This window comes from Corynebacterium sp. HMSC27B11, from assembly GCF_001815985.1.
In the GTDB taxonomy this organism is placed as follows: domain Bacteria; phylum Actinomycetota; class Actinomycetes; order Mycobacteriales; family Mycobacteriaceae; genus Corynebacterium.
Map to the genome: position 1 here is coordinate 1 of NZ_KV823574.1, position 43232 is coordinate 43232.

Genomic DNA, 43232 nt, shown 5'->3' on the forward strand with positions numbered 1-43232 from the left:
CCTCCAAGATCCCGTCCGCATCCCCTTTTGTCGTTTAACCCCCATTTGGTGCACTAGATGGTGCACTAGGCTTAAAATCCTGCACCATGTGCGTTGGTGACACTTCAACAAAACGGCGCATGTTTTTCGGAGAATCCGTTACGAACGCCTTAGAAAACTTCCACCGCTTCGCTAGAATTGTCTTCAAGCGCGAGTTACCAGAGTGCCTATGTATGGGGCACCGGTCTCGCGCATTTTTAGGATGAAGACAGATTCAATAAGCGAGCGTGATGACTGATGGTGAGGAATACTGACCTGACTGCCGCTAAAGCGGCTAAGAACGATGAGTTTTATACTCAGTGGAACGATATTGAAAACGAGATGCAGGCGTATCTCGAATACGACCCTGACGTGTTCAGAGGCAAGACCGTGCTGCTACCGTGCGACGATCCGGGAGCAAGTAACTTCACCAAGTACTTTGCGCTGAACTTTGAGAAGTTCGGCTTGAAGAAGCTGATCTCCACGTCCTATGCACCCGCATCGAACCCGGCCGTGTCTGAAAAGGGCCAGATGCTGCTGGACTTTGCGTTGGGCGAAGATCAGGACGAGAAGTTCAACGAGGACGACACCTGGCACAAGGGTCGCATTTACGTCCTTGAACAGGGCGCAGATCTCAACGATGACGGCAAACTGAACAAGGAAGATCTCAAGTGGGATTACCTTGAGGGTGATGGCGATTTCCGCTCTGATGAGGTCACAAAACTTCGCGATGAGGCTGACATCGTAGTTACTAACCCACCGTTCTCACTTTTCCGAGAGTTCCTTGCGTGGCTCGTTGAAGGCCAGGTGGAATTCGCAGTCATCGGCAATATGAACGCCGTTACTTACAAAGAAGTTTTCCCGCTTATCAAGGAGAACCGCCTGTGGCTCGGTGCAACACGTGACGGTGGGGGTTCGATGTGGTTCCGTATCCCGGATAACGCGCCTGTGAAGAGCACTGGACAGCGCACTGACCCTGATGGCACCCGATGGCAAACCATTGGCAGCAGCGCGTGGTTTACCAACATCGAGCACGGCCGACGACACGAGCCGCTTGTTCTTATGACGATGGACGACAACCTTATCTATGGTCTGAAGGCCATTAGGGATGCGGGGTATCCAAAGTACGATAACTACGATGCGATCGAGGTTCCGAAGGTCCTAGGTATCCCTTCAGATTATGACGGGATCATGGGTGTACCCATCACGTTCCTCGGAAAGTACGACCCAGAGCAGTTCGAGATTTTGGGTATTGACTTCCAGGCTAAAACTGGTGAGGTCGAGGGGCTAGTTGTTGATGAGAGTGCTGAAAAACTTGATCGAGGCTACGTAAACGGCAAAAGGCTTTATTCTAGAATCTTCATCCGCCACCGCCACCCCGAGACCAAGGAGTCCTAAGTCATGGAAGCAAAACTTAACCCCCGAAAGATCCGTGACATCGTTGACGGATTCCACTACAACGAACTTGAAGGCAAGGGGCTGTACGGTCTAGCTGGCACCCTCACCATCCAGCCGGAATACCAGCGTAACTACATCTACAACGACGGCAAGAAAGACGTTGCCGTCATCGACTCGCTGCTCAAGGGCTATCCACTAGGCCTGATCTACTTCAATCAGCCCAAGCAGGACGAAGACAAGTTCGAGATCCTTGACGGTCAGCAGCGCATTACCTCCATTGGTCGCTTCTTCAAGGACCTGTTCGTCGTCAAAGATACCGACGGCAATGAGCAGTATTTCTCGTCGCTGAGCAAGTATCAGCAAGAACAGATCCTTGAGACTGAGCTGCTGATTTACGACTGCTACGGCACCGAGGCTGAGATCAAGGAGTGGTTCAAGACCATCAACATTGTCGGCGTGCCGCTGACAGCCCAAGAGCTACGTAACGCCGTGTACTCAGGGCCGTTTGTCGATGCCGCTAAGAAGGTCTTTTCTAACTCCAGCTCCGCCATCATGTCGAAGTGGGCAAACTTCGTTAAGGGTAACCCAGCACGTCAGGAGGTCCTTGAGGTAGCCCTTGACTGGGTCGCCCAGCGCGAAGGTACATCTATCGACAGTTATATGGCCAAGCATCGCGAGGACAGCGACTGCAACGAACTACAGACCTACTTCGAGGCTGTTATCGACTGGGCAGCGAGCGTGTTCGAGATGAAAGATAACTCCATGCAACGGGTCGCTTGGAACGCGCTGTATGAGAACTACGGCAGCCAAGCCTATAGTCCAACTGAGATGACAATGGCTGCGGAAGACCTGCTATCAGACCCTCAGGTTAAGACCAAAAAGGGTATTTACGAGTACCTACTGGGTGGTAAGACGGCCACGCACCTACTCAACGTTCGAGTTTTCACTGAAGCTGTGAAGAAGAAAATCTACAAGCTTCAGACACGTGAAGCAGAGCAGAAGGGCATCTCCAACTGTTCCTACTGCGCTATCGGCCACGATGAGAAGAAAGCAAAGATCTGGACGCTTAAGGAGATGGACGCAGATCACGTCACCGCGTGGTCCAAGGGCGGTTCAACTGAGGAGAGCAACTGCGAGCTGCTCTGCAAGTCTCACAACCGTGCCAAGGGCAACGCCTAAGTAAGGGGGCTGGTTTAGTTCGTTCCTTTTGTTGCCGGGAATGCCTATGTCCGCCAGGCAGTACACCTTTGTATAACACGGCAATGATGATGCCGATACCCCAGAGGTCGTAGGTTCGAATCCTGCCCCCGCTACTAAGAGCAAGGCCCCCTCACTGGAAACGGTGAGGGGGCCTTCGTCATGTCCGTATGATTCAGTGTCGGCTGTTAACCTTTCACTATGGGCGCTAAAACAACTCTTGGAAGGTTGCTCGCAGGTGCTGTGGGCATCCCGGTGCTCACGGTGCTGATCAGTTTCATTATCAATGACCCGAATTCGGCGTGGAGTGTCACAGATGCGCTCATTATGGCGGTGGGGGCGTCGCTGACAACAGTGTGGGTTGCTGCTCTGGGTGGGTACCATTTCTTGCGGTCGCGCAGGGCTCCAGCGAGAGGCACCGTCTTGGCTTGGGCCGGGGTGGGCTGCGCGATGCTGCTCCTTGGTTTTGGTTCGACGGCTCTTTATGCATGGGAAGAAGTCGCGGCAGGGCAAGCGCTGCCCATCATTAACCTCTTTATCTTGCTTATCCCGCTCGGCATTATCGCGGTAGCCGTTGCTTTTTCGCGGTCCTGAGTCGGGGCGTTGGGGGGCTCTCAAGCCAGAGCTGGCGATCAGCGCCACGGCACGAAACGCAAAACAGTGCCAGAATGGAAGCATGGCTGATTTTGAGAACCCCATTGAGGTCCTGAAGGAAGACGAGGCCCTGGAGCTGATGGGCAACCAGCAGCTCGGTCGCCTGGTCGTTCGCATCAAGGATGACTTCGACATCTACCCGTTGAACTACGTGGTGAACGAAGGAAAGATCTACTTCCGCACCGCGGAGGGCTCCAAGCTGTTCACCGTGTCCATCAACGAGCGGGTGCTCTTCGAAGCCGATGACCACACCGAGGACAAGGCATGGTCCGTCATCGTCAAGGGAAGCGCTCGCATCCTGCAGAAGACGGACGAGATCCAGAAGGCCGACGAGCTGCCGCTGAAGCCGTGGCTGCCGACCCTGAAGTACAACTACGTGGAGATCACCCCTGAGGAGATCTCCGGCCGACGCTTCCAGCTCGGCGAGGAGCCGGAGCGCTACTAGCCCCAGCAATAATCCCCCATCCAGTGAGTGCCAGCACTGACCGGATGGGGGATTAACTTTGCCCAGCTGGGCTGAGGTGGGAGCGCCAGGGAGCAAGGAGCGTGCGCTTCTTCGGGAAGGGGAGGGGGCTACTCGCGGGGATCGGTGCTGTTGGTTGAAGCAGTGGACTCGGTACCTTTAGCGGCCTTGGCATCTTTCGCGGCATCGCCAGCCGCAGGCTCCCCAGCGGCATCCTCGCCCTTCGGGTCGGTCAGCCCCCTCGCGGTCCCGGGTTTCCGCAGCTCATAGGCCTCGCCGAGTGCCGGGAACATGTCATTGCCGCGCAGGTAGCGCACCACCGAGTTCACCAGTGCGGCCACCGGCACCGCGAACACCGCGCCCGCCAGGCCGAAGAGGTACGTGCCCGCGGCCACGACCACGATCACCGCGAGCGGGTGCAGTGCCACCGCGTGCCCCATCAGGAAGGGCTGCAGCACGTGGGTCTCAATCTGGTGCACAGCCGTCACGATGATCACCATGACGATCGCGGTGAACACGCCCTGGTCCACCAGGCCGATCAGCGCCGGCACCGCGCCGGAAATCAGCGCGCCCACGATCGGGACGAAGGAAGCGATGAAGACCAGCACCGAAATCGGAATCGCGAACGGCACCTTCATCACCCAGCAGCCAATACCCACCGAGACCGCGTTCAACGCGGCGACCAACACCTGAACGTGGGCGAACGTCCCTAGCGAGACCCAACCGCGGCGGAAAGCCTCATCCATCGGCACCTGGGAGGCCCGGGGAGCCAGGGACACCAGCCACAGCCAGATGCGCCGGCCCTCATAGAGGAAGAAGAACAGGGTGATCAGGAAGATCAGCAGGGCCGCCCCCGAGTTGACCGCCGTTGTGCCCGTGCGCACCGCACCGTCCGCGATGGTTTTGGAGTTCTCGGACAGCGCGCCCTGCACGTGGCTAACCATTTCGGAGAGCTTCGCCTGCGTGAGCTTAAATGGGCCGTTCTCCAGCCAATCAACGATCTGATTCACGCCCTGCCGGGCGGAATCCCGCATCGCCGGCACCCCAGAGATCAGCTGGGTCGTGAACAGCGTTATGCCCGCCGAGATGAGCCCGATCAGCCCCAGAACCGTCAGCAAAGACGCCAGAGAGCGGGGGAGGCGTAGCTTGACGTCGAGAAAATTAACGATCGGGGTGAGCATCGCGGAAAACAGCACCGCGATGGCCAGCGGCGCCACAACCACCGCGAGCTTCTCCACCAACCGGGCGCCGACGATCGCCCCGCCCGCGATCAGCAGCAGGCATGCGCTCCACCAGGCGGCGAGCACCAGCCCGTACGGCAGGTGAGCGCGAGAGGGCAGAATCCGCTGCCTCTGCTCGGGGATAGTTTTAGCCATGTATCAAATAATAAGCCCGCGGGCGGCCTGCCACCCACCCTGCTGCAAGAAAAGCAGGGGGGGGAATGCGACCGGGGAAGCCCAACGCATGTGGGGCCTCGAGCATTCGCGTTTTAGCGCTTCAGCCCCGCGATCATGGTCTTCAAGTTGCTGCGCAGGAAATCCTCGTAGGTTCCCGCGACCGTGCCCGGCTTGCCGAGCTCATCGGAGTGCAGTGGCTCGTCGAAGATCGGAATCCCGGCCTCCTTCGAGACGGTCTTCATGGGGCGCGTATCCACGTTCGACTCCACGAACAGGTGCTTCGGGCGCTTGTCCTTCAGCTGGCGCACGAGGTGGCCGATCTGCGCGGGGGAGCCGTTTTCATCCGTGTCGATCTGCCAGATATACAGCTGCTCCATGCCGTAGGTGTCGACCATGTATTGGAAGGCATGTTCACTGGCCACGAGCACACGATCCTCCTTCGGCAGCGCACCGATCTGCTCGCGGTAGTCGGCGTCGATGCTCTCCAGCATGGCCTTGTACTCCGCCCCCTTCTCCTCGATGTGATCGGCGCGCTCGGGCAGGGCCTCGGCCAGCGCCGCGGTCACGTTTTCGGCCATCGCGATGCCGACGGTCGGGTCCAGGAAGGCGTGCGGGTTGATCTCCTGATTGCCCTTTTCGTCCTTGAGGTACTTCGGTTCCACGCCCTTGGTGGTCTCGACCATCTGGGAATCGTCCAGGCCCGCGGTGTTCTTCAGTTTCGCGAGCCAGCCGTGCTCACCGCCCTCGAGGTTCAGCCCGTTGTAGAACAGCAGGTCGGCGTCGCTCGTCGCATCCAGGTCCGCGGGCAGGGGGTCGTAGTCGTGCGGGTCCGTGCCGGTCGGCACGAGGTTATGGACGTTCACCGCCTCGCCGCCGATCTCCTCCACCAGGTCCGCCAGCAGCGTGAAGGTGGTGACGACGTTCAGCTGCTCACCGTCTGCCTTCTCCTCCGTCGAGAAGGTCACAGCCCCGAACACGAGGGCACCGCCCACCAGGAGGGCCAACAGCGCGGCCAGTGGCTTATTGCCCAGCGAGCGAGCAATCAGTCCCTTGCCTGGCGCGAAGAGGAAAGCCAGCAGGAACAGCGCGCTGGCGGTCAGCACGATCGTGACACCGGAGGACACGTTGTAGCTATAGCTCAGGAACAGCCCCACTACGGAGCTGAGAGCCGAGATCGCCACTGAAAGCCCGATCATCACTCCCAGCCGGTTCGTCAGCAGGTACGCCGCCGACGCCGGAGTGATCAGCAGGGAGACCACCAGGATCACGCCCACCGTCTGCAGGGAAATGACCGTCACCAGCGTGAGCACCACCATCAGTCCGTAGTGGATTGCCCGCACGGGCACGCCAGCCGACTGCGCCATGATGGGGTCGAAGGTGCTGAGCTTGAGCTCCTTGTAAAAGACCAGCGTGAGAATCAGCACGGCAGCGGCAATACCGATCGAGAGGTTGCGGTCGGCGTCCTGAACGGTCAGGACGTTGCCGAAAAGGATCTCCGTCAGATCCGTCGCCGTCTGTGCTTTCGCCATGAGCAGCACGCCGATCGCGAAGAAGGTGGAAAAGACGATGCCGATCGCCGAATCATTCTTCACCGTGGAGCGTTCGCTAATCAGCCCGATCGCCAGTGTGGCGAGTAGGCCCGCGACCACCGCCCCGAGGAAGAGGTTCGTGCCGAGCAGGTAGGAGGCCGCGACCCCCGGTAATACGGCGTGCGAGATGGCGTCGCCGATCAGGGCCATGCCGCGCAGCACGATGAAGCTGCCGACGATGCCGCAGGCCACGCCCACGATCACCGAGGTGATCAGCGCTTTTTGCAGGTAGCCGTGGCTGAGTAGTGAGTCGAGGAACTCCGCGATCATGCTGTCTCCTCCTGAAGGGCTGCCTGCCGTGGCGTGGGGTGGGCTGGTGCTGACGGCTCGCGGATGACGAGCGCGCCGAAGGCTTTCTGCAGCACGTCGGGGACGAAGACCTCCTCGGTGGGGCCCGCCGCGACGAGCTCGCCGTTGAGGACGATGAGGTCGTCGTAGTAGTCGCGCACCGTGTTCATGTCGTGGTGCACGACGACGACGTGCTTGCCCGCGTCCGCCATCTGCCGCAGCAGGGTCACGATCGTCTTCTCGCTGGGGACGTCGATGCCGACGAAGGGCTCGTCCAGGAAGATGAACTTCGCGTCCTGGACGATGGCGCGGGCAAAGAGGACGCGCTGGAACTGTCCGCCCGAGAGTTCGCTGATGTGGCGGTGGCGGAAGTCCCACATGTCGACGTCCTTGAGAGCCTGGGTGGCTGCCTTGCGCTCGGCCTTGCCGGGGCGGTGGAAGAGCCCCAGGCGCGGGTAAGTGCCCATCAGGACGGTGTCGAAGACGCTGGTGGGGAAGTTGCGGTCGAGGTCAGAGCGCTGCTCGATATACGCGATTGCGCGGCGCTGCTCGGCGGGGGCCTTGCCGTCGAGGGTGACGGGGTAGTCGGCAGGGGTGCCGGTGGTGCTTGTGCCGTGGACGTGACGCTTGTCCAGGATCTGAAGCATCGCCTTCATGAGGGTGGATTTGCCCGAGCCATTGGGGCCGATGATGCCGTGCATGCCGGGGGAGTCGAGGGTGAAGCTGATGTTCCGAATCGCGGTGTTCGCGCCGTAGCTCACGCTCAAGTTCTGGACGCTAATACTCATGACAGCCAAGAATAGTGTTCAGTTCAATGAATCACCAAGTTCAATGTATTGAACTTTGGGGTGGGGTGGTGTTGGGGGGGTAGCGCCAGGACTGCCATGCGCGTTGGCGTAGGCGGTGTCTGGTGCGGGCGCTATGGTTAGAGGGAATCGAGCCCCACCTGTCACATAAGGAACACGCCATGCAGCGCACCACCCGGACCCATGCCCGCCACCACCGCACCCTGCGCGGGCGCATCCTGCGAGGTGCTGCGGGTCTGCTCGCCAGCCTCGGCATTGCTGCCGGGCTGGGCGTCGGTGCGGCCGGGCAGGCGGCAGCCAACCCGATGGGCTCCCTCGACGCAGCGCTCACGGCCACCGGCCAGCCAGGCCCACACCGTGTGCCGGGGCACTACTTCACCTCGCCCACCGCGCCGGCTGAGCAGCAGCGCATCAAGCCTCGCGCTCTGCTGGGTCCATCCACCCCGATCATGGTGGGCGACAGCATCTGCACCCTCTCGGTGGCGGGTATTGATGCCGCGGGCAACAAGGTGGGAATCACCGCCGCTCACTGTGGCGTGCCGGGCAGCCCGGTGCGTTCCCTCGACGCCCCCGAGGCCGGTGTGATCGGCAAGGTCGTGAAGTTCGGCAACCTGGACTATTCCGTCATCCGCCTGCGCCCCGATGTTCAGCTGACCCGGAACTACGGCCGCGTCGCGCTGAACCGAATCGGTGGCCCGGTGCCTGGCGTGCCAAACGCGGCCTGCAAGACTGGTGTGGCCACCGGTACCAAGTGCGGTCCGGTGCTGGGGCAACTCGGCCAGACCTTCGTGAGCCACATCTGCGCATCCCTCGGGGACTCCGGTGCACCCGTCTACGCGGGCGGCCGCCTGGTCGGCATCCTCAACGGCGGCTTCCAGCCGCTGCCGAGCTGCACCACCCCGCTGCAGGGCCCGCTGCACTCCCCGGCGGTGTCCACCACCTGGGATGCCATCGCGGCGGACATGAACGCGCTCGGCGGTTCCGGCGCGGGCTTCCGCCTGCCCTAACGGATAGCGTTAGCGGAAAACGCTAGTGCACAGCACTGGCGTGCCGGCGCACAGCAACGTCCCTGACACCCAAGCGCGAGCGCAGAACCCTCGGTCATAAAGCTGCCCCCGACGACGCATCGTCGGGGGCAGCTGCGCGTTGGGGCAGGGTGCGCAGGGGCCTCAGGGAGTGAAGGCGGGGCTAGCCCAGCCGACCACGGCCAAGCTGCAGCAGCGCCTTGGCGATCTCCACGCCCTCGGAGCCGAACTCCTCGCGGAACTGGTTAATGATCGCCACCTCACGGGTGTAGACCAGGCGGGTACCGCCGGAGCCCAGGCGGGTCTTGCCGATGGCCTTCGAGACGGCGGAGCGGCGGTGGATCGCATCAATGATCGTCCGGTCCATCCGGTTGATCTCCTGGCGATACTTCTGAATCTCCTCATCGGAGAGCGGATCATCGGTACCGGAGGGCATGCGCACCTCGAAGTCCTTAGCCGGAGCCTCCGGCCCATCCCCGATGCCGGGGTTCATCGCTGCGCCATCTTCGCTAGTCATAGCTTTGATTGTACGTCGCGCAGCCGTGTCTGGGGCATCTACTAGCCTGGTAGACGATGAACACTCCTGATGAGCAAGACAGCCTCTTTCCCATGACCCCTGGTGCCGCACGTCCGGCGGGCCAGGCGGCCAGCCACGCCGGCGAGCAGCCAGCCACCGGTGCGAGCGGACCGGAGGCAGAACAGGCCGAGGAACTGCCGCTGCCAGAGCCGGAGTTCGACCCTGAGTTCGACCCTGGGTTTGATGCGGCCCCGCCCCCGGAGGACGCCCCACCCGCGGGCTACGAGGAGCTGGTCGCGCTCATGAACGAGGCCACGGCCCAGCCGGGTGCGCAGGGCGAGCACGCCCCCGCGCAGCCGACGGAGAGTCAGTCGCAGGGGCAGCGCCAGCCACGTCAGGGAGCGCAGCACGCCGGGGACGTCGACGACTTCCTGGGAACCGCAAGCAGCGGGAACCGACGTCCTGACACAACAGCAGCGAGCCCCTTCGACCGACGCCACGCGCCGGACAACCGCGAGCAACTGCTGGCCGGGCTCAACCCGCAGCAGAAGGAAGCCGTGCAGCACACCGGCAGCCCGCTGCTCATCGTCGCGGGCGCGGGATCAGGGAAGACCAGCGTGCTGACCCGCCGCATCGCCTGGCTGCTGTCCACCGGTGTTGCGCCCTGGCAGATCCTCGCGATCACCTTCACCAATAAGGCCGCGGCGGAGATGCGCGAGCGTGTCGCCGACCTCGTTGGCCCCGCCGCCGAGCGGATGTGGGTCTCCACCTTCCACTCCATGTGCGTGCGCATCCTGCGCAGCAACGCTCACCTCGTGGCGGGGCTGAATACCAACTTCACGATCTACGACTCGGATGACTCCAAGCGCCTGATCACCATGGTCATTAAGGACCACAACCTGGACGTCAAGGAATTCGCGCCCCGCGGTGTGCTGTCCACGATCAGCAACTGGAAGAACGAGCTCGTCGGGCCTAGTACTGCGAAGGCTGAGGCGGACGCGGACAGCAACTTCCACAAGCAGACCGTCGCCTCCCTGTACGCGGATTACCAAAAGCGCCTCCGGGCGGCGAACGCCGTGGACTTCGACGACCTGATCGGCGAGGTCGTCGGCATCCTGCGCAACAACCCGCAGGTCGCGGAGCATTACCGCCGCCGCTTCCGCCACGTCCTCGTCGATGAGTACCAGGACACCAACCACGCGCAATACGTGCTGGTCTCCACCCTGGTCGGCGAAGAGGGCAGCGGGGGCGGTGAGCTCGCCGTGGTGGGTGATGCGGACCAGTCCATCTACGCCTTCCGCGGCGCGACGATCCGCAATATCGAGGAATTCGAGCGCGACTACCCGAACGCCCACACCATCCTTCTGGAGCAGAACTACCGCTCTACGCAGACCATCCTCTCCGCGGCGAACGCCGTGATCGACCGCAACACCGAGCGGCGACCCAAGAAGCTGTGGACCGACCTCGGCCAGGGCGAGAAGATCGCCGGTTACGTGGCGGATAACGAGCACGACGAGGCCCGCTTCATCGCAGGCGAGATCGACCGGCTCGTCGACGAGGGCGGGCCTACGGGGATATCTCCATCATGTACCGCACCAACAACGCCTCCCGCGCGCTGGAGGACGTGCTCATGCGCTCCGGGCTGCCGTACAAGGTCGTGGGTGGCACCCGCTTCTACGAGCGCAAGGAGATCCGAGACATCGTTTCCTACCTCAAGGTGCTCGATAACCCGGAGGACACGGTCGCGCTGCGCCGCATCATCAACACCCCGCGGCGAGGCATCGGCGATCGGGCGCTTGCGCAGGTCACCGTCCACGCTGAAGCGCAGGGGGTGAGCTTCGCGCAGGGGCTGCGGGATGCCGCTGAGGACAAGGTCGCCCGGCTCGGTGGGCGCGGTCGCAACGCCATCGCGGGTTTCCTCAGCATGATGGAGAACTTGCGGAAAACGGTCGAGGATGCGGAGTTGCGCGCCTCCGACGGCAGCCCGTTGGGCCTGCCGGACCTGGGCGCGATCATCGCCGCCATCGTGGAGCAGAGCGGCTACCGGGCCGAGCTGGAGAAGTCCAATGACCCGCAGGACCAGACCCGGTTGGATAACGTCAACGAGCTGATCAGCGTGGGCCACGAGTTCAGCCAGGAGGCGGCACACCAGAAGGCCTACGAGGAGATGCCCGCGGGCAAGGCGGTGCAGCCCGAGGTGCAGCTCAAGCAGGACGTCGCCGACGCGATGCTCGACGAGGGCGAAGCCCCGCTGGGCAGCGTGCAGGCCTTCCTGGAGCGGGTCAGCCTGGTCGCGGACGCCGACCAGATCCCGGAGGAAGGCGCTGGCCAGATCACGCTGATGACCCTGCACACTGCCAAGGGGCTGGAGTTCCCGGTGGTCTTCCTCACCGGCTGGGAGGACGGCCAGTTCCCGCACATGCGTGCGCTCAGCGACCCGACGGAGCTCGCCGAGGAACGCCGCCTGGCGTACGTGGGAATTACCCGTGCGAAGGAAAAGCTCTACATCTGCCGCGCGATCACCCGCTCCGGCTGGGGCGCGCCCGTGAATAACCCGCCCTCGCGCTTCATCTCCGAGGTGCCCGAGGAACTGGTGGAGTGGCTCCGCGAAGAACCGGATTGGGCGGGATCCTGGGGCAGTGGTGGCTATGCCGATGGCTCCAGCTTTGGCGGTGGCTCTGGTTACTCGGGTGGCTGGGGCCGCTCCGGGGGCTGGGGCTCGGGTGGTTCTGGCGGCTACGGCAGCCGGAGTGGCGGTTTCGACGGCGGGCGTACCTTCGGTGCGGGCCGTGCAGGTTCCGGATTTAGCTCTGCAGGAAGAGGCTCTGGTGGCGCGTCCGGCGGCAACTCCACCGGCTTCCGGCCGGGCAAGCCTGCGGGCAAGGGTGCGGCCGCGAAGGGCAAGAAGAAGGCCACAGATCGCAGTGGCAAGCCCTTGGAGCTGGCCGTGGGCGACCGCGTCAACCACGATAAGTACGGCCTGGGCACTGTTAAGAGCGTCGACGGCGCGGGCAGCCACACCACCGTCATGATCGACTTCGGCAGCCGCGGCACCGTGCGCCTCATGCTCTTTGGTGGCGTGCCGATGGAGAAGCTCTAGGGAGGGGCGGCACCGCCCTAGAGCGTGCTCTATAGCAGCCCCAGAGCGGTCTTCTAACTAACCCAGAGCGGTCGCTCTAACAAGCCCGGAGGGGTCGTATAACAAGAAGAAAAGCTCCCGACCCCGTGTGCAGCAGGGTGGGAGCTATTCGCGTCAGCGTCGAGCTAGATCTCGATGCCCAGGTCACGCAGCCACGGCACCGGGTCGATCGGGCCGGAGCCGTTCGGGTGGATCTCGAAGTGCAGGTGTGGGCCGGTGGAGAAGCCCTCGTTGCCCATGCCGGCGATCTTCTGGCCAGCGGTCACGCGGTCACCGACGGAGACGTCGATGGTGGCGATGTGGCCGTAGACGGTGATGTCACCGTTGTCGTGCTTGACGCGCACCCAGTTGCCGAAACCGGAAGCCGGGCCAGCGTCGATGACGGTGCCGTCCTTGACTGCGCGGATCGCGGTGCCGATGGCGTTCGCGATGTCCACGCCGTTGTGGTTGGTGCCCCAGCGAGCGCCGAAACCAGAGGTGAAGGAGCCCTCGGCAGGCTTAGCAGCCTGCGGGGCGCGGGATGCGGCATCAGCGGCAGCGCGCTGCTTGGCGAACTCCAGAGCGGAGGAGAGCTGTGCGGACAGGTCCGCGGTGGTCTCCTGCAGCTGCGGGACCTCGAGGATGCGCGGGGCGTCAGCCGCGGAGCTGCCCCCGGCCTCCTGGGCCAGGAAAGAGGAGTCGGCGGCCAGCTCGATGGAGCCATCAGCTGGGGTGGCGGAGTTTGCCTGCTGAGCGCCAGCGGTAGCGCCTGCGGCGCCAGCCGTGGAGACGGCACCCGTTGCAACGGCGACCAATGCGAGACGGCGCTTGGCGCTGTTATCTACCTTGCGGTGCTGGCCAACGCGCCGGGTGCTGGAGGTCTTCTGCACGTTCCTTGCCCTTTCAAGCTTTGGAGACAGTGATCTACTCGCTGGTGTTTCGTAACCAGATCGTTATGAACGAGAGTTACTTTATTGTGTCCTTTCGTATGTTTCAACCAATATTGCGGGAATATAACGACAAGTGAACGCTGTGGCTGGTGTGATTAACGGGCGAATGGCGGGGGAGCGGGGTGAAAGTGCAGCTCAGCACGCCTTTTCTGCAGGTTAATGTGGGGTGTTTCGTCCCCGTGTCTGCGTGATACACCCAAAAAGGGTGGGTAAAGTCACATTCCACCCGTCTGCGTTTCCATACCTTCGCCCCCTCGCCAGCTTCGACCAGCGCAGCAGCCATGCGAGGCTCACCCCGTGTTCGCCCGGAAACGCCGGAAAGCGCAGTGAATGTCACAGCGCGGTCAGGGGCAGGCACAATAGACACTGTGAGTAGACAAGCCGACAACCCCCGTTCCAGACCGCGCCGCAGTGCCGCCCGCCAGGCGGGACGCCGCCCGGCCGGCCCCCACCGGCGCCCACCGGCACGCCCGTCGTCTATTCAGGCCACCCCGGCCGGGCGCTCCCCGGCAGGCCACAGCTCCCAGGACCGCTTCCACCGCTCGGAACGCGGCGAGCGTACCGTCCCGCGCACTGGCCAGCGGCAGCAGCCGGGCAGGGGAGCGGGGCTGAAGCACCGTTGGGAGTTGTGGCGGCCCCACATCAAACGCTTCCTGCCCACCCTGCTGGCTAACCACGGGGTCACGATCGCGATCGCCCTGACCTTCGCGGTGATCGTGGGCATCGGCGCGACATTCTCGATGGTGCCCAGCGTCCTCGCCAGCGTCTGGATGGTGGCCAACGCCGCCCCGCTGAAAATGCAGGGCGTGGAGCTGGGCTTCGTCCCACTGCTTCCCGCGATCGCCGTGATCCTCGGGCATTCCCGCCGCATCACGAAGGCGCTGGGGGACAAGGTCAGCGTCCGGGGTTTAAGGGTCTTCGCCGCCCTCGGCATCGGCCTGCCTATGGTACTGACCTTCATCGCTTGGCTCATGCTCCTGGACGCCGGTCGCGTCTTCGACGTCCAGGCGCCCCACCTGGGGCGGGCCCTGCTAAACACCTTCCTTGTTAACGGTCTTGCCGTGGCCATCGGCATGCGGGGGCGCATCTGGCGGGCCCTGCTGCTGCGCCGCCATTGGCCGACCTGGCCCGTGGAATCCGTCCGCCTGGGCCGGAATTTCCTGGGCTGGATGTGCGTAGCCGGTCTGCTGGGCGTGGTGATCGCCCTAATCGGCAACTGGTCCGCCTTCCGCGCGGCCTACGAGATCGCGCCGGGCTTCTGGCCTGGCGTGGGCCTGACCCTCCTGGCCCTGCTCTACCTGCCGAATGTTGTGATCGGCGCGGCAGCCGTCCTGCTGGGTGGGGAGTACAACCTCGGCTTTGGCCTGTTCAGCCTCTTCAACATCACCAACGTCGAGCTGCCTCCGCTGCCGATCCTGGCGGCTGCGCCGAACGCGCCCATCCCGGGCGGGCCATTCCTGCTGGCGATTCCCGCGATCGTCGCCGTGGCCACCGTCTACCGCTTCGTGCGCCAGCGCAACTACGTGGAGTCCCCGGTATTCACTGGCCTGGGCGCAGGGGTCGCTGCCCTGGTGCTCGCCTTCATTGGCGCGTGGCTGGCGCGCGGCGTGCTGGGCACCGTCGGGACTACCGGGCCGCTGCCGTGGTTGGCCGCCGTCGAGGCGGGTGCCTGGTTGCTGCTGCCCGCCACCGTGTTGATGTGGTTCTTCGCCCGCGCCGGTGCCGCGGTCACCGAGGCGGTCCCGGCCGACGAGGTCGCTCCTGCCGAGGACAGTGAGCACGAAGACACCGAGCACGAGGAAGACGTCGCCGACTACGACGGCGAGGACGAAGACATCAACGATGACGGGGATGCTGTCGAAGACGACGTCGCCGAAGGCGAAGATGTAGAGGACGACGACGCCACCGCCGACGACGGGGACGAGACCCCCGGCGAAGACGACGCCGCCGACGTCGCAGAAGAAGACGAAGAAGGCGAAGAGCCCGACAACGCAGACCTCGACAACGAGGCCGACGGTGAAGTCGAGGAGAACGAGGAGAACTAATGAGCCAGAACTTCCACACCACACTGCCCGCGCCCCAGGGCCGGCCGCTGCGCATCGTCGCGCTGGCCTCCGGCTCCGGCACACTCGTCCAGGCCCTCATCGACAACCTGGACCCGGCAAAAGTCGAGCTGCTCGCCATCGGCGCGGACCGCGACTGCACCGCGCTCGAGCGCGCCGAGAAGGCAGGCCTGCCGAGCTTCAAGGTGGAGTACATCCCGAAGGTCACCGACCGCGAGCAGTGGAACCGCGACCTCATCGCTGCACTCGAAAGCTGGGACGCCGACCTCATCGTCTCCGCCGGGTTCATGCGCATCATCGGCGCCGACGTCGTGGACCGCTTCCCGGGCCGCATCATCAACACCCACCCCGCGCTGCTGCCCTCCTTCCCGGGCGCGCAGGCGGTCGTGGATGCCATCGAATACGGCGTGAAAGTCACCGGCTCGACCGTGCACGTGGTGGACGCCGGGGTTGATTCCGGCCCGATCGTGGCACAGGAAGCGGTAAACGTGCACCCAAGCGATAAAGTGGAGACGTTGCACGAAAAAATTAAGCACGTGGAGCGGCGTTTGATCGTGCAGGTCCTGCACGAGATCGCAGGAAACGGACTCACCATCGAGGGACGAAAGGCCCAGATCAGCAGCAATGACTGAACTTTCGAATTCTAAGAACCCAGCGCAGGCAACCGGCGAGCGCAAGCCCATCCGCCGCGCCCTGGTCAGCGTGTACGACAAGACCGGCCTGGAGGAGCTCGCGCAGGGCTTGCACGCCGCCGGGGTGGAGATCGTCTCCACCGGCTCGACCGCCAAGAAGATCGCTGATGCCGGCGTGCCCGTCATCGAGGTGGAGCAGCTCACCGGCTTCCCCGAGGTCCTCGAGGGCCGCGTGAAGACCCTGCACCCGCGCGTGCACTCCGGCATCCTCGCCGACACCCGCAAGCAGGACCACCTCGACCAGCTCAAGGAGCTGGAGATCGAGCCCTTCGAGCTGGTGGTCGTGAACCTCTACCCGTTCACCCAGACCGTCGCCTCCGGGGCTTCCTACGACGAGGTCATCGAGCAGATCGACATCGGCGGCCCGTCGATGGTGCGCGCCGCCGCGAAGAACCACGCCTCCGTCGGCGTGGTCGTGGACCCGAACAGCTACGACCAGGTCGTCGCTGCCGCGAAGGAGGGTGGCTTCACCCTGGCGCAGCGCACCGAGCTGGCCATGAAGGCCTTCCAGCACACCGCCTCCTACGACGTCGCGGTGGCCAGCTGGCTGACCGCCCAGGTCGGCGAGGACGACGAGCAGTTCCCGGCCTGGTCCGGCGCCTCCTACGAGAAGGCCCACGACCTGCGCTACGGCGAGAACCCGCACCAGAAGGCCGCGGTCTACACCGCGCCGGGCGAGGAGCCGGGCCTGGCACAGGCCGAGCAGTTCCACGGCAAGGAGATGTCCTACAACAACTACACGGACGCCGACGCCGCGTGGCGCGCCGCCTGGGACCACGAGCGCCCGGCCGTCGCCATCATCAAGCACGCCAACCCGTGTGGCATCGCCGTGTCCGAGGAGTCCATCGCCGCCGCCCACCGCGCCGCGCACGCCTGTGACCCGATGTCCGCCTTCGGCGGCGTCATCGCCGTCAACCGCCCAGTCAGCGTCGAGATGTCCAAGCAGGTCGCGGAGATCTTCACCGAGGTCATCGTCGCCCCGGATTACGAGGACGGCGCGATCGAGATCCTGAGCCAGAAGAAGAACATCCGCATCCTCAAGGCCGCCGCCCCGACCCGCGCCGCCATCGAGTCCCGCCCGATCTCCGGTGGGCTGCTGCTGCAGGAGCGCGACGTCATCGACGCCAACGGCGACGCCCCAGCCAACTGGACCCTGGCTGCCGGCGAGCCGGCCGACGAGGCCACCCTCGCCGAGCTGGAATTCGCATGGCGCTCCGTGCGCGCGGTGAAGTCCAACGCCATCCTGCTCGCCGCCGACGGTGCGACCGTGGGCGTGGGCATGGGCCAGGTCAACCGCGTGGACGCTGCGAAGCTTGCCGTCGAGCGAGCAAACACCCTGTCCGACGGTGCCGAGCGCGCTAAGGGCGCGGTCGCCGCGTCCGACGCCTTCTTCCCATTCGCTGATGGTTTCGAGGTGCTCGCCAACGCTGGCGTGCGCGCTGTCGTCCAGCCGGGTGGTTCCGTCCGCGACGCCGAGGTCATCGAGGCCGCCACGAAGGCCGGCGTGACGATGTACCTCACCGGGGAGCGCCACTTCTCGCACTAACAGCAAGAGTGTGAACGCTTAGTGAGGGGCCGAGCAGCAGAAACGCTGCCCGGCCTTTTTCTATCTCTCAGGACCCAGACGCGGTGGGGCCAACTATGAGATGATGATCACATCATAAATAGCTCGCCCAGCCGACAACGGGAGGTTTTCAACCCATGCCACTGAACCCGCAGCCACAGGACGTCGTCATCGTTGGTGCCGCCCGCACCCCGCAAGGCCGCCTGCTTGGCGCGCTGTCCCGCAAGACCGCCGTGGACCTCGGCGCCGCCACCATCTCCGCAGTGCTCGAGAGGTCCGGCGTGGGCACCGAGCCGGTGGACTACGTCCTCATGGGGCAGGTCGTGCAGGCCGCCGCCGGCCAGAACCCCGCGAAGCAGGCCGCCGTCGCCGCGGGCCTGGGGATGCACGTCCCGGCCATGACCGTCAACAAGGTTTGTCTCTCCGGCCTGGACGCCGTGATCAGCGCCGCACGCATGATCAAGGCCGGGGACGCCACCGTCGTCGTCGCCGGTGGTCAGGAGTCCATGTCCAACGCCCCGCACCTCGCCGCAGGTGTGCGCGCCGGCAAGGGCTTCGGGGGCCTGAAGCTGGACGATGCCCTCGAGCGCGACGGGCTGACCGACCCGGTCCAGGGTACCGCCATGGGCGTGGAGACCGACGAGAACGCCGAGGCAGCCGGCCTGAACCGCGAGGAACAGGACCGCATCGCCGCGCTGTCCCACCAGCGTGCCGAGCGCGCGATCGCCGAGGGCACCTTCGAGGATGAGATCGTCCCCATCGAGGTCGCCACCCGCAAGGAGACCATTACCGTCTCCCAGGACGAGGGCGTGCGCCCGGGCACCACCGAGGAGGGCCTGGCCAAGCTGCGCCCGGCGTTCCGCAAGGAGGGAACCATCACCGCCGGTTCCTCCTCCCAGATCTCCGACGGCGCGGCAGCCGTGGTGCTGACCACCCGCGAGAATGCCGAGGCCAAGGGCTGGAACATCCTGGCCACCGTCGGCGCGGCCGGGCAGACCGCGGGGCCGGATACCTCGCTGCTTTCTCAGCCCTCCCAGGCAGTGAATGCCGCCCTGGCCAAGGCCGGTTGGAATACCGGGGACCTGGACTTCCTGGAGATCAACGAGGCCTTCGGCGCGGTCGTCGCCCAGTCCCTCAAGGACCTGGACTACCCGCTGGAGAAGACCAACATCCACGGCGGTGGCATCTCGCTGGGCCACCCGATCGGCTGCTCCGGGGCCCGCGTCCTCGTGACCGCAGCCCACGAGCTCAACCGCCGCGGCAGCGGCAAGGCAGCCGTCTCCCTGTGCGGTGGTGGCGGCCAGGGCGATGCGCTGCTGATCTGGAAGTAACGCCTTCAGAGGGGCTGGGCTGGTATCGGCCAGCCCAGGGGAGGGGAGCCCGCCCAGCTAACCCAAGCTAGCCCAGGAAGAGCACGATCCCTGCCATGATCGGCAGGGAGATCGCCGTGGACACCACCCCGGTGTCCCGGGCCAGCACCTGCTGAGTCTGGAAGCGCTGCGCATAGGTGAACACGTTCTGCCCCGTCGGCAGCGCCCCCATCAGCACCATCGCCAGCAGCAGCTCCCCGCTCGCACCGAAGACCAGCATGCCGACCAAGAAGGCGAGCGTGGGGTGCAGCACCGTCTTCAACAGGGAAGCCACGAGCACCGACTTGCGCGGGCTGATCCCCGGCTGCAGCACCTTAACCTCGGCCATGGACATGCCGAAGACCACCAGCGCCACGGCGACCATGGACTGGGCGATCAGATCGATCGGGTCCGCGATCAGCGCCGGCAGTTCGAAGCCGAAGCGGGTGTTCATCCAGGCCAGGATCATGCCGGCAAAGGCCGAGATCAGCAGGGGAGACTTAAACAGCGCCGAGGCCACCGCCGGCGCCAGCCGGGGACGCGATGCGTCCGACTGCGCACCCGAGCCGCGTTCCTCGGCGATATCCAGCAACAGCACCGCGGTGGGGGCGTAGAGACCCACCTGGAAGAGGATCACCGGCAGCGTGAGCGTCGGGTCGTCCAGCAGATAGGTGGCCAGCGGGATGCCCAGGTTGGAGCCATTGCAGTAGCTGGCTGCGAGCATCCCGATGAGGGATTCCTTGGCGGTGCGGCGGGCGATCCAGTAGAAGAGCGCGAAGCTCGTGAATCCGGTCAGCAGACTGCTGATCGCCACCACCGCGAGGTTGGGGCCGAAGATCTGCCCGAGATCCGCATGGCTCATGAAACGCAGCAGGGTGGCGGGCAGTGCGATCCAGAACACGTACATGTTCAGCGGATAGAGAGCCTTGGGGCCCAGGAGCTGCGTGCGGCCAATGACGTAGCCGAGCCCGATGATGAGGACGACGACGCCGAAGCCGGTGAGCACATTGAGCATGGCTCCTATTGAACCACCCGCCCGCCCCGAGTCGACCTCGAGGGGTGGGGCCATCCACGGGGAGCTGGGTGAGCGGTCAGAAGGCGGGGCAGAAGAAAAACCCGCCGGGCTGCTGCCACGGCGGGGAGTCCGGAGGGGAGTGGGGCTTAGAGCGCCTTCACCACGTAGGCCTTGGCCCACTTATCCGTGTGGGACTGGTTGTACGGATCGCGGGAAATCCCCACGCCGTAGACAATCATGTAGATGAATCCGAGGAAGGGCAGGATGCTCAACAGCCCCTGGATGAGGTAGAAGCTATTGCGCTTCAGGGATTGGCCAAAACTAAGCTGCCCACCCTCGAAGTTCACCACTCGCTGGCCGGTGGCCAGCTTGCCCAGGGAGCCCTTCATGCCGCTGGACTCCATCGCCGCGCGGTAGACGAACCACAGCACGAAGGAGAGCAGTGAGGCGATCCCAACGCCCATCGGCATGTCGACATTGATGCCGTTGGCGGTGTTAAGGAACCAGTCGACGATCTCCTGCTGGGAGGACAGCATCAGGAAAATTGGTGCGCTGGCAACGTTGACCACGATTCCGTCGATGATGAGGCTCAGCAGGCGAATCCATGGGCCCGGACGAGACGGCGCCAGGGGAGCGGTGCCCACCGAGGCCTCGTAGTCCGGCATGCTGGGGAAACCACCGGCGGCAGCGGAGCGCTCATCGGCCATCGGCACGCCGTAGCTATCGGCCCCATAGCCCTGGCTGGCAGGGGAGTCGTTAAACGCGTCCCCCGCGTCGGGCTGGGTGTACCCGCTACCATAAGACCCGTCACCAGAAGCAGCCCCGTTGTATCCACTATTCGGCGTCGATCCGCCGTAGCCACCGTTATCCGGGGTTCCTCCGTGATAGGGATTGTTGTCATAGGGGTTCGTCATCACAGGGCCTTTCGCTCATCGTTTAGCCCCCGCGTCGGTGTGTGCGTGAAGGGCATTGTCCACGAATATAGTTACCCACTATCCAGGCTGCACGGCTGCACCCCTCGGAAGTGCACGGGGGAGCCCCTAAGGAAACGCGAGAAGTTTACGCCCGCGTTCGCCCGGGTCTAGAGTGAAAAGGCGTAAAACAGCCACGCAACGGTGCTCCGCGGGCCGGTGCGCCCAGCGCTGCTAAGGCTTTGAAAGGAACAAGCTACGCCCATGACCCACCGAATCGGTTTCGACCGCGAGAAGTACATCCAGCTCCAGTCCGAGCACATCAACGAGCGGCGCGAGCGGATCGGTGGGAAGCTCTACCTCGAAATGGGCGGCAAACTCTTCGACGATTATCACGCCTCCCGCGTCTTGCCCGGCTTCACGCCAGATAACAAGATCGCGATGCTGGAGAACATCAAGGAAGACGTCGAGATCGTCGTCTGCCTCAACGCCCGCGATCTGGAGCGTGGCAAGGTCCGCGCCGACCTCTCCATCCCCTACGAGGAGGACGCCCTCCGCCTCGTTGACGTCTTCCGCGACCGCGGTTTCCTGGTCAACAACGTGGTGCTGACCCAGCTGGAAGACAGCAACCACATGGCCGTCGCCTTCGCCGAGCGCCTGGAACGCCTCGGCCTGAACGTCGCCCGCCACCGGGTAATCCCCGGCTACCCGACGAACACGGAGCTCGTGGTCTCCGACGGCGGCTTCGGCCTTAACGACTACGTGGAAACCTCCCGCGACCTCGTCGTCGTCACCGCACCCGGGCCAGGGTCCGGCAAGCTTGCCACCTGCCTCTCGCAGGTCTACCACGAGTTCCGCCGCGGGATCCCCGCCGGCTACGCGAAGTTCGAGACCTTCCCGATCTGGAACCTCCCGCTGGAGCACCCGGTCAACCTCGCCTACGAGGCAGCAACCGCGGACCTGGACGACATCAACGTCATCGACCCCTTCCACCTGCAGGCTTATGGCACGCAGGCGACCAGCTACAACCGCGACGTCGAGGTCTTCCCACTGCTGAAAACCCTGCTGGAGAAGCTCTACGGGCACTCGCCGTACCAGTCGCCGACGGACATGGGCGTGAACATGGTGGGCAAGTGCATTTCAGACGACGAGCTGTGCCGCGAGGCCGCGAAGCAGGAGACCGTGCGCCGCTACTACAAGGCGCTCGTCGAGGAGCGCCGGGAGGATACGGACGATACCGTCTCCTCGCGCGTGGCGATCGTCATGAGCAAGGTCGGTGCGAGCATCAAGGACCGCCGCGTCGTGGCCGCCGCCAATGAGGTGGAGGAGCGCACCGGCCAGCCGGGCAGCGCCCTGGAGCTAGCGGATGGCACGATTATCACCGGCAAGACCAGCGAGCTGCTGGGCTGCTCCGCGGCGATGCTGCTCAATGCGCTGAAGCACCTCGCGGGCCTGGACGACGAGATCCACCTGCTCTCGCCGAAGTCCATCGAGCCGATCCAGACACTCAAGGTCGACCACCTGGGCTCCCAGAACCCGCGCCTGCACACCGACGAGGTGCTCATCGCCCTCTCCGTGTCCGCCGCCGAATCCGAGGACGCCCGGGCCGCGCTGAAGCAGCTGAAGAACCTCGCGGGCTGCGACGTCCACACCACCACGATCCTGGGCTCGGTGGACGAGGGCATCTTCCGCAACCTCGGAGTGCTGGTGACCTCCGAGCCGAAGTACTGGCGCAAGGCCCTCTACCGCAAGCGCTAAGCACTAGCTGATGTTGATGCCGGAAGTGCCCTCCGGGCCCTTCCTTTGCGTTCCTGACCCAATAGCATAGTCAGCGAAAAGAAGACCCGCCCTGGCATAAAGCCTGGGCGGGTCTTCTTTGTCTACGTAACGTCTACCTGCCGGTTCTTAACGGCTGTTGAAAGGCAGGAGAGCCATCTCGCGGGCATTCTTGATCGCGGTAGCAACCTCACGCTGCTGCTGCGGGGTCAGGCCCGTGACGCGGCGAGAGCGGATCTTGCCACGGTCGGAGATGAACTTACGCAGGAGAGCGTAGTTCTTGTAGTCAACCTGCTCGATGCCTTCGGCCTTGAGCGGGTTCTTCTTGGGGCGGCGGGACTGCTCCATCCGCGCCCGCTTCATGTTGTTGCGCTTCATTTAAAGAGCCTCCCTAATTACCAGCTGGACTTACGAACGCCCGGCAGCTCACCGCGGTGAGCCATCTCGCGGACGCGGACACGGGACAGGCCGAACTTGCGGAGGTAGCCACGTGGGCGACCGTCGGCGGCGTCACGGTTGCGGACGCGAACAGGGGAGGCGTCGCGCGGCTGACGGTTCAGCTCGAACTGTGCCTCGATGCGATCCTCGTCGCTGGTGTTTGGGTTCTTGATGATCTTCTTGAGCTCAGCGCGACGCTCCGCATAGCGGGCGACGATTTCCTTGCGCTGCTCGTTCTTCGCGATCATGGACTTCTTAGCCATAAATTATCGCTCCTCGCGGAATTCGACGTGCTTGCGGGCAACCGGGTCGTACTTCTTCAGAGTGATGCGATCCGGGTTGTTGCGCTTGTTCTTACGGGTGACATAGGTGTAACCGGTGCCAGCCGTGGACTTGAGCTTGATGATTGGACGAATATCGTTACGAGCCATTTTTAGATCTTCTCCCCACGAGCGCGAATCTTGGCAACGACGGACTCGATGCCATCACGGTCAATGGTCTTCAGGCCCTTCGGAGAGACCGTCAACGTGATCGTGCGGCCCTCAGAAGGCAGGTAGAACTTGCGACGCTGAACATTCGGGTTCCAGCGGCGGCTCGTGTGTCGGTGAGAGTGGGAAACCTGCTTGCCGAAACCCGGCTTGCGGCCCGTCACCTGGCAATATGCCGACATGGGTTTTCTCCTTCCACCATGCACAACACAACGAAAAATGCAGGCTCCCCGGTGGGTAGACAGTCCGCTAGGAAGCGCGAAATACGCTGTATGCACGGTGATGACGTTTACATAGACAACAGCAGAGGACGATTATACAGCTCAGGTGGAAAAGCGCCTAATCTTGTCCAGTCGGGACTGGTGCTTGTGTGGCGCCCGGTCAATTATGTCCACCGGTCGAAATGCGATAGACTTTTGCGGTCGTACGTGCTGCCATCGTGGCATCTCGAACGTGAAGACAATGTTTCGCCCCGACTCGGGCACGACCCGCGCTGTCATGTGTGGGACCGACCCGATGTGATCAACCTAAGGGAAGAAGTATGAAGAAGGATATCCACCCGGATTACCACCCAGTGGTATTCAAGGATTCTGCTACCGGTAAGCAGTTCCTGACCCGCTCCACCGCCACCTCTGACCGCACGGTCGAGTGGGAGGATGGCAACGAGTACCCGCTGATCGTCGTCGACATCACCAGCGAGTCCCACCCGTTCTGGACCGGCGCACAGCGCGTCATGGACACCGCAGGTCGCGTCGAGAAGTTCCAGCGCCGCTACGGTGGCATGGCTCGCCGCAAGAAGAAGACCCAGTAAGGCTCGAGGAGGGTAGAAGAAAATGGCAGTACCAAAGTTTAAGAAGTCCCGCGCCAATACCCGCGCCCGCCGTTCCCAGTGGAAGGCGGATAACGTCGATCTTCAGACTCAGAAGATCAACGGCCAGGAGGTGCAGATCCCTCGCCGCCTGGTGAAGGCTGCTCAGCTCGGCCTGATCGACCTGGACTAGTCCCGGTCAGCCGGTTTTACCGGCCCAATGCCCGCACCTGGATCGCAGGTCGCGGGCATTTTTTCTGCCGCCGCACAACCGGGGAAGTACCTAAAACTTGCGTTCGAGATGTAGAAGAATCCTAACCTGCGGGTGCAAGCAACCTAAACAGGTGCTGAGCTTTAACACAAACCCGCGCCGAGAGGGCACAATAGCTATATGAAGATTCTCGTTGTGGACGATGACCCGGCTGTACGTGAGTCGCTGCGCCGTTCCCTGATTTTCAATGGGTACGCCGTCGTGCTCGCCGCGGACGGGGAGGAAGCGCTGGATAAAGTTCAGTCCGAGCGTCCCGACATGGCGATCCTCGACGTCATGATGCCGAAGCTCGACGGGCTCGAAGTGTGCCGCGAGCTGCGTTCCCAGGGCGATGACATCCCAATCCTCCTGCTCACGGCCCGCGACTCCGTCTCGGAGCGCGTCGCCGGGCTGGATGCCGGCGCGGACGACTACCTCACCAAGCCCTTTGCGCTCGAGGAGCTTCTGGCTCGCACCCGCTCCCTCGTCCGTCGCGCCGCACGCCCGGCGGCGGTGGACACCCAGCAGACCGAGATCCTGAAGTTCGAGGACCTCGAACTAGATCCCGCGACCCGCGACGTCACGCGCGGCAGCCGCCAGATCAGCCTGACCCGCACCGAGTTCGCGCTGCTGGAGCTGCTGCTGCGAAACCCCCGCAAGGTGCTCTCTCGCACGACGATCCTCGAGGACGTGTGGGGCTATGACTTCCCGACCTCCGGCAATGCCCTGGAGGTCTACATCGGCTACCTGCGTCGCAAGACCGAGGCCGACGGCGAGCCACGCCTGATCCAGACGGTTCGCGGCGTGGGCTACGTCCTGCGCGAGACTGCCCCATGAGTTTGAGGCGGCTCTCCCCGGAACCCCGGGGTCGTGCCTCCCGCTCGGCGACGGGGGAGCGCACCGCGGGCGAGAATGTCGACCACGGCATGCTCCTCGAACCGGAACGTGCCGCCGAGCTGACCAAACGCCCCCGGTGGCGCCGCTTTTTGGACGGCACGCTGGGCAGCATCAAACAGCGGTTGACCATCCTGGCCTCCCTGGTCATCATCTTCTCGATCGCCACCGTTACCTTCGCGGCCTACGCCACGGTGTCCAAGATTTTGTGGCGCACCAGCGATAGCCTGCTGCGCTCCCAGGCGCAGAGCATCATCGAGATGCCACCCGAGAAGATCCCAGGTGGTGTTCAGGAGGAGAATTACGAGCCGGCCTTCGAGCGCATCTCGAACACCCTAAGTTTTATTGTCGTGCCCGAGACCTATACCGGAATCGCCGCGCCCGTCGCGAAGTTCGAACCCGTCCTGGAGGACGCCGAGATCTCGGTCATCCGGGGCGAGCACCCACATTCTTACCGCTCCGATGGCGACGACCGTTACTTTGCAGTCGCCGCACCCGACGGCCGCGTCGTCGTCCTCGTTTCTGACGCCTCGTCGACGCAGCGGGCCTTGGATTCGCTGGCGCTCATCCTGACCATGATCGGTATCTGCGGGGCGCTCGGCGCGATCGTGCTGGTCACCGCCGTGGTGAGCACGGGACTGCGACCCATCGACCGCCTCCGGCGGGCCACGGACCGAGTGACGGAGACGGATGAGCTTCGTCAGCTCGTTGTTTTCTCCAATGACGAGGTCGGCACCCTCACCCAGTCCTTCAACAACATGATGCTGGCCCTGCAGACCTCCCGAGAAAAGCAGAAGGAGCTCGTGGCAGATGCCTCCCACGAGTTGAAGACGCCGCTGACCTCCCTGCGGACCAATATCGAGCTGTTGCTGCTCGCGACGCGCGAGGACTCCCCGGGTATTTCGGAGGCGGACCGCCGGGAGATCGAACGTGATGTGCTCAGCCAGTTGGACGAGATGAGTGCCCTGATTAAGGACCTGGTGGACCTCGCCCGTGAGGATGGTCCCGTCCTCAGCGACCAGGAGGTTGACCTCAACGACTGCATTCGCGTTGGTGTGGCGAAGGTGCAGCGGCGCCGCCCGGACGTCATTTTTGAGATCCACGCCGAACCCTGGGTCGCCCAGGGTGATCCGCTCAGCCTGAAACGCGCGCTGCTAAACCTGCTGGACAACGCAGCTAAATGGTCTCCGCAGGGCGGCACCGTGCGAGTGTGGATGCAACCCATCCCACCGGCGGCCTCGGGTCTTCCTGCCGGGGCGCAGGGCGGTGAGGGATACGAGGAGGCTGTGGAAATTCGAGTCGCAGACTCGGGGCCGGGTATCCCAACCAATGACCGGGCAAAGGTCTTCGATCGCTTCTACCGCTCGATCAGTTCTCGCTCGATGCCGGGTTCTGGCCTGGGGCTTTCCATCGTGAAGCAGGCTGTGGTGAATCACGGCGGGGCGATCATCGCTGATGAATCTGACGACGGTGGTGCGCTGATGCGGGTTGTGTTGCCCGCCCGCCGTGGAACTCCCAGCGAAAAATAGGGCTGCGTCCCAGTATTTTTTAGAAGGGAAGTGGAGGATGGTTCCTATGGATAAAAATGGTGAGAATCTGAATAGCGGTAACGGTGTCGGCGGCAATGGCGCCAGCGGTGGCGGGGGAGAGCATTATCCGCAGGCGTCGGACTTTGGGCCATTCGGGCACAATGGCAACACCCGCCGCGGCGAGGCTGGGGCGCAGTACGGCCCCGGGGGCTGGGCGGGCGAGGCACAGGACAGTCAGCGTGCCCAGTGGGGCCAGTCGCACACCGGCTATACCCAGACCCACCAGACCCAGCCGCGCCAGGTTCAGACTCACCAGGGCGCGCAAGTTCCGCACCAGGAGCAGCCGCATCAGGCCCAGACTCACCAGGCCCAGGCCCGCCAGGGCGCGCAGGTTCCACAGCACCCGCAGGCGCTGCCGCACGAACCGGGCTACCCGCCCCAGGCAGGGCCAGGCGAGCCGGGCGAGGGCCCGCTGAACACGCCGCCGAAGGAGAAGAAGCGCTGGTCCACCGGTGCGGTCGCGGCCCTCATGGTGGGTGCGGTGGTTCTCGCCTCCGGCACGACCTTCGCCCTGACCTCCATGCAGGGAACCAACAGCACCCGCTCCGTGAACACCCTCGACTCTGCGCCTACCGGCAACGAAGACACCAGCAGCAGCCGACTGGAGGAGTCCGGGACCATCGCCCAGGTCGCGGATAAGGTCACCCGCTCGGTGGTGCAGATCCAAGTGCAGACCGCCCGTGGCGGGGAGGAGGGGTCCGGATCCATCTTCACCAACGACGGGATGATCCTCACCAATAACCACGTCGTCGGTGCCGCCGCCAAGGGTGGTGCGAAAATGCAGGTGATCACCGCCGATGGTCGCGTGCTGCCAGCTAAGTTCATCGCCGCTGACCCGCAGACCGATATCGCTGTCATCAAGGCGGAAGGCGCCGATAACCTGCAGCCCATGGCGATGGGGGACTCCAACGCCATCAACGTCGGCGAGACGGTCGCCGCGATCGGCTCCCCGCTGGGCCTGAACTCCACCGTGACCTCCGGCATCGTCTCCGCCAAAGACCGTCCCGTCCAGGCAGCCGGCGAGGACGGCGGCGAGGGCTCCCTCATCGACGCCATCCAGACCGACGCCGCCATCAATCCCGGAAACTCCGGCGGCGCGCTCGTGAACCTCAAGGGCGAGCTCGTGGGCATCCCCACCGTCATCGCGACCCTGGGTGGAGGGGGTACCTCCGGCTCCATCGGCCTGGGGTTTGCCATCCCGTCCAACCAGGCGGTGCGCATCGCCAAGCAGCTGATCGATAACGGCAAGGCCACCCACCCGATGATCGGCGCGCAGATCAACACCGCCAGCCGCTACGTGGGAGCCGAGGTCATGGAAGTTAGCCCCGGCAGCCCCGCAGAAAAGGCTGGTTTGAAGAAGGGGGACGTGGTGCGCAAGGTCGACGACCGACTCATCGACACCGGCGTGGGGCTCATCGCCGCCATCCGTTCCCACGAAGTCGGGGACACCGTGAAGCTCACCGTCCTGCCTGGGGGACGTGGACCGGAAAAGCAGCTCGACGTCAACCTCGGCACCGAGGCCGAAACCCAGGAGTAGACACGCACGGGGGAGGGGTGAAAATAAAACCTCATTAGGGGTTTTAAAAATCCTCTCCCGCGTTAAAGTTAAAGCGACCCACCTGCCGTGAAGGAGTAAAAGCGTTGACGCTAAACCGGAATGAAGCCCACGAGCTCGGTGTCCGAAACCCGATCGTGGACGACATCGACCACAGTCAGCTAGACCGGCTGGACGCCGCCATTCCGGAGCCAGACGATAGCTTCCTCCATAGCCTTGACCAGAGCCTCGATGCGCAGGCCGCCGCCAAGCGCGCAGCCGCCGAGGCCGTGCCCACCCGCCACGCGCTTGTCGTGCTGATCGGGGAGGACCGCGCTGGCCAGGGCGGCAGTGGCGAGCTCGTTGCTGAACTGCTCGCAGAGGACCGCTTCATCGTCGATGCGGTTGTCAACGTCGCCGAGCGCAAGAGCGAGATCCGCCACGCCATCGAAACCGGTGTGGTGGGCGGCGCAGACCTCGTCATCACCATCGGCGGTACCGGCTTCGGTCCCCGTGACCGCGCCCCCGAGGCCACCCGCAAGCTGTTGGACCGTCGTATCCCGGGCATCGCGGAGGCGATCCGCAGCTCCGGGCTGGCCGCCAATAACAAGGATGCCGCCCTCTCCCGTGGCCTCGCCGGCATCTCCGGATCCACCGTGGTCGTCAACATCGCCGGCAGCCGAGGCGCAATCCGCGACGGCATGGCCACGCTCGGTCCGCTGGTCAACCACGTGCTCGACGAGCTCGGCGTCTAAATGGTCCGCCGCGCACCACGCGGGCTCGCCAGCCTCGCTAAGGCCCGCAGCGCCCGGAACGCCGCCGGGCGGGTGAAAGATCCCAAGGCCGCGGGGCGGGGCGTCGATAAAGAAAAGAACCCGGCCGAGCACGGCGGGTTCGATAAAGAGTTCTGGATAGAACAACGCCCGCCCCACTGGGGGCGGGCGAAGAACTAGTTCGACGAGCGTCGAGCTGGAATACGGCTGAGCGAATTGCTCAGCGGGACTTACTCAGCGTGACGGCCGGTCGGGTCGTCGTCGTTAGCGACGGACGGGTCGACCTTCTTGGTGGAGACACCGTTCTGCTGCTGCAGCAGGTCGCGGATCTCGGCCAGCAGCTCGGTCTCGGTTGCAGCTGCCTCCTCGGTGGAGATGCCCTTGCGGCGAGCGTTCATCTCGGCCAGCTTGTTCATCGGCATGATGAGGATGAAGTAGACCACGGCCGCGATGATCAGGAAGTTGATCGCAGCGGTGATGACGGCGCCGAAGTCAATGAAGGTGGCCGGGTTGCCCTCGCGGATGTGGAAGCCGAGGCCGAACTCCGGGGAGCCGCCCAGCGCAGCGATCAGCGGGTTGACGATCTTGTCAGTGAAAGCGGTGACGATAGCGGTGAACGCGGAACCGACAACGACGGCCACTGCGAGCTCAACCACGTTGCCGCGCATCAGGAATTCCTTGAATCCAGACAGCATGAAAAATCCCCTTCTTAAAGGTATAAAAGACTGAATTTATTATACCTATGAGCTGGGAAAATGATAGACCCCGTTCGGGGTGATTCCGGTGGCGACCGTGAGGTCGTGCGGGGCTGCGGGAACGCAAACACGCAGCTCCGGGTCGTCCACCACGGCCCAGATTGCTTGCAACCGGGGTGCAGGGAACGGTGTGCCGACCCCCGGGATCGTGACCGGATTCACAGCCGGAGCCACGGTGGGGGCGGCGTTGGCGTTTGATACCTCCACATTCTCGGACGGATGCGAGGCATCGCCCGCCACGAAGTCGGCGAGCGTGCGGTCGTAGAATCCGCCACCCTGGCCCAGCCGGGTGCCGTCAGAGCCCAGGGCGAGGGCGGGAAGGACGGCGACGTCCGCGTTATCGACCAGTTCTCCTAGGTTTTCGCCCGTGGGCTCCAGGATCCCCATCGAGTTCGCCACCAGGCCCGCCGCGCCAGTGAATGTCCGCCATTCCAACCGGCGTGGGTGGTGCTTAACGACCGGCAGGATCACCTCATAGCCCGCATCCCGCAGGGCTTGCGGCAGGTCTGCGCCTCCGGGCTCGCCCGGCAGCGCGCTGAACGCGGCCACTACCGGCCGGGAGCCGGGGAACCGCTGTTCCAGAGCTGCCACCAGATGGTGTTGGATGGCGCGGTCGCGCTGGGCGCGCTCCGCTGCCGGAACCTGCTTGCGGGTGTATCGGATTTCGGCGCGCAGGTCAGCCTTCGCAGCGCGGGTTTCTTCGGGGTTGTGGGGCATGGTCTCCTTCGCTGCTTTTTGCTCTCTATTCGGGTGGGGTAGCGGTGGGGGAATTCTCAACGGATCTTTTCCGGCCCGCACCGGGTGTAAGTCCAGCATTTTGGCCTAGTTGGGCGGTACGATGCACCTCATGACTTCCAATGAGCTTCGCACAGTTGTGGTCCCCGCCGCAGGACTGGGGACGCGCTTCCTGCCTGCGACGAAGACGGTGCCCAAGGAATTGCTCCCCGTGGTCGACACTCCCGGGATCGAGCTTATCGCCAAGGAGGCCGCCCAGGCTGGTGCTGAGCGCCTGGCGATCATCACCGCCCCGAAGAAGCAGGGCATCATGGCCCACTTCCGCACTGATGCTGAACTCGAGGCCACCCTCGAAGCTCGCGGTAAGGAGGACCAGCTCGCGAAGGTTCGCGCCACCGACGGCCTGATCGACGTGGCCGCCATCGAGCAGCCGGAGCCGCTCGGCCTTGGTCATGCCATCGGCCTGGCCGAATCTCACCTCGCTGAGGACGAGGAGTGCTTCGCCGTCATGCTGCCGGATGACCTCGTCCTGCCCTACGGGATCATGGAGACCATGCTGGAGGTGCGCCAGCGCTATGGTGGCTCCGTCCTGTGCGCAGTCGAGGTGCCGGAGGAGGACGTCTCCAAGTACGGTGTCTTCGATATCGCCGCCGACTCCGATGACCCGCAGGTCAAGAAGGTCAACGGCATGGTCGAGAAGCCGGACCTCGAAGACGCCCCGTCGAACTTCGCGGCCACCGGCCGCTACCTGCTGGACCGGCAGGTCTTCGAGGCCCTGTCCCGCACCAAGCCGGGCAAGGGCGGGGAAATCCAGATCACCGATGCCATCGAGCTGATGATCTCCGAGGGGCACCCGGTGCACATCGTCGTCCACCAGGGCAAGCGTCACGACCTCGGCAACCCGGGCGGCTACATCCGCGCGTGCGTGGACATGGCCCTCGAGGATGAGACCTACGGGGAGTCCCTGAAGCAGTGGCTCGAGCAGCGACTCGGGGAGTAGCCCCATGCGCAGCGTTGAGGAACAGCTAGCGATCATCTCCGCGGCGGCGGTCACGCCCGAGCCGGTGCGCATCTCCATCTCGGAGGCGCTCGGTCTGCGCTGCGCGGAGCAGATCGAGGGGGACCGGGCGGTACCCGGGTTCAACCAGGCCGCCATCGACGGCTACGCGGTGCGCGCCGTGGACGTCCGCGAGCCCGCCGACGGCGAGCTGCCCACCCTCCCGGTCGTCGGTGAGGTCACCGCAGGTTCGAGCCGTCCCGTTCGGCTGCAGCCGCGCCAGACCGTGCGCGTCCACGCCGGGGCGCCGATCCCGACGCTCGCCGATGCTGTTCTTCCGCTTGACTGGGTGGAGGTCGACGGCCGCCACGTGGAACCGCTACGCACCGTCAACTCGGGGGAGTTCGTCCACCGCCTCGGTTCCGACGTCCAGCCGGGCGACGTCGTCGTCGAGCAGGGCGCAGTGCTCGGCGCGGCCCAGGTGGGCTTGCTCGCAGCCATCGGCCGCTCCAAGGTGCTGGTCTACCCACGCCCGCGACTGAGCGTGCTCGCCTTCGGCCCCGAGCTCGTCGACATCGACCGCGACCCGGGCCTGGGGCAGGTCCACGACGCCAACTCCTACGCCCTAGCTGCCGCCGCCAAGGAGGCAGGCGCTGAAGCGCACCGCATGGGAATCCTCGCGGGCGAGCCCCGCCGCATCAAGGAGGTTCTCGAAGCCCAGTTGATGCGCAGCGAGGTGCTCGTCATCACCGGCGCGATCGGTGGGGAAGGCAGCGACCAGCTGCGCGAGATCCTGGGCGAGCTTGGGCCGATGGAAACCACCCGCATTGCGATGCACCCGGGCTCCATCCTTGGCTTCGGCACCCTCGGCTCCGACCAGGTGCCGACCTTCCTGCTGCCGGCCAACCCCTCCGCCGCGCTCGTGGCCTTCGAAGTGCTGGTCCGCCCGCTGATCCAGATCATCCGCGGCCAGCGTCAGGCCACCCGCAGGGTGGTTCGGGCCCGCACCATCGCCGCGATCGACTCGGCGCCGCGCCGCCGCGGCTTCATCCGCGGCCAGCTGATGCGCGACCGGGAGACCCGCGAGTTTCTCGTGGACCCGCTCGGCGCGGTCGGCGGCGGGGAACCGACCCACCTGCTGGGCAGCTATGGCCAGGCCAACTGCCTGATCACCGTGCCTGCGGAAGAGACGAACGTCGCGCCGGGGCAGTTCGTCGACGTCCTCTTCCTGACCAACCGCTCCTAGCCGCGGGGAACTCACCGGGGAGCGGCGGACGTGGAGCTCGATAGGCGCCTGGCCAGGGGCAACGGGGCGCGGTGGCGGGTGCCTACCGTGTGGTTGCCGCAGGCGCGCCAGCGGCCGGGCGCTGTTGCTGACTCTGCCGCGGAGTTGCCGGTGCGCCTGCGGGAGCTCCGCCGCTCCGACGGTGCGGCCTGGCGCGCCTTCCGCATCGCCGATGAACACCTCCTGCGCCCCGTCGAGCCGACCGTGGCCACCTCCTGGGAGGAGGCGCACTCGCCGAAAATGTGGCGCCAGACCTACCGGGGGCTCAAGGTCGCGGAGCGTCAAGGGGTAGCGATGTCGCTGGCGGTCGAGGTAGCCGGCGAGTTCGCGGGCCAGCTCACGCTTGGCAACATGCAATACGGCACGATCGGTAATTGCTGGATCGGCTACTGGGTGTATTCCCGCTGGCAGGGTCGTGGGGTGGCCACCGCCGCCGTCGCCTTGGGCACCGACCTGGCGATGCTGGGGCTCGGCCTGCACCGGGTCGAGGCCACCGTCATGGAGGACAACCCCGCCTCCCGCCGCGTGCTGGAGAACACCGGGTACCGGGTCGAGGGGCGGCTGCAGCGCAACCTACACATCGACGGGCAGTGGACGGACCACCTGCTGGTCGCCCAGACAGTCGAGGAGCTCGGCCCCGGAATCACCCATCGGCTCGCGAACCAGGGACGTTTTCGGGTCGATTAGGCCCGAGGCGAAACTTCCGCGTTTTGGCTCGCCGCGCGGCGTGGCAGGAAGCGAAGCGCCCAGGTTGCCGATACCTTGGAAGGTATTGCTGCTGGCCTTGCCGCCATCCTCCGGCAGGGCTAGTTCACCCGCTGGGTACACCCCAGAGGTCCAAACCGCTGTCTAGCTTTTAGGAGCATAAGTGTCCGGCTCCCTTCTGTTGATCCTCGCAGTATGGCTGCTGCTGATGGCGCCGCTGTTGCTGCGCAAGCAGTCCCCGGTGCGCCGCACGTCACGGGGCATGTCCGAGACCCGAATTCTGCACGAAGGCGGTGCCAAGCGTTCCCGCCGTCCGCGTCGTCTGCTGCCCGCTGAGGGGCACTACATGTCCTCGGATGAGGACGTGGACGCGGACATCGGTTTCGTCGAGGCGGAACCGGAGTACGTCCTTTTCGATGAGGACGTCGACGCCCGCGACGAGGAGCGTTCCAGCGAACATGCCGACATTGCCGACGGCGTGGAGACGGTGGACGCAGAGGTCGACGAGGACCACGCCGACGTCGCTGAGGATGCCGCGGACGAGACCGCCAACCTGGAGACCCTGGAGGGCGAGCTCGTCGACGCCGACGCCGAGGGCCTGGAGGGCGAGGAGCACGTGGCGGACGCCCAGCGCCGCACCGTCCCGGCCGAAGCGCCGACCATGAGCACCGAGTCCGTCACCGTCGACGCAGAGCTGGCCGACGACGCAGCAGACACGATGGCTCACGAAGACGAGAGTCACGAGGACGCCGGTGCGGACACGCCGGCGACCCTGCGCGTGGCCGAGGCTGAGCAGGCGGACAGCGCGGACGCGGACACCGAGGATGCACAGGAAGAGCAGCCCGCGCTGCGTAACATCCCGACCGCCTACTTCCGCGGCGGGGACCTGCACGTGGACGCAGGAGTTTGCGAGGAGGACGAGGCTGCTGAGGCCGAGTCGCCGCTGGCAGAGGCCGAGGAGGAGAGCTTCGAGCTGTCCGAGGAGGACATGGAGTTCATCGCCTCCCGCCGAGGCCGCGGAGTCTACGACCCGGTCGCATCCCAGCAGCTCTACAACCGCCGCCTGCAGCGCCGCAAGCAGGTGCTCGGCGTGCTCGCCGGCCTGACCGCGATCGCGCTGATCGCTAGCCTCATCGTCGGCGGCAAGCTGTGGATCGCCTTCCTCGTCACCGCAGCGCTGACCGGCGTGTACCTGTTCAACCTGCGCCGCCAGGCGATCGAGGAGGCCAAGCTGCGCCGTCGCCGTCTCGCACGGATGCGCCGCGCCCGTCTGGGTGTGCGCAACCTGGAGGACGCCGAGCTGGGCGTCCCGGACCGGCTGCTGCGGCCGGGCGCGATCGTCGTCGAAACGGACGAAGCAGATCCGGAGCTGGAGAACCTGGCCTACGCCAACGGTGGGGACTTCTTCGACGACGGCTTCGACGACTACCCGGGCGAGGACGCGGACCTGGGCTACTGGGACGGCCCAAACGACCGCACCCACATCCGCGCGGTCTAACGCGTACGCGCAGAACACGGCGGATAGTTAACGATGCTGGAACACCCGGTCGCCCGCGACGGCGCCTTGCTGCTGATCCGCGCCGTGCTGGGCACCATCTTTATCGCCCACGGCTGGCAGAAACTCTTCATCCAAAAGCTTGGGGGAGACTCCGGGGTGATCGCGGACTTCTCCCACCAGGGGATCCCGCAGCCCGAGCTCTCCGCCTGGCTGGCCACCGGGCTGGAACTCATTGCGGGAGCGCTTCTGGTTGTGGGGCTACTGGCGCCGCTGATGGCTGGCCTGCTGATCCTGCACATGATCGCCGCGATGTACCTGGTGCACTGGTCCCAGGGGCTCTTCGCCGCCGATAACGGCATCGAGCTGCCACTGGTGCTGTGCGCGGGGCTGCTGGCGATCGTGGTCTTCGGATCCGGGCGGGCCAGCCTGGACCGGGCATTCTCCCGTTTCGGGTGAGCCGTCTGGTGAGCGGGGTGGAAGGGGCCACCGCCGCCTCTGCTTGGCAGCGCGCGGCTTTTAGGGGAGCATAAGGTCTGTGGAATGCGCAGAAGTTCGGGCAGCGCTCTCGGCGCGGCTAGACGGCGAGGACGCCGCAGTGCCGGGAGAGATCGTGGACGCCCACGTGGCCCAGTGTGAGGAGTGCCAGGCGTGGTACGCGCAGGTGACCGCGATCGGGCGCGACCTACGTCTGCGGGTTAACCCGCCCGCGCCGACCCAGGGGGCTGGTGCGGATCTCGCGGCCAAGGTGCTGCAGGTGGCCGAGGAGCTCCCCGAGGTTGGTGGCGACATTCGTCGGCGGCAGCTGCCGTTGCTGGGGGCCCGCATCGCGCTGGCGGTGCTCGCGGTCGTCTATTTCCTCTGGGCGATCCTCCTGTTTGCTGGCTCGACCGCGGGTACCGCGGATCCCGCGCAGCTCTACGAGGCCATCCGGCCGGGGGAGGGGCCGCAGGCGGGGGCCGCGGACCCGGAGCTCGCGAAATACATGATTGATGCGGCCATCAGCCGCTTCGCCCTCGGCGCGGGCCTGGCCTGGGCGTCCTGGGCGCCACGCGCTGCCGGCGGGCTGCTGCCGATCTACCTGGGGATGTGGGCCTTCGGCGGAGGCTTCGCGACCCGCGACATCATCATGGGGCTGGCGGGTGGCACCGGGGTGGACGCGGAGCTCATCGGCAGCCTCGCCATTCACCTCGCCGCGGTGATCGCGCTGGTGACCTGCTGGCTCTCCCGGCACCATACGATCCAGCCGCTGCGCGATTCCTGGCACGTGCTCTCAGCCAAGCCGATGAACTTTTCCGCGGTGGATGCCGAGGAGCATTCTCGCTACTATCCCGGCGATCACCGCCGCAGCTAGCCGACCGAGACCCTTAGTGCCAGGAAGGCAGCCACATGCGGGCTGCCCACTCGGCGGGGCTCAGCGGCATGGCCGTGTACAGCGGCAGGAAGAAGAGGAAATTCCACACCGCAAAGCCCAGGTAGGCCACGACCAGCGCCAGGCCGGCGTGGGCCTGCAACCACGCCACCGGGCGGTGCGTGCTGCCGGGCGCCATGCGCCACCCCAAGACACGGCCGCAGATCAGCGCCAGGCCGATGATGAGGAAGGGCGCGAGGTTCAGCGCATAGAAGAGGTACATCTGGCGGTCGGTGTTCAGCAGCCACGGCAGGAATCCGGCGGCGAAACCCACGACCGGCACGACCCACACCAGGTCCCGGAACCGGGCCAGGCGGTAGCAGCCATAGGCCAGCACCAGCACGGTGGGGAACCAGATCGCCGGCGTCCCAACCAGTAGCTCCACGGTGCGGGTGCCGTCCTCGTGGCTGGGGTTGTAGTACATCAGGCCGCGGGTGGAGGCCAGCCAGGACCAGGGCTTCGACTCCCACGGGTGGTTGTGCCCATTCGAGTTGGTCAGCTCCGAGTGAAAGCGAAGCACCGACACGTGGTAGTAGAGGAAGTTCAGGACAGAATCCGGCAGGAATCCCAGCGGGGATTCGGCCAGCGCGGTGGCGTCCTCGACGAGGCCGGACTCCACTGCGTGCCGGTACACGGAGGTCTCGCTACCGAACCACGCCCGCCAGGACAGCAGGTAGCAGCACACCGGGACGATGACGACCGCGAAGAAATGCGGCGGAGCGTCCCGAAGCAGCGCCCCCAGCAGCGGACGGCGCACGCCATAACGCCTGCGACGGTGCGCATCCAGGGCCACGAGGGCCACGCCGAAGAAGGCCATGTAGTACAGCCCGGACCACTTGATCGCCAGCGTGCCACCGAGCGCGACACCGGCGGCGAAGCGCCACCAGCGGAAGCCTAACCGCGGGCCAGCCGGGAAGTCCCCGATTCGGCCCTCACGAAACACGGCCCGGTAGCGGTGTTCCATCTCCTCGTGGTCGCGGACCAGGAAGTACACGGCGGCCAAAAGGAAGAGTGTTTGGAAGTGATCCAGCATCCCGGAACGGCTGGTCAGCAGCAGAATGCCATCGGAGAGGGCGAGCACGCCAGCCAGCAGGCCGACCAAGTCCGAGCGGGATAACCGCCGGGAGATGCCCGCGATCAGGCAGACCACCGCCACGCCCGCCAGCGCGGCGCACACCCGCCAGCCGAAGGGGGTGTAGCCAAAGACCTCCATTCCGGCGGCCATGATTTCCTTGGCCAGCGGCGGGTGCACGACCAGCCCATAGCCGGGGTTATCCTCGATGCCTCCCAGCACCAGGTGGTCCCAGCCGCGCAGGATCTGCCAGGCCTGGGGGACGTAGTGCTTTTCATCGAAGACCGGGGTACCGCCGTCAGTGGGGGAGCCCAGATTGACCATCCGAAGGAGGGCAGCGAAGGCGGCCAGCAGAAGCTGAATGAGAGCCCAACGGCGTTGGTTCATCCGCTGCTTCGGCTGGCCCACGCGGGGCTCGGCTGGCCCGGTGGTCGGCGCCGGGGTGGTCTTCGTTGTCACAGGGAAAGCTTATCCGATGTGGATTTTGCTTTAAGCGGTGCCATGCTGGTGGCATGAGCTCCGCACCGACGCACTCCCGCACCATTGACGCCCCAGCCCCGGAATTCGGCCACCTGTGGGAACAGGCCTGTGCCAATCCGCCGCTGCCGGACGGTGGCATCATTCTGGCTGCCACGCCCCTGGGCAACCCGCAGGATGCGTCGATCCGGCTGCTCCACGCCCTGGCCACCGCAGACGTGATCGCGGCGGAGGATACCCGCCGCAGCCGGGCGCTCGCCGACGCGCTGGGGGTAAGCATCCGTGGCAAGGTGCTCTCCAATTTCGATCACAACGAGGAGCACCGCGCCGAGGAGCTCGTCGAGGCCGCGGCCACCGGCCAGCGGGTGCTGGTCATCACGGACGCGGGCATGCCCTCCGTGTCGGACCCGGGTTTTCCTGCCGTCGTCGCAGCCCACCGGCGCGGCGTCCCGGTGACCTGCCTGCCGGGTCCGTCCGCTGTGCCGACGGCACTGGCGCTCTCCGGGATCGGGGTCGGTCACTTCCGCTTCCTGGGTTTTGCGCCGAGGAAGGACGGCCAGCGTCGTCAGTTCTTCGACGCCGCCCGCAGCGGGGACGAGGCCGTCTGTTTCTTCGAGTCACCCCACCGGCTGGCCTCCACGCTCGAAATTGCCGCCGAGGTGCTGGGAGAGGAGCGCGCGGCGGCCGTGTGCCGGGAGCTCACCAAGACCTTCGAGGAGGTCAAGGCGGGCACGCTCGGCCAGCTCGCCGAGTGGGCGGAGGCCGGAGTCAAGGGGGAGATCACTGTCGTCATCGAGGCGACCGCCGCCACGGCGGAGGTCGCGGCCGTAGACGTCGTGGGCGAGGTCGAGGAATTGGTATCCCAGGGGCAGCGGCTGAAGGCCGCCGCCGGGGAGGTAGCCGCTTCCCATGGTCTCGGAAAGCGGGACGTTTACGAGGCGGTACTGGCCGCCCGGGCGGAAAAATAGGCCACAACCTGCGCATCAAAGCGAATTTGTTATCAGATTGTTATCTCTTGGTAGGGAAGAGCGCCCTGAACAGCGCTATAACAATTCTGGCAGCCACCTAGAAAACCGCTGTGAGCCCGTTGCGAGCTCGATAACGGCGCCGAAAACTAGCGAAACGCAAAAATCCCACGCACAGTGGGGCAATGAGCAATTCTGAGAACACCCTTGACCAGCTGAAGGAAGGCAGTATCTCGCCGCAAGAGGCCCAAGACGCCGCGCGGCTGAGTGAACCCGCGGATAGTGCCGCGGCCAAGGACGAGCGCGCAGGCATCGACTGGGTCGTCACCGGCCCCGCCGCCGCGCTCGTCCTCGCCGTGGTGGCCTGGGGGCTCGTGGGCTCCGAATCCTTCGCCAACTTCGCCAGCCAGGCGCTGGATTACGTCGTCGTCGACTGGGGCTGGCTGTTCGTTCTGGCCTCGACCGTGTTCGTCTTCTTCGTGCTCTTCGTGGCCTTCTCGAAGTTCGGGCACATCAAGCTCGGCAAGGATAATGAACAGCCAGAGTTCTCGACATTCTCCTGGGTCGCGATGATGTTCGCCGCCGGCATGGGCATCGGCCTGATGTTCTACGGCACCACCGAGCCGCTGACCCACTTCCGCACCGGCGTACCGGGCCGCCCGGAGGGCAACGTGGGCGAGGCCTTCGCCTCCACGCTCTTCCACTGGGGTCTGCACCCATGGTCGCTGTACGCCATCGTCGGCCTGGCCATCGCCTACGGCACGTTCCGTCTGGGCCGCAAGCAGCTGCTGAGCTCCGCGTTCATCCCGCTGATCGGCCACCGCCTGGCCGAGGGCTGGCTCGGTAAGATCATCGACATCCTGGCTATTTTCGCCACCGTCTTCGGCACCGCCGCCTCCCTGGGTATTGGCGCTCGCCAGATCGCCTCGGGCATGGAAATCGTCGACTGGGTTGATAACCCCGGCAACACCCTGATCGTTGGCATCATCGTCGTGCTCGGCATCGCCTTCCTGATCTCTGCCGCATCCGGCGTGGGCAAGGGTATTCAGTGGATCTCGAATACGAACATGGTGCTGGCTTCGATCATCGCCCTGTTTGTCCTCATTGTCGGCCCGACCGTCGTCATCATGAGCATGGTCCCGACGACCCTGGGTAACTACCTGCAGGACTTCTTCGCCATGGCTTCCCGCACCGCACAGTCCTCCGAGGACGCCGGTGACTGGCTGTCTAGCTGGACCATTTTCTACTGGGCATGGTGGGTCTCCTGGTCCCCGTTCGTGGGCATGTTCCTGGCTCGTATTTCCCGCGGCCGTACCGTCCGCGAGTTCATCATGGTGATCCTGCTCGTCCCGACCTCCGTGACGATCCTGTGGTTCTCCATCTTCGGCGGTACCGCCATCCACCTCGAGGAGACCGGCAAGTCCATCTGGGGCGACGGTGACGCCACCAAGATGCTGTTCAACCTGCTGTACGAGTACCCATTCGGCGCGGGTGTGTCCATCATCGCGATGCTGCTGCTGGCCACCTTCTTCATCACCTCGGCGGACTCCGCTTCCACGGTGATGGGCAGTATGTCCCAGCGCGGCCGCCTCGTCGCGTCCCCGATCGTCACCGTCCTGTGGGGTGTGCTCACCTGCACCATCGCGGTGATCATGCTGACCACCGGCGATGCGGACTCCCTCGATAACCTGCAGAACATCACGATTATCGCGGCCTCCCCATTCGTGCTCATCATCATCGCGCTGATGTTCGCCGTGGTGAAGGCCCTGGGCGACGATCCGCTTTACCTGGACCAGAAGAACCAGCGGAAGATGGTGCTGCGCGTGGCCCGCGAATACCGGGAACGCGAAAACCGCGAGCTCGTGAAGCGCGCCCTCCGCACGAAGAACCGTCGCGAGGACGTCACCGGCACGACGGCAGCCACCGCACCGCACGCCCCGGCGACGGCAGACGCCGAGGCCGCGGTCGAGGACTCCACCGCCGCTCAGTCCTACGTCGCCGAGGACCTCGACGGCCTGGAGACGATGAGCGTCTACGACGGCGGGAAGGTCGTTGAGGTCGTCGACGCCGAAGACGTCGCCGACTACATCAACAACCGCAACGGCGAGGACGCCAGCGGACGCAGCTAAGCCGCCACGGTCCCTCGCAGAACTCAGCCCCACCTACCCGGTCGGAACTAGCCCCGGGAGGTGGGGCTTTGTTCGCGCAGCAGGCACGGATCTAATAGGGTTTAAGGCATGTCAAAGCGCGTACTCACCTCTGTTGCCTGGCCCTATGCCAACGGCCCCCGTCACATCGGCCACGTCGCCGGCTTCGGCGTCCCGTCCGACGTTTTTGCCCGTTATCAGCGAATGATCGGCAACGACGTGCTGATGGTCTCCGGCACGGATGAGCACGGCACCCCGCTGTTGGTGCAGGCGGATAAGGAAAACACCACGGTCCGCGAGCTCGCAGACCGCTACAACCGCATCATCGTCGAGGACCTCGTGGGACTGGGCCTGTCCTACGACCTGTTCACCCGCACCACCACCCGCAACCACTACGCGATCGTGCAGGAGCTGTTCCGCGGGCTCAACGACAACGGCTACATGCTCAAGCAGACCACCCGTGGTGCCGTGAGCCCGTCCACCGGCCGCACCCTCCCGGATCGCTACATCGAGGGAACCTGCCCGCTGTGTGGCGCCACCGACGCTCGCGGTGACCAGTGCGATAACTGCGGCAACCAGCTGGACCCGGCCGACCTGATCGACCCGCGCTCCAAGATCAACGGCGAGACCCCGGAGTTCGTCGACACCGAGCACTTCATGCTCGACCTGCCCGCCCTGGCCGAGGCGCTGGAGGAATGGCTGAAGGGACGCGATGACTGGCGCCCCAACGTCCTGAAGTTCTCCCTGAACCTGCTGAAGGACATCCGGCCCCGCGCGATGAGCCGCGACATCGACTGGGGCGTGCCCGTCCCGATCGAGGGCTGGCAGGACAACAACGCCAAGAAGCTCTACGTCTGGTTCGACGCGGTCGTCGGCTACCTCTCCGCATCCATCGAGTGGGCCTGGCGCACCGGCGACCCGGAGGCCTGGCGCAAGTGGTGGAACGACCCGGAGGCCGTGTCCTACTACTTCATGGGCAAGGACAACATCACCTTCCACTCCCAGATCTGGCCAGGCGAGATGCTCGGCTACGCCGGCAAGGGGAGCAAGGGCGGCGAGCAGGGCGAGCTGGGCGAGCTGAATCTGCCCACCGAGGTCGTCTCCTCCGAGTTTCTGACCATGTCCGGCTCCAAGTTCTCCTCCTCCAAGGGCGTCGTGATCTACGTCCGCGACTTCCTCAAGGAGTTCGGCCCCGACGCGCTGCGCTACTTCATCGCCGTCGCAGGCCCCGAGAACACGGACACGGACTTCACCTGGGATGAGTTCGTCCGCCGCATCAACTCGGAGCTGGCCAACGAGTGGGGCAATCTCGTTAACCGCACGGTCTCCATGGCGCACAAGAACTTCGGCGAGATCCCGCAGCCGGGCGAGTTCACCGCCGAGGATCAGGAGCTGCTGGACGAGGCGAAGCAGGCCTACACCGTGGTCGGCGACGCGCTGCAGCTCTCCAAGTTCAAGGCAGGCATGACCGAGGCCATGCGCATCGCAGCGCGGGCCAACCAGTACATCGCCGCCCAGGAGCCGTGGAAGCTGGCGAAGGACGAGACCCAGCGCGAGCGCCTGGCTACCGTCCTGTACGTTGCCCTGCAGGTTGTCGCGGACGTCAACATCCTGATGCCCCCGT

At 64.9% G+C, this 43232-nt stretch carries 39 protein-coding genes and 1 pseudogene; 26 read left to right on the top strand and 14 right to left on the bottom strand.

What is annotated here, in order from left to right; translation table 11 throughout:
- Positions 1-276 precede the first annotated feature (276 nt).
- The 4 genes from HMPREF3097_RS07780 (at position 277) to HMPREF3097_RS07795 (ending at position 3712) form a co-directional block, all read left to right on the top strand.
- Positions 277-1416, top strand: coding sequence for an adenine-specific methyltransferase EcoRI family protein (locus HMPREF3097_RS07780; RefSeq protein ID WP_070761789.1), 1140 nt, complete (start codon positions 277-279; stop codon positions 1414-1416).
- A gap of 3 nt (positions 1417-1419) precedes the next feature.
- Complete coding sequence (locus HMPREF3097_RS07785) at positions 1420-2595, top strand: HNH endonuclease family protein (protein WP_070761790.1); 1176 nt, start codon at positions 1420-1422, stop codon at positions 2593-2595.
- 219 nt (positions 2596-2814) lie between these two features.
- Entirely contained in the window at positions 2815-3207 is a 393-nt protein-coding gene (locus HMPREF3097_RS07790) for a hypothetical protein (protein ID WP_141759503.1), read from the top strand.
- Between the two features lie 82 nt (positions 3208-3289).
- Positions 3290-3712 carry a pyridoxamine 5'-phosphate oxidase family protein gene (locus tag HMPREF3097_RS07795; RefSeq protein ID WP_070761792.1) on the top strand — a complete coding sequence of 141 codons (423 nt, stop codon included), beginning with the start codon at positions 3290-3292 and terminating at the stop codon, positions 3710-3712.
- 128 nt (positions 3713-3840) lie between these two features.
- Here the strand turns inward: HMPREF3097_RS07795 and HMPREF3097_RS07800 are convergent, their stop codons facing one another.
- The 3 genes from HMPREF3097_RS07800 to HMPREF3097_RS07810 all read right to left on the bottom strand — a co-directional run bounded on the left by HMPREF3097_RS07800 (position 3841) and on the right by HMPREF3097_RS07810 (position 7792).
- Positions 3841-5106, bottom strand: coding sequence for an AI-2E family transporter (locus tag HMPREF3097_RS07800; RefSeq protein WP_070761793.1), 1266 nt, complete (start codon positions 5104-5106; stop codon positions 3841-3843).
- Positions 5107-5219: 113 nt separating this feature from the next.
- The gene (locus tag HMPREF3097_RS07805) at positions 5220-6986 is read right to left on the bottom strand and encodes a metal ABC transporter solute-binding protein, Zn/Mn family (protein WP_246821333.1); all 1767 of its coding nucleotides are present in this window, start codon (positions 6984-6986) and stop codon (positions 5220-5222) included.
- Positions 6983-7792, bottom strand: a complete 810-nt coding sequence (locus tag HMPREF3097_RS07810) for a metal ABC transporter ATP-binding protein (RefSeq protein ID WP_070761794.1) — start codon at positions 7790-7792, stop codon at positions 6983-6985. The genes HMPREF3097_RS07805 and HMPREF3097_RS07810 overlap by 4 nt, the downstream gene beginning before the upstream one ends.
- A gap of 179 nt (positions 7793-7971) precedes the next feature.
- On the opposite strand from HMPREF3097_RS07810, the gene HMPREF3097_RS07815 reads away from it, so the two are divergent.
- Positions 7972-8817 (top strand): S1 family peptidase, encoded by an 846-nt coding sequence (locus HMPREF3097_RS07815; protein ID WP_246821334.1) that lies wholly within the window; start codon positions 7972-7974, stop codon positions 8815-8817.
- Positions 8818-8998: 181 nt separating this feature from the next.
- Here the strand turns inward: HMPREF3097_RS07815 and HMPREF3097_RS07820 are convergent, their stop codons facing one another.
- Positions 8999-9328 carry a chorismate mutase gene (locus tag HMPREF3097_RS07820; protein ID WP_210398572.1) on the bottom strand — a complete coding sequence of 110 codons (330 nt, stop codon included), beginning with the start codon at positions 9326-9328 and terminating at the stop codon, positions 8999-9001.
- A gap of 80 nt (positions 9329-9408) precedes the next feature.
- Here HMPREF3097_RS07820 and HMPREF3097_RS07825 point away from each other — a divergent pair.
- Positions 9409-12452: pseudogene (locus HMPREF3097_RS07825) on the top strand (UvrD-helicase domain-containing protein).
- 164 nt (positions 12453-12616) lie between these two features.
- On the opposite strand, the gene HMPREF3097_RS07830 reads toward HMPREF3097_RS07825, so the two are convergent.
- Positions 12617-13360 (bottom strand): M23 family metallopeptidase, encoded by a 744-nt coding sequence (locus tag HMPREF3097_RS07830; RefSeq protein ID WP_070761796.1) that lies wholly within the window; start codon positions 13358-13360, stop codon positions 12617-12619.
- 428 nt (positions 13361-13788) lie between these two features.
- Here HMPREF3097_RS07830 and HMPREF3097_RS07835 point away from each other — a divergent pair, with 428 nt between their 5' ends.
- From HMPREF3097_RS07835 to HMPREF3097_RS07850, 4 genes are all read left to right on the top strand, one after another.
- Entirely contained in the window at positions 13789-15465 is a 1677-nt protein-coding gene (locus HMPREF3097_RS07835) for a cell division protein PerM (protein ID WP_246821335.1), read from the top strand.
- Positions 15465-16115 (top strand): phosphoribosylglycinamide formyltransferase, encoded by a 651-nt coding sequence (gene purN, locus HMPREF3097_RS07840; RefSeq protein WP_070761798.1) that lies wholly within the window; start codon positions 15465-15467, stop codon positions 16113-16115. Before HMPREF3097_RS07835 ends, purN begins: the two co-directional genes overlap by 1 nt.
- The gene (gene purH / locus HMPREF3097_RS07845) at positions 16108-17721 is read left to right on the top strand and encodes a bifunctional phosphoribosylaminoimidazolecarboxamide formyltransferase/IMP cyclohydrolase (protein ID WP_070761799.1); all 1614 of its coding nucleotides are present in this window, start codon (positions 16108-16110) and stop codon (positions 17719-17721) included. Before purN ends, purH begins: the two co-directional genes overlap by 8 nt.
- Before the next feature lie 155 nt (positions 17722-17876).
- On the top strand, positions 17877-19070 hold the full coding sequence (locus HMPREF3097_RS07850) for an acetyl-CoA C-acetyltransferase (protein WP_070761800.1): 1194 nt from the start codon (positions 17877-17879) through the stop codon (positions 19068-19070).
- Positions 19071-19137: 67 nt separating this feature from the next.
- Here the strand turns inward: HMPREF3097_RS07850 and HMPREF3097_RS07855 are convergent, their stop codons facing one another.
- Entirely contained in the window at positions 19138-20112 is a 975-nt protein-coding gene (locus HMPREF3097_RS07855; protein ID WP_083317985.1) for an AEC family transporter, read from the bottom strand.
- A 137-nt stretch (positions 20113-20249) separates the two neighbouring features.
- On the bottom strand, positions 20250-21017 hold the full coding sequence (locus tag HMPREF3097_RS07860) for an RDD family protein (protein WP_070761802.1): 768 nt from the start codon (positions 21015-21017) through the stop codon (positions 20250-20252).
- A gap of 261 nt (positions 21018-21278) precedes the next feature.
- Between HMPREF3097_RS07860 and HMPREF3097_RS07865 the strand changes: the two genes are divergently transcribed.
- The gene (locus tag HMPREF3097_RS07865; RefSeq protein WP_070761803.1) at positions 21279-22772 is read left to right on the top strand and encodes a DUF1846 domain-containing protein; all 1494 of its coding nucleotides are present in this window, start codon (positions 21279-21281) and stop codon (positions 22770-22772) included.
- A 147-nt stretch (positions 22773-22919) separates the two neighbouring features.
- On the opposite strand, the gene rpsR is transcribed toward HMPREF3097_RS07865, so the two are convergent.
- From rpsR to rpmB, 4 genes are read right to left on the bottom strand one after another with little or no spacing between them, the layout of a single operon-like run.
- Positions 22920-23168, bottom strand: a complete 249-nt coding sequence (rpsR, locus tag HMPREF3097_RS07870) for a 30S ribosomal protein S18 (protein ID WP_012359791.1) — start codon at positions 23166-23168, stop codon at positions 22920-22922.
- A 17-nt stretch (positions 23169-23185) separates the two neighbouring features.
- A complete protein-coding gene (rpsN, locus tag HMPREF3097_RS07875) occupies positions 23186-23491 on the bottom strand; it encodes a 30S ribosomal protein S14 (RefSeq protein WP_012359792.1) in 306 nt (101 codons plus the stop codon).
- Positions 23492-23494: 3 nt separating this feature from the next.
- Entirely contained in the window at positions 23495-23659 is a 165-nt protein-coding gene (gene rpmG, locus HMPREF3097_RS07880) for a 50S ribosomal protein L33 (RefSeq protein ID WP_012359793.1), read from the bottom strand.
- Positions 23660-23661: 2 nt separating this feature from the next.
- Positions 23662-23898, bottom strand: coding sequence for a 50S ribosomal protein L28 (rpmB, locus tag HMPREF3097_RS07885; RefSeq protein ID WP_012359794.1), 237 nt, complete (start codon positions 23896-23898; stop codon positions 23662-23664).
- Positions 23899-24257: 359 nt separating this feature from the next.
- Between rpmB and HMPREF3097_RS07890 the strand changes: the two genes are divergently transcribed.
- The 6 genes from HMPREF3097_RS07890 (at position 24258) to HMPREF3097_RS07915 (ending at position 29546) form a co-directional block, all read left to right on the top strand.
- Positions 24258-24527, top strand: coding sequence for a type B 50S ribosomal protein L31 (locus HMPREF3097_RS07890; RefSeq protein WP_012359795.1), 270 nt, complete (start codon positions 24258-24260; stop codon positions 24525-24527).
- 22 nt (positions 24528-24549) lie between these two features.
- Positions 24550-24717 carry a 50S ribosomal protein L32 gene (rpmF, locus tag HMPREF3097_RS07895; protein ID WP_015381369.1) on the top strand — a complete coding sequence of 56 codons (168 nt, stop codon included), beginning with the start codon at positions 24550-24552 and terminating at the stop codon, positions 24715-24717.
- Positions 24718-24915: 198 nt separating this feature from the next.
- Entirely contained in the window at positions 24916-25611 is a 696-nt protein-coding gene (locus tag HMPREF3097_RS07900; RefSeq protein ID WP_015381370.1) for a response regulator transcription factor, read from the top strand.
- Positions 25608-27197 (top strand): sensor histidine kinase, encoded by a 1590-nt coding sequence (locus tag HMPREF3097_RS07905; protein ID WP_070761804.1) that lies wholly within the window; start codon positions 25608-25610, stop codon positions 27195-27197. Before HMPREF3097_RS07900 ends, HMPREF3097_RS07905 begins: the two co-directional genes overlap by 4 nt.
- A 46-nt stretch (positions 27198-27243) precedes the next feature.
- Positions 27244-28794, top strand: a complete 1551-nt coding sequence (locus HMPREF3097_RS07910; RefSeq protein WP_371260100.1) for a trypsin-like peptidase domain-containing protein — start codon at positions 27244-27246, stop codon at positions 28792-28794.
- 104 nt (positions 28795-28898) lie between these two features.
- A complete protein-coding gene (locus tag HMPREF3097_RS07915) occupies positions 28899-29546 on the top strand; it encodes a MogA/MoaB family molybdenum cofactor biosynthesis protein (protein WP_070758653.1) in 648 nt (215 codons plus the stop codon).
- 248 nt (positions 29547-29794) lie between these two features.
- On the opposite strand, the gene mscL is transcribed toward HMPREF3097_RS07915, so the two are convergent.
- Entirely contained in the window at positions 29795-30259 is a 465-nt protein-coding gene (mscL, locus tag HMPREF3097_RS07920) for a large conductance mechanosensitive channel protein MscL (RefSeq protein ID WP_070758652.1), read from the bottom strand.
- A 45-nt stretch (positions 30260-30304) separates the two neighbouring features.
- On the bottom strand, positions 30305-31036 hold the full coding sequence (locus HMPREF3097_RS07925; RefSeq protein ID WP_070761806.1) for a 5-formyltetrahydrofolate cyclo-ligase: 732 nt from the start codon (positions 31034-31036) through the stop codon (positions 30305-30307).
- Positions 31037-31166: 130 nt separating this feature from the next.
- On the opposite strand from HMPREF3097_RS07925, the gene HMPREF3097_RS07930 reads away from it, so the two are divergent.
- From HMPREF3097_RS07930 to HMPREF3097_RS07955, 6 genes are all read left to right on the top strand, one after another.
- The gene (locus HMPREF3097_RS07930; RefSeq protein ID WP_210398571.1) at positions 31167-32054 is read left to right on the top strand and encodes a UTP--glucose-1-phosphate uridylyltransferase; all 888 of its coding nucleotides are present in this window, start codon (positions 31167-31169) and stop codon (positions 32052-32054) included.
- Positions 32055-32058: 4 nt separating this feature from the next.
- Positions 32059-33297, top strand: coding sequence for a molybdotransferase-like divisome protein Glp (gene glp / locus HMPREF3097_RS07935; RefSeq protein WP_070761808.1), 1239 nt, complete (start codon positions 32059-32061; stop codon positions 33295-33297).
- A gap of 30 nt (positions 33298-33327) precedes the next feature.
- Entirely contained in the window at positions 33328-34023 is a 696-nt protein-coding gene (locus HMPREF3097_RS07940) for a GNAT family N-acetyltransferase (RefSeq protein WP_070761809.1), read from the top strand.
- Positions 34024-34204: 181 nt separating this feature from the next.
- The gene (glpR, locus tag HMPREF3097_RS07945; RefSeq protein WP_070761810.1) at positions 34205-35539 is read left to right on the top strand and encodes a divisome protein SepX/GlpR; all 1335 of its coding nucleotides are present in this window, start codon (positions 34205-34207) and stop codon (positions 35537-35539) included.
- Between the two features lie 33 nt (positions 35540-35572).
- Complete coding sequence (locus tag HMPREF3097_RS07950) at positions 35573-35995, top strand: DoxX family protein (RefSeq protein WP_070761811.1); 423 nt, start codon at positions 35573-35575, stop codon at positions 35993-35995.
- A gap of 79 nt (positions 35996-36074) precedes the next feature.
- A complete protein-coding gene (locus HMPREF3097_RS07955) occupies positions 36075-36890 on the top strand; it encodes a zf-HC2 domain-containing protein (RefSeq protein WP_070761812.1) in 816 nt (271 codons plus the stop codon).
- 13 nt (positions 36891-36903) lie between these two features.
- Here HMPREF3097_RS07955 and HMPREF3097_RS07960 read toward each other — a convergent pair whose 3' ends face one another.
- Positions 36904-38406 (bottom strand): dolichyl-phosphate-mannose--protein mannosyltransferase, encoded by a 1503-nt coding sequence (locus HMPREF3097_RS07960; protein WP_246821342.1) that lies wholly within the window; start codon positions 38404-38406, stop codon positions 36904-36906.
- Positions 38407-38531: 125 nt separating this feature from the next.
- Between HMPREF3097_RS07960 and rsmI the strand changes: the two genes are divergently transcribed.
- From rsmI to metG, 3 genes are all read left to right on the top strand, one after another.
- The gene (gene rsmI, locus HMPREF3097_RS07965; RefSeq protein ID WP_371260101.1) at positions 38532-39464 is read left to right on the top strand and encodes a 16S rRNA (cytidine(1402)-2'-O)-methyltransferase; all 933 of its coding nucleotides are present in this window, start codon (positions 38532-38534) and stop codon (positions 39462-39464) included.
- Positions 39465-39646: 182 nt separating this feature from the next.
- On the top strand, positions 39647-41590 hold the full coding sequence (locus tag HMPREF3097_RS07970; protein ID WP_070761814.1) for a BCCT family transporter: 1944 nt from the start codon (positions 39647-39649) through the stop codon (positions 41588-41590).
- Between the two features lie 108 nt (positions 41591-41698).
- The coding region (gene metG, locus HMPREF3097_RS07975) for a methionine--tRNA ligase (protein WP_246821337.1) at positions 41699-43232 on the top strand (1534 nt) is incomplete at its 3' end.

Excerpts from the sequence above, each read along its gene's own strand:
- HMPREF3097_RS07950 (WP_070761811.1), top strand. The coding sequence starts at position 35,573 with ATGCTGGAACACCCGGTCGCCCGCGACGGCGCCTTGCTGCTGATCCGC.
- rsmI (WP_371260101.1), top strand. The coding sequence starts at position 38,532 with ATGAGCTCCGCACCGACGCACTCCCGCACCATTGACGCCCCAGCCCCG.
- purH (WP_070761799.1), top strand. The coding sequence starts at position 16,108 with ATGACTGAACTTTCGAATTCTAAGAACCCAGCGCAGGCAACCGGCGAG.
- HMPREF3097_RS07810 (WP_070761794.1), bottom strand. The coding sequence starts at position 7,792 with ATGAGTATTAGCGTCCAGAACTTGAGCGTGAGCTACGGCGCGAACACC.
- purN (WP_070761798.1), top strand. The coding sequence starts at position 15,465 with ATGAGCCAGAACTTCCACACCACACTGCCCGCGCCCCAGGGCCGGCCG.
- HMPREF3097_RS07815 (WP_246821334.1), top strand. The coding sequence starts at position 7,972 with ATGCAGCGCACCACCCGGACCCATGCCCGCCACCACCGCACCCTGCGC.
- rpsR (WP_012359791.1), bottom strand. The coding sequence starts at position 23,168 with ATGAAGCGCAACAACATGAAGCGGGCGCGGATGGAGCAGTCCCGCCGC.
- HMPREF3097_RS07860 (WP_070761802.1), bottom strand. The coding sequence starts at position 21,017 with ATGACGAACCCCTATGACAACAATCCCTATCACGGAGGAACCCCGGAT.
- rpmG (WP_012359793.1), bottom strand. The coding sequence starts at position 23,659 with ATGGCTCGTAACGATATTCGTCCAATCATCAAGCTCAAGTCCACGGCT.
- HMPREF3097_RS07890 (WP_012359795.1), top strand. The coding sequence starts at position 24,258 with ATGAAGAAGGATATCCACCCGGATTACCACCCAGTGGTATTCAAGGAT.
- HMPREF3097_RS07900 (WP_015381370.1), top strand. The coding sequence starts at position 24,916 with ATGAAGATTCTCGTTGTGGACGATGACCCGGCTGTACGTGAGTCGCTG.
- HMPREF3097_RS07925 (WP_070761806.1), bottom strand. The coding sequence starts at position 31,036 with ATGCCCCACAACCCCGAAGAAACCCGCGCTGCGAAGGCTGACCTGCGC.
- rpsN (WP_012359792.1), bottom strand. The coding sequence starts at position 23,491 with ATGGCTAAGAAGTCCATGATCGCGAAGAACGAGCAGCGCAAGGAAATC.
- HMPREF3097_RS07905 (WP_070761804.1), top strand. The coding sequence starts at position 25,608 with ATGAGTTTGAGGCGGCTCTCCCCGGAACCCCGGGGTCGTGCCTCCCGC.
- HMPREF3097_RS07970 (WP_070761814.1), top strand. The coding sequence starts at position 39,647 with ATGAGCAATTCTGAGAACACCCTTGACCAGCTGAAGGAAGGCAGTATC.
- HMPREF3097_RS07960 (WP_246821342.1), bottom strand. The coding sequence starts at position 38,406 with ATGAACCAACGCCGTTGGGCTCTCATTCAGCTTCTGCTGGCCGCCTTC.
- HMPREF3097_RS07820 (WP_210398572.1), bottom strand. The coding sequence starts at position 9,328 with ATGAACCCCGGCATCGGGGATGGGCCGGAGGCTCCGGCTAAGGACTTC.
- mscL (WP_070758652.1), bottom strand. The coding sequence starts at position 30,259 with ATGCTGTCTGGATTCAAGGAATTCCTGATGCGCGGCAACGTGGTTGAG.
- HMPREF3097_RS07865 (WP_070761803.1), top strand. The coding sequence starts at position 21,279 with ATGACCCACCGAATCGGTTTCGACCGCGAGAAGTACATCCAGCTCCAG.
- HMPREF3097_RS07805 (WP_246821333.1), bottom strand. The coding sequence starts at position 6,986 with ATGATCGCGGAGTTCCTCGACTCACTACTCAGCCACGGCTACCTGCAA.
- glp (WP_070761808.1), top strand. The coding sequence starts at position 32,059 with ATGCGCAGCGTTGAGGAACAGCTAGCGATCATCTCCGCGGCGGCGGTC.
- HMPREF3097_RS07910 (WP_371260100.1), top strand. The coding sequence starts at position 27,244 with ATGGATAAAAATGGTGAGAATCTGAATAGCGGTAACGGTGTCGGCGGC.
- HMPREF3097_RS07780 (WP_070761789.1), top strand. The coding sequence starts at position 277 with ATGGTGAGGAATACTGACCTGACTGCCGCTAAAGCGGCTAAGAACGAT.
- rpmF (WP_015381369.1), top strand. The coding sequence starts at position 24,550 with ATGGCAGTACCAAAGTTTAAGAAGTCCCGCGCCAATACCCGCGCCCGC.
- rpmB (WP_012359794.1), bottom strand. The coding sequence starts at position 23,898 with ATGTCGGCATATTGCCAGGTGACGGGCCGCAAGCCGGGTTTCGGCAAG.
- HMPREF3097_RS07785 (WP_070761790.1), top strand. The coding sequence starts at position 1,420 with ATGGAAGCAAAACTTAACCCCCGAAAGATCCGTGACATCGTTGACGGA.
- HMPREF3097_RS07800 (WP_070761793.1), bottom strand. The coding sequence starts at position 5,106 with ATGGCTAAAACTATCCCCGAGCAGAGGCAGCGGATTCTGCCCTCTCGC.
- HMPREF3097_RS07790 (WP_141759503.1), top strand. The coding sequence starts at position 2,815 with ATGGGCGCTAAAACAACTCTTGGAAGGTTGCTCGCAGGTGCTGTGGGC.
- HMPREF3097_RS07850 (WP_070761800.1), top strand. The coding sequence starts at position 17,877 with ATGCCACTGAACCCGCAGCCACAGGACGTCGTCATCGTTGGTGCCGCC.
- HMPREF3097_RS07795 (WP_070761792.1), top strand. The coding sequence starts at position 3,290 with ATGGCTGATTTTGAGAACCCCATTGAGGTCCTGAAGGAAGACGAGGCC.
- HMPREF3097_RS07930 (WP_210398571.1), top strand. The coding sequence starts at position 31,167 with ATGACTTCCAATGAGCTTCGCACAGTTGTGGTCCCCGCCGCAGGACTG.